This is a genomic window from Jidongwangia harbinensis, from assembly GCF_020216025.1.
Taxonomy (GTDB): Bacteria; Actinomycetota; Actinomycetes; order Mycobacteriales; family Micromonosporaceae; genus Actinoplanes; species Actinoplanes harbinensis.
The window spans coordinates 1-55635 of sequence record NZ_JAIWNC010000051.1 but is presented as its reverse complement, the minus strand read 5'-3'; the positions used below and the strand labels follow the sequence as shown (position 1 = coordinate 55635).

Below are 55635 nucleotides of genomic sequence, written 5' to 3'. Positions count from 1 at the left end.
CCGCACCTGTCCGGGCCCGACCTCGGGCAGATCCACCTCCGCGACGGCGGGGGCGGCACCCGCCTCGCGCACCACCAGGGCGGCGACCCGGGTCATCGCTGGATGGCCTTCACCTGCTGGAACTCGGCCAGCCCGTAGGCGCCGAGTTCGCGGCCGACGCCGGACTGCCGGTAGCCACCGAACGGCGCCAACGGGTTGAACGCGCCACCGTTGACGTCCACCGCGCCGGTCCGCATCCGGCGGGCGACCGCGAGGGCGCGGTCGTCGGAGCCCCAGACCGCGCCGGCCAGGCCGTACCGCGTGTGGTTGGCGATCGCCACCGCCTCCTCGTCGTCGTCGAACCCGATGATCGACAGCACCGGACCGAAGATCTCCTCCTGGGCCAGTTCGCTGTCCGGGTCGACGTCGGCGGCGACGGTCGGCGCCACGAACCAGCCGCGGTCGGGCACCTCGGCGTCGAGCCCGCCGGTGACGATCCGGGCGTCGGTGCGGGCCAGGAATCCGCGGACCCGGTCCCGCTGGGCCGCGGAGACCAGCGGTCCGAGCCGGGTCGAGGAGTCGAACGGGTCGCCGGTGCGGTAGCCGCGGGCGGCCGCGGCCGCCAACTCGACCGCCTCGTCGTAGCGGCTGCGGTGCACCAGCATCCGGGACCACGCCGTGCAGGTCTGCCCGGAGTTGAGGAACGCGTTGCCGACCCCGACCTTCACCGCCTTGGCCAGGTCCGCGTCGTCCAGGATCACGTTCGCCGACTTGCCGCCGAGTTCCAGCGCGACCCGGGCGATCCGGTCGGCGGCGGCGTGCGCGACGGCCCGGCCGGTGGCGGTGGAGCCGGTGAACGAGACCATGTCGACGTCCGGATGACCGGCCAGCGCGGCGCCGACCACCGGTCCGGTGCCGGTCACCAGGTTGAGCACCCCGGGCGGTACGCCGGCCTCCTCCGCCGCGTCGACCAGCAGGTACGCCACCAGCGGGGTCAGCTCGCTGGGCTTGAGCACGACCGGGCAGCCGGCGGCGAGCGCGGCGGCCACCTTCGCCACGATCTGGTGCAGCGGATAGTTCCACGGGGTGATCGCGCCGACCACGCCGACCGGCTCGTGTTCGATGAGCGAGTTGCCGATCGTCTCGGTGGGTGCCGGGCGGGCGGCTGCGTCGGCGTACCCGCGGAGCACGGTGAGCGGCAGTCCGGCCTGGACCCGCTGCGCGATCTTGAGCGGCGCGCCCAGCTCGAGCCCGACGGTGCGGGCGATGTCACCGGCGCGCCCGGCCAGCGTGGCGTGCAACCGGTCCAGCACGGCGGCGCGTCCGGTCATCGGCGTGCCGGCCCAGCCGTCGAACGCGGCGCGGGCGGCGGCGACGGCCGCGTCCACGTCGGCGGCGGTGCCGGCCGGCACGGTGCCCAGCACCTCCTCGGTGGCCGGGTTCTCCACGGCGATGGTGTCGGCGGAACTGGACGCCACCCAGGCACCGCCGATGTACAGCTGGTCGCGGGACAGGATCACGTCGGTGGACGCGGTCATCGGGACTCCGTTCGCATCGAAGGGGACCCGACCGTGGTGTTCCAGTGGTACACCACGGTCGTTTCAGAGGCCGTGTAACGACGCTGGTGTTCCAGTGGAGCGCTCCACTGGAACACCAGCGCGGTGCAGCCGGTCCAGGCCGGCGATGAGCGTCTCCAGGCCGAGCGTAAACGCGCCCTCATCCACCCGGTGCTGGTGTTCGGCGAGCAGGTGCGCCTGGCGCAGGTGCGGGTACCGCTCGTACAGCTGGGGGTCCCCGGCGAAACCGAGCGCGAACGAGCCGAGCGCCGACCCGGTGACCAGGTAACGCATGAGGGCGCCGATGTGGGTGGCCCGGGCCGGCGACCAGCCCGCGTCGATCAGCGCGCCGTAGACGGTGTCGGCCATCGCCAGCGCGGCCGGGCGGCGGCCCGGGCCGTGCGCCAGCACCGGCACGATGTTCGGGTGTGCGCTCAGCACCTCGTGGTACGAGTGTGCCCACCGGCGCAGGGCGTCACGCCAGTCGTGGCCGGCGAACGCGGACACGTCGACCTGGGCGATCACCGCGTCAGCCACCGCGTCGATGATCTCCGCCTTGGTGGCGAAGTGGTTGTACAGCGAGGGGCCGCGGACGCCGAGTTCGGCGGCGAGCCGGCGGACCGACACCGCTTCCAGACCTTCCGCGTCGATCAGGGCGGCGGCCGTCTCGACGATGCGCTGCCGGGTGAGCAGCGTCTGCCGGGGCCGGGCCATGCCATCTCCTGTCGTCCGCCGGGAAATGCGATTCTTGCACTGGACGTGTTAAAACTTACACCGCTAGTTTAAGCCGCATGGACTTCTCGCTCACCGACGAGGAACGCGCGGTTCGTGACACCGCCCGCCAATTCATCACCCGCGAGGTCATGCCGCTTGAACCGGAGGCGCTGCGCCGGGAGCGGGCCGGGCGGCCCGGCCTGGAGCGCAGCGAGCTGGTCGAGCTGCGGCAGAAGGCGAGAAAGTTCGGCTTCTGGGGCCTCGGCACCCCGGAGGAGTACGGCGGGATGGACCTGCCGGCCGTCCTGCAGTCGCTGCTCTGGACCGAGGTCGGCCGGACCTGGGTCCAGTTCTCGTTCGGCGGCGAGGCGGACAACATCCTCTACTACTGCAACGAGGAGCAGAAGCAGGAATACCTGATCCCGACGATCGAGGGGACCCGGATCTCCTGCTTCGCGATCACCGAGCCGGGCGCCGGGTCGGACGCCGCGAACATCCGGCTGAGCGCGCGCCGGGACGGCGACGACTGGGTGCTCAACGGCGAGAAGACGTTCATCACCAACGGCAACGACGCGGACTTCGCCATCGTGGTCGCGGTGACCGACCGGGACAAGGGCGTGCGCGGCGGCGGCACCACCGCGTTCCTGGTCGACCGCGCGATGGGCTGGACCTCCGAGCCGATCCAGACGATGGGCGAGGGCGGGCCGGCCGCGCTGGTCTTCGACAACGTGCGGGTGCCCGGCCGCAACGTGCTCGGCGAGATCGGGCAGGGCTTCGAGCTGGGCATGAAATGGATCGGCCGGGGCCGCTACCTGATCCCGTCCAACGCGGTCGGCATCGCCGAGCGGGCGCTGGGCATGGCGATCGAGTACGCCAACACGCGCGAGACGTTCGGGAAGCCGATCGGGTCGAACCAGGCAATCCAATGGATGATCGCCGACTCGGAAGTGGAGCTGGAGGCGGCCCGCTGGCTCATCCTGAAGGCGGCATGGACCGTTGACCAGGGCGAAGACCCGCGGCACGCGTCGTCGCACGCCAAGCTGTTCGGCGCGGCCATGGTGAACAATGTGGTCGACCGGGTCATGCAGATCCACGGTGGCATGGGCTACACCCGAGAGTTGCCGATCGAGCGGTGGTACAGGCAGGTCCGGTTGATGCGCATCTACGAGGGCACCGACGAGATGCAGCGCCTGATCATTTCCCGTGACCTGCTGCGCGGGTATACCAAGATCGGAGGGCACCTCTCGTGACCGTGCTGTCGTTGGCGATGATTCTGGCGGAGGGCGCGCGGCGGTACCCGGACAAGGTCGCCGTGGTCGACGGCGCCACCCGGGTCACCTACGCGGAGCTGTGGCACCAGGCCCGGTCGTACGCGGCCGGGCTGCGGGCGCTCGGCGTCGGCCCGGGCGACACCGTGGCCGTCCTGATCCCCAACGTGCTCGACTTTCCGCGGGTCTACTACGCGGCGCTCGCCGTGGGCGCCCGGATCGTGCCGGTGCACCTGCTGCTCGGCGCGGAGGAGGTGGCGTACACGCTGCGCGACAGCGGCACCGACGTGCTGGTCGCGCACAGCAGCCAGCTCGCCCTGGGCGCGGCCGCCGCACAGGCCACCGGCACCCGGCTGGTCAGCGTGGGCCCGACGCCGCCCGGGCTCGCCGACGCACCCACCCGCCTGGAGGACGTGTCCGCCGAGGTCGAGCCGCTGCACACGTACGTCACCCGGGAGGCGGAGGACACCGCGGTGGTGTTCTACACCAGCGGCACCACCGGCGAACCGAAGGGCGCCCTGCTCACCCACCTCAACCTGGTGATGAACGCGACGGTGAACGCGTTCGACGTCCACGACGTGAGCGCCGACGACGTGATGCTGGGTTGCCTGCCGCTGTTCCACACGTACGGCCAGACCGTCGCGATGAACGCCGCGTTCCGGCTCGGTGCCACGGTCGTCCTGCTGGCCCGGTTCACCGGCGAGGCGGCGCTCGAGCTGATGGTGCGCGAGCGGGTGACGATCTTCCACGGCGTACCGACGATGTACATCGGCCTGCTCCAGGCCGCCGCCACCGCGGACCGCCCGCTGAGCTCACCCGCGGCGGAAAACCAAAGGCGAAAGCTCCCAAAGCTACGGTTCGGCTCGTCCGGCGGCGCGTCGCTGCCGGTGGCGGTGCTGGAGAGGTTCGCGGACCTGTTCTCCGCGCCGATCTACGAGGGGTACGGCCTGTCCGAGACCTCCCCGACCGCGACCACGAACCAGCCGGTCTTCGGTACCCGGCCGGGCAGCATCGGGCACGCGATCTGGGGCGTCGAGGTGGAGATCGCCCGGGCCGAGGTCGAGGATCGCATCGAGTTCGTGCCCACCGGCGAGCTGGGCGAGATCGTCATCCGCGGGCACAACGTGTTCGCCGGGTACTTCAACCGGCCGGAGGCCACCGCGGAGGCCATGACCGACGGCTGGTTCCGCAGCGGCGACCTCGGCACCAAGGACGACCAGGGCTTCGTCACCGTCGTCGACCGCAAGAAGGACCTGGTGATCCGCGGCGGCTTCAACGTGTACCCGCGGGAGGTGGAGGAGGCGCTGGCCCGGCACCCGTCGGTGCAGCAGGTGGCGGTGATCGGGGTGCCCGACGACGTCCTGGGCGAGGAGATCTGCGCGGTCGTCGTGCCCAACCCGGGCGGGGCGGCCGAGGAGGAACTCGTCGACTGGGCGAAACAGAAGCTGGGCAAGCACAAGTACCCGCGGCAGGTGCGGTTCGTGGACGCGCTGCCGTTGGGGCCGAGCCACAAGGTGCTGAAGCGGGTGCTACGGCAGCGGTTCGCCGAGCAGCCGGGCGGGTAGTTCCGCCACGATCGGGCGGTCGGCCGGCAACCACGGCACGGTGTCGAGTTCGTCGGCCGCCAGCCAGCGCATCGCCGCGTGTTCCAGCGCGCGGGGCACGTCGCCGTCGAGCAGCCGGACCGCGTACACCCGCAGGACCGCGCGGCCGTGTGCCAGCGGCACGTCCGGGCCGACCCGCTCGGCCACCTCGACCCGGACGCCCAGTTCCTCGCGGCACTCCCGGGCCAGCGCCTCGGCGTCGGTCTCCCCGGGTTCGACCTTGCCGCCGGGGAACTCCCACCGTCCGGCGGCCTCGGGTGGTGCGGACCGCTCGCAGGCGAGTACACGGCCGTCCGTGACGATGACCGCGGCCACGATTACTTTGCGTGACGGCGTGGTATTGACGTGTCGTTCCGACGGCATGAAGAGAGAGGGTGCCACAAAAGTTCACCGTTCAGCGTGCCCGAGCCGTCCCGATAGTCACGAGAACACGGATATGTGGGCGTGGACATGGTTGACACGGAAGACAAGACTGTCAGGACCGACCATGACGACACGGCGACAGTTTGGCCACAAGCCGGCAACGACGCCAAGGGGGGGTGTGGCGATGCGGGGCAGGCGGCAGCGCAGGAACGGCTCCGATTATCTCAGCGACGCACTGACTCTACTGAGCGGGTGGACCCAGGACGGGGTCCAGCTCAAGCGCGAGCTTGCCTGCGACGAGAGCCAGCATGCCGCGCTGACCGAGCGGATCAAGGTCGCCGCCGACACCTTGCGCATCCGGCCCACCATCCGGCGCACCGACGGCCATACCCAGATCTGCCTGGGCTCGCGAGACGGCGACGCCATCACCGACGGTCAGGTAACGCTCGCAGCGCGTATCGAGGATGCGTATCGCACCGTGTGCGGAGCCTCGACGGGACACTGATCGATACGCTCGGGTCATGAGCGATGTGATCTATGACAGCAAGGGCCAGCTGAAGCAGATCCAGAGCGGCCTGCTGGACGGCGAACAGATCATTGCCGTGTACGACGCCGTCGGCGCCGGCACCGGCTTCCTCGGGCTCACCGACCGTCGCGTGATCATCCAGGACCAGTCGTTCGTCGGGAAGCGCTTCGCGATCACCAGCATCCCGTATTCCAAGATCAGCAGCGTGAGCGTGGTCAGCAACAAGAGCTGGGCCGGACAATACTTCTCCACCGGCACCATCGCGATCACCGTGGGCACCCACATCTACGAGGTCGAGTTCCGCGGCTCGGAGAAGACCCACCACGTGCACAACGTGATCCTGCACTACATCAGCTGACGTCTTTCGTCTCAATCGACGAAAGTATTTACATCCGAGTCCAAAGTCGACTACCGTGCCGTTACAGATAAGTTCCGTTACAGATCAGTAACAGCGCGGTCATCCCCGGGCCGCATCCCCCATCCCCCGGCCAGGGCTCGGCGTATCGGCGCAAGGTAGCCCACCTGGCAATCCCCAGTCAGGAAAGGGGCTAGTTCGCCATGCCCAGAAAACGTCTCCTCGGCTCGTTACTCCTGCTGGCCACGGCGATCGTCGCCGTTCCGCCGGCAGCACAGGCCCACCCGGTCGTCCCGGCCGACTTCCAGCAGGTCACCCTCGCCAAGGGGGAGGCCGAGGTGGGCGAGCCGATGACCATCGCGGTGCTGCCCGACCGCTCGGTCCTGCACACCGCCCGCAACGGCACGCTGCGGCGCACCGACGCCGCCGGCACCACCACCGTGATCGGCACGGTCGCCGTCTACACCCACGACGAGGAGGGCCTGCAGGGCGTCGGCATCGACCCCGGCTTCGCCACCAACCGGCAGATCTACCTCTACTACGCCCCGCCGCTGTCCACGCCGGCCGGCGACGCCCCGGCCACCGGCACGAACTTCTCCGCCTGGCAGGGCGTCAACCGGCTCTCCCGGTTCACCCTCAACGCCGACTTCACGCTCAACACCGGCAGCAGGGTCGACGTCCTGGACGTGCCGGCCGACCGCGGCCTGTGCTGCCACGTCGGCGGCGACATCGACTTCGACGCGGCCGGGAACCTCTACCTGTCCACCGGCGACGACACCAACCCGTTCGACTCGGCCGGCTACGCCCCGCTGGACGAGCGGACCGACCGCAACCCCGGGTTCGACGCCCAGCGCAGCGCCGGCAACACCAACGACCTCCGCGGCAAGGTGCTGCGCATCAAGGTGAACGCGAACGGGACGTACTCCGTCCCGGCCGGGAACCTGTTCGCCCCCGGCACGCCGAACACCCGGCCGGAGATCTACGCGATGGGGTTCCGCAACCCGTTCCGGATGACCGTCGACAAGGCCACCGGCGTCGTGTACCTCGGCGACTACGGGCCGGACGCGGGTACCAGCAGCGCCGGCCGCGGGCCCAGCGGCCAGGTGGAGTTCAACCGGATTCCCAGCCCGGGCAACTACGGCTGGCCGTACTGCACCGGCACGAACACCACCGCCGAGACCTACAACGAGTGGAACTTCGCCAACGCCACCGGCGGCGGGAAGTACAACTGCACCGGCGGGCCGGCCAACAACTCGTTCCGCAACACCGGCCAGGCCACCCTGCCGCCGGCGCGCGCGGCCTGGATCCGGTACGCGGGCGACGCCGGCACCCCGCCCGAGTTCGGTGGCGGCTCGGAGTCGCCGATGGCCGGCCCGGTGTACCGGTACAACGCCGCGTCGACCTCCCCCACCAAGTTTCCACAGTCGCTGGACGGGCATTTCTTCGCCGGTGAGCTGGGCCGCGGCTGGATCAAGCCGATCCACGTGAACGCGGACGGCTCGGTGGGCGAGATTTCCAACTTCCCGTGGAACGGCAAGCAGGTGATGGACTCCGCGTTCGGCCCCGACGGCGCGCTGTACGTCCTGGACTACGGCACCGGGTACTTCAACGGCGACGCCAACTCCGCGCTCTACCGGTTCGACTACCTGGCCGGCGCCAACCGGGCCCCGACCGCGGTGGCCGCCGCCAACCGGACGTCCGGGCAGGCGCCGCTGACCGTGGCGTTCTCGTCCGCGGGTTCGTCCGATCCGGAGGGTGGCACGCTGCGCCACTCGTGGGCGTTCGGCGACGGCACCACCTCGACGGCGGCGAACCCGACGAAGACCTACACCGCCAACGGTACGTACTCCGCGACGCTCACGGTCACCGACCCGGAGGGCGCGACCGGTACGGCAAGTGTGCAGATCGGCGTCGGCAACACCGCGCCCACGGTCACCATCACCTCGCCGGGCAACGGCCAGTTGTTCTCGTACGGCGACACGGTCCCGTTCCGCTTCACCGTCACCGACCCGGAGGACGGCACGATCGACTGCGCGCGAGCCAAGATGACGTACGTGCTGGGCCACGACAACCACGGCCACCAGATCACCTCGGTGAACGGCTGCTCCGGCTCGATCACCATTCCGGTCGACGGTGAGCACGACGACGCGGCGAACATCTTCGCGGTGTTCGACGCCGAGTACACCGACAGGGGCGGCCTGGTCACCCACGCCCAGCACAAGCTGCAGCCGCGGCACCGGCAGGCCGAGCACTTCACCGCCGCCTCCGGTGTCAACACGTTCACCAAGGGCACGGCCGAGGGCGGCCGTACCGTCGGGGACATCAACAACGGCGACTGGATCGCGTTCGAGCCGTACCGGCTGGGCGACGCGACGTCCTTCTCGGCGCGTGCGTCCTCGGCCGGCGTGGGCGGCACGCTGCAGGTACGGGCCGGCTCGCCGACCGGCACCGTGCTCGGTTCGGCGGCCGTGCCGAGCACCGGAAGCTGGGACACGTTCACCACGGTCGGCGGCACGCTCTCCGGCGCCCCGGCCGGCACCACCACGCTGTACCTGACCTTCACCGGCGGTGCCGGCGCGCTGTACGACCTGGACGCGTTCACGCTCGGCGGCCGAACCGGCCCGATCGTCGGGCTGGCCGGCAAGTGCCTGGACGTGTCCGGCGGCAACAGCGCCGACGGCACCAAGATCCAGCTCTACACCTGCAACTCCAGCGCCGCACAGACCTGGACGGTCACCCCGAACAGCACGATCAAGGCGCTCGGCAAGTGCCTCGACGTGGCCGGCGGTGCCACCGGCAACGGCACCCTGGTCCAGCTCTACACGTGCAACAACAGCGCCGCCCAGAACTGGGCCGCCCAACCGGACGGCACGGTACGCAACCCGCAGTCGGGGCGCTGCCTCGACGTCAGCCAGCAAAACTCCGCCGACGGCCAGCAGATCCACATCTGGGACTGCCTGGCGGCCGCCAACCAGAAGTGGACGCTGCCATGATCGCGAACCTGCTCGCTGCCCTGGTCCTGCTACCCGCGCCGGTGGTCGCCGCCGACGACCCGTACGACGTCCTGGTCTTCTCCCGCACGGCCGGGTTCCGGCACGACTCGATCGCGGTGGGCACCCAGGCCGTCCGGGAACTCGGCGCGGCACACGGGTTCACCGTGACCGCCACCGAGGACCCGGCCGCGTTCACCCCCGCGAACCTGGCCGGCTACGAGGCGGTGATCTTCCTCAACACCACCGGCGACGTCCTCAACGCCACCCAGCAGAGCGCGTTCGAGTCGTACATCCGCAGCGGCCGCGGCTACGTCGGCGTGCACTCGGCCGCCGACACCGAGTACGACTGGCCGTTCTACGGCGACCTGGTCGGCGCGTACTTCGCCTCACACCCGGCGATCCAGCCGGCCGACGTGGTGGTGGAGGACCGGGCGCACGCCGCCACCACGCACCTGCCGCAGCGCTGGAACCGTACCGACGAGTGGTACAACTACCGCACCAACGCCCGCTCCACCGCGCACGTGCTGGCGTCGCTGGACGAGTCGACGTACTCCGGCGGCGGGATGGGCGCCGACCACCCGCACGCCTGGTGCAAGTCGTACGCCGGCGGCCGGTCGTTCTACACCGGCGGCGGCCACACCCAGCAGTCGTACGCGGACCAGGCCTTCCGGCAGCACCTGCTGGGCGGCATCCGGTACGCGGCCGGACAGGCGCACGCCGACTGCCGGCCGGAGACCGGGTACACGGCGCTGTACAACGGCGCCACCACCGGCTGGACCCAGGCCGGCCCGGGCAGCTTCACCAACACCGACGCCACGCTCACCTCGACCGGCGGCATGGGGCTGTACTGGTACCAGGCCAAGCAGTTCACCAACTACTCGCTCAAGCTGGACTGGCGGCTGGCCGGCGACGACAACACCGGCGTGTTCATCGGCTTCCCGCCGTCCAGCGACCCGTGGTCCGCGGTGGACAACGGGTACGAGATCCAGATCGACGCCACCGACGCGGCGGACCGCACCACCGGCGCCGTCTACGGCTTCAGGTCCGCGGACATTGCGGCCCGCGACGCCGCGCTGAACCCGCCCGGCGAATGGAACACCTACGAGATCCTGGTCGAGGGCGAGCGTCTGCAGGTCCTCCTCAACGGCGTCAAGATCAACGACTACACCAACACCGATCCGGTACGGTCGCTCGCCGGCCACATCGGCATCCAGAACCACGGCGACGGCGACGAGGCGTCCTTCCGCAACATCCGGATCAAGGAACTGGGCGGCGGAACCGGCCCCGACCCGGTCACCCGGACCGGCCCGGTCACCGGGCTGGCCGGCAAGTGCCTGGACGTGGCCGGCGGCAACAGCGCCGACGGCACCAAGGTGCAGCTGTACACCTGCAACCGCAGCGCCGCGCAGACCTGGACGGTCACCCCGAACAGCACGATCAAGGCGCTCGGCAAGTGCCTCGACGTGGCCGGCGGCGGAACCGGCAACGGCACCCGGACCCAGCTGTACACGTGCAACAACAGCGGGGCCCAGCTCTGGTCGGCGCAGGCCAACGGCACGATCCGGAACCCGCAGTCGGGGCGGTGCCTCGACGTGAGCCAGAACAACCCGGCCGACGGCCAGCAGATCCACATCTGGGACTGCCTGGGCGCCGCGAACCAGAAGTGGGTGCTGCCCGCTCAGTAAGACAGGACCCGGGTGGGCAGCGGCGTCTCGGTCACCGAGCCGTCCGCTGCCCGCCTGAGTTCGTACCCCCGTGGTCCGTCCCGGTCCGCCACCACCTCGGCCAGCCGGGTGCCGCGATAGACCAGCCCCGCGCCGTCGTCGGTGGCGTAGCCATCCGGCAGCGTGCCGTCCGCGATCAGCTGGTGCATCATCGGCCGGCGCTGTTCCTCCGCGTCGTAGTGCACGCCGTTGCTGTACGGCAGCCAGCCCAGCCCGTCGGTGAACCCGCGCAACCGCAGCCCGAAGCTGTCCGTGCTGCCGCCCACGTGCCAGCAGATCGAGCCGGCCGAGACGCCGCCGAGCACCACACCGGCCTGCCAGGCCTCGTGCAGAATCCGGTCCAGGCCGTGCACCCGCCAGACCGCGCACAGGTTGGCCACGCTGCCACCGCCCACCCAGATGATGTCCTGGGCCAGCAGGTGCGCGCGGATGTCCTCGACGTTCGGCATCGGGAACAGCTGCAGGTGCGACGCGCGGAACCGGGTGCCGGCGAACGCCGCGTAGGTGGCGCCGATCCGCGCCTCCGGGTCGCCGGTGGCCTGGTTCAGCACACAGATCCTCGGCGCCTCGACCGCGTTCGCCAACTCGGCGGCGAGGTGGTGGATCGGTCCCGGTCGCATCGACATCGGCCCGGACCCGCCGGGCCGGAAGCTCGCACTGGTCGCCAGGATGGTGGGTTCGTCGGCCGTCACGGTGCCTCCTGACCGGTTCCGCCCTGCGGCGGAAGTCATCTGGACGACATCATGGCGCACGCGTCGGCGGTGTCCAGAACCAGGTCCGCGGCCGTGTCCAGCGCACCGGACAGGTGCACCGGGTCACCGTCCAGCCGGGCGAACACCTCCGCCACCCGCTGCCGGAACCGCTGCGGCGCACCCGGCAGCGCGTCCGCGGCGGCCACCGCGCCCTTCTCGTTGATCAGCCAGCGCCCGGCCGCGCCGTGCAGCGCGTGCACGCACACCCCGACCAGCCGGAACAGGCACCCGGCCAGGTAGGCGGCGTCGCCCCGGGAGACTGCCTTGCGGGCCAGGCCGACCAGGAAGTCGGCCTCCCACAGCCCGGAGACCAGCCGCTCCCGCAACGCCGGCGGATAGGTCCGCGCACGCTCCTGCAACGCGGCCAGCTCGCCGGTGGGGTCGGCCAGGATCACCCCGAGAGCCACTTCCCCGGGGTACGCGAAGTCCGGCACGCCCAGCGGATGCCCGGCCTGGGTGTGGAACTCGTACCGGCCCTCGGTGGCGTCCCGCCACGCCCGCTGGACCCGGTCCAGGTCGCGGTAGATCCAGTCGACCGCCGCGCCGTCCACGGTGAGCCACCCGCCGCCGTCCACCCACGGCCCCCACCCACCCGGCTCGGTGAGCCGCGCGGACTCCCCGGCGACGGCACCGGCCGCGGCGCGCAGCGCGGCCACGTCGAGCGGGCGGCGGTAGTACAGCCCCAGGTCGGTGTCCGAGTCCGGGGTGTGGTCGCCGCGGGCGCGGCTGCCGCCGAGGACCACACCGGTCACCCCGGGAACCGCGATGATGCGCCCGGCCAGGTCGTGCAGTCGCTCCTCGGTCAGCGTCATCGCGGCATCCTCCCGCACGGTGCGGGCCGTCGCACCGCAATTCCCGCCCTGACTCTCCGCGTTTCGGACACCCTCAACCTGGCATATGGTCAGGCCGAGGCGGACGTCTTCTTGGCGAGCCCGACTCGGGTGATCGACGAGCGCGGCTCATTGCGTTAGCCACGTTCTGGGGTCAGATTGATCCGGCTGTCCTTCGCCAGTGAACTGTGTCCCGGCAGGGATTCGTGCCATCGAAAGTTGTCCGCCGGGTCGAGACGGTTCCCTCCCCGTGCACCTCTTTGTTCGACCCGGCCACGAGGTCGGCATACTCCTGTGGTGAAGATTCCCCGCGCGGTCGCGGTCGTGACCGAAGGATCTCAAGTGTTGCTGATCAAGCGGTTCCGCCGCGGCGCATCATCCTCGGACTGTGACATGTGCGAGGACAGTGGCTGGACCGGCCCGCGCTGCCCGGGACATCACTATGCAGTGCTGCCGGGCGGTCACGTCGAGGACGGTGAGAGCGCCGCCGTCGCGGCAGTGCGAGAGCTTGCTGAGGAGACCGAACTGCGGGCCGAGGTCGGCCGGCAACTGTGGTTCGGGCAACACAACGGCCGTCCGGCTCAGTACTTCCAGATGGTTGGCGTCACTGGTGTGCCCGTGCTGTCCGGCCCCGAAGCCGCGCAGAACAGCCCGGACAACAGCTTCGAGCTGATGTGGGCGACCGCGGATCAGTTCGAGGTGTTGAACCTCCACCCGGCTGACCTCCGCCTGATCTTGAGGGAGTTCCTCGCGACGTAGTCAATCTGCCCGTTGCGGGTGACGTGATCATGGCTTAGGCCGGTTCCGTTCGACGCTTCTACCCGGCGGACAAAGCCCGCACGGGCGCCCAGATGCGATCGCCGATGAGCCTGGAACCGGCGATCGCGCTGCTGATCGGCCTGGTGGCGGCGCTGCATCAGGTGCCGACCGGGTACGCGGTGGCCGGGCTCGGGTTCGTGGTGGTGGCCGGGATCGGCGCGGAACGCACCGGCCACCGTGGCCCGGACCCGGTCCCGGCCCTGGGGCCCGTCTCCGGTCAACAGATCACGGTGGGGTCCAGCCCGAGCCCGTCCAGGTCGCCTGGTTCCAGCAGGTAGGCGTCCCGGTCGGGCGCCACGCCCGCCGCTGGGTCATGCCCCGCCGCTGGGCCGCGTTCCGCCGCTGAGCCACGTCCCGCCGGACCGCGTCCCGCCACCGGGGCACCTTCCGCCGCCGGATCGCTTCCCGCCGCTGAGCCACGTCCCGCCACCGGGGCACGTCCCGCCGCCGGATCGCGTTTTGCCGCCGGATCGCGTTTTGCCGCCGGATCGCGTTTTGCCGTGCCCGATACCGGCTCGCTCGGGCGGGGCGCCTTGCTCGCGGTCGGCTCCGGCTCGGCCGGATTCGCCGGTTCCGCGCAGTTGCCGTCCCGCCCGATCGGGAAACACAGTCCCTCGCGGCACTCCCGCGGGCGGTCGTGGCTCAGACCGCGCCGGGTGCCGAACGCGACCACCCGATGCTGCGGCTGCCGGGCCACCACGGAGTCCAGGAGCCGGCGCCCGGTCTCCCGCCCGTCGGCGTACGTCACCAGGTACCGCCGCTTCTCCTCGCCGGTCACTCCAGGCGTCCGGACCCGGCGCTCGCCGCGGCGCATCCGGGGGTCACGGACCGTCCGGGTGCGATACGGAATCGCCCGCGTCTCGGTGACCGTCCGCATGGTGACCTCGGGTTCGCGCGGCGCGCCCGGCGGCGCCGGGGCGACCGGCGGCTTGGCCGGGGTGGCCGGACGCTGGGCCGAGCTGTGCGGGCGCTGGGCCGAGCCGTACGGGCGCTGGGCCGAGCTGTGCGCGCGCTGGCCCGCGGTGACCGGGAGCGAGGCCCGGCTCACCGGCCGGCGGGGCTCCCGGGTCCCGGTCCGGTCCGCCTGGTCGGAGGTGCGCCGGTCCACCGCGGCGTTCGCGGCGTCGTCGGCGGTCCGGCCGTCGGTGCCGGACTTGCCGGGCTCGCCGGGCTCGGTCGGCACCGGGGTGTCCGCGACCGCCGCGGCCGGTGGCATCACCGCGATCCGGCCGGGCGCGGCCGGTCCGGCCGGGTGGATGGTGCGGGTCTCGTTCTCGGTGAGAACCGCGATGCCGGCGGTGCCTCCGCCGATCAGCACCAGGAGCGCGCTCCCGCCGGCAGCCATGCGGACCGCGAACGGAAGACGAGCCCACCAGGACTTCGGTGGCATTTCGAGAAGATGCTGCCAAGAGTCACTAGTTGTCTGGTTTTGCACCAGAGCATTGTGCAGGCTCCACGCCGCGATGCAAGCCGTGCCGACGACCCCGAAAGGTGGACCGGCACGGCCGTCACCAAGGCGCGGTCAGGCCGTTGCCGGGGCCCGCAGCGGCGCCAGCGCCGTGCTCCACGCCACCAGCTGATCGAGCATCGTGGTCAGCGCGGCGGCCTGGTGCCCGCCCGGCGTGAACTCGCTGTAGTTCCGGAAATCGGTGGCCAGCGACAGCGTGACCTGCGCGCGTACGTCCGCCATCATCAGCTCCCCGGCGATCAGCCGGAGGTGCTCGACGGCGCGCGCACCGCCCAGCGCGCCGTAGCTGACGAAGCCGACGGCCTTGTTGTTCCACTCGGCGAACAGGAAGTCGATCGCGTTCTTCAGCGCACCCGAGGTGGAGTGGTTGTACTCGGGAGTGACCATGACGTAGCCGTCGAAGGACGCGATCTTCTCCGCCCACTCGCGGGTGTGCGGCTGGCTGTACTGCCCCATCGACGGCGGCACCGCCTCGTCCAGGTGCGGCAGCTTGTAGTCCAGCAGATCGACGAGCTCGAACTCCACGTCCGTGCGCTGCTGGGCCAGCTCGAGCACCCATTTCGCCACGGCCTCGCCGTTGCGGCCCGGCCGCGTGCTGCCGAGGATGATCCCGATCTTCGTCATCTCAGTGTGTCCTCTCATTTTTGCTACGTCAAACAACTATCGCATGGGCAGACACCGGTCAAGGCCGTACGATCAATGTCATGTCCGCCACGTCCCGGTCCAGCTCAGGGGCCGATGACCGACCGGCCGACCCGCTGCCGCTGAGCACCGACGAGGAAGCGGTCATGCGCGCCCTCGGTCGATTGATCCTGGTCCTCCCCCGGGTGATGGACGCCGATCTCGAGCGACACCAACGAATGTCTCTCAGCGAGTATTCCGCCCTGCGCCAGCTCTCCGAGGCCCCCGGGCAACGGATGCGGATGAGCGAGCTGGCGGCCGCCTGCGACATGTCCCTGAGCGGGATGACCCGCCTCGCCGGCAAGCTGGAGTCGCTCGGCTACCTCGACCGGATCCGGTGCGAACGGGACGCCCGCGGGCTGGAAGCGGTCCTGACCGACGCGGGACTGACCCGGCTGCGGCAGGCGTGGCCGTCCCACCTGGCCAGCGTGCGCCGGCACATCTTCGACCACCTCTCGGAGATCGACCTGAACCAGCTGGCGGCGGCCCTGAACGCCATGGCGCGCCCCTGAATTTCCCTCTTGCACGTCCGGCGACCCCGAACTCCTTGACGTATTCCCTTATAGGTATACGATTGGGTCATGGCACGAGCAGCAACTACCACCGACGCGTTCAACGCGGTCGCCGAGCCCCGGCGCCGGCAGATCCTCGACCTCCTCGCCACCGGCGAGCGGCCGGTCAACGATCTCGTCCAGCTTCTCGGCCTGGCGCAGCCGCAGGTGTCCAAGCACCTGCGGGTGCTGCGCGAGGTGGATCTCGTGCACGTCCGCGACGAAGGGCGGCAGCGGATGTACCGGCTCAACGCGGAACCGCTCAAACCCCTCCACGACTGGCTCAGCAAGTACGAACAGTCCTGGAACAAGCGGTTCGACCTGATGGACTCGGTTCTCGACGAACTCAAGGAAACGGAGCACGACAATGACCACGACGACTAGCGGCACGGCCAAGGTCACCCTGCCGGGCGACAACCAGATCCTGATCACCCGCGAGTTCAACGCACCCCGGCACCTGGTCTGGCGGGCGTACACCACACCGGAACTCGTCCGGCGCTGGTGGGCCGGCGACAAGGGCAAGGTCACCGCCGCCGACATCGACCTGCGGGTCGGCGGCGCCTGGCGTTACGTGATGGAGGCCAACGGCGGCTTCGAGGTGGCGTTCCGCGGCGAGTACCGCGAGATCGACGCACCCGACCGGCTGGTCCACACGGAGATCTTCGAGGGCCTCCCCGACCCGGACGACCACGTCGGCGTGATCACCACGACGCTGACCGAGAAGGACGGCCGCACGCACATGGAGATGCTGTGCGCGTACCGGGACCAGGCCGACCGCGACGCGGTCATCGCCTCCGGCATGGAGGGCGGCATGCAGGAATCCCTCGACCACCTGGAGAAGGTCGCGGTCGAGCTGTCCTGACGGTGCGGGGGCCCGGCACCGGCCGGGCCCCACCCGCACCCGCCTTTAGTCACCCGGCTGGGGCTTACCCCACCCGGCGGGCCAGGAGCACCGCGCTCAGGCCGATCACGCTGGTGAAGGCCATCACGCCGAGGTACGGCGCCCGCGTCGACGCCGCGCCCAGCGCACCGAAGATCAGCCCCGCGAGCGCCAACGCCACACTGCCGCCGACCGCGTCCGTGATGCTCTTGGCAGAGGTGTTGAACCCCTCCCGGCCCGGCTCCGAATAGGCCAGCACCAGCGTGCCCATCCGCGGATACAACGTGCCCATGCCGGCCCCCGCCAGGAACCAGCCGGCCGTCACCACCGCCGCCGGCAGCATCAGCGCCACGGTGACCAACTCGGTGACCGCGCCCGCGGCCAGCACCACCGCACCGGCGGTCACCGCGCGCCGGGGGGACAGCCGGTCGCCCAGGCGGCCCTGCAGCGCGGAGGCCAGCGCCCACGCCACGGCCGCCGCGGTCAGCGTGACCCCGGCGAGCCAGGCCGGCAGTCCGTACCGCTCCTGCAACAACAGCGGCAGGTACACCTCGGTGCCGTAGAAGACCGCGCCGGCCACGCCGCAGAGCAGGACGGCCGCGGGCAGACCGGGCTTGGCCCGATAGGTGCCGGCCGGGAGCAGACCCCGAGCGGCGTACGCCACCACACCGAGCACCGCGGGCGCGACCAACCAGGCCAGCCCGCCGTCCAGCTCGACGGCGTACCCGAGCGCGACGACCGCGGTCGCCACCACGACGGCCGCGCCGGTCCGCCTCCCCGCGCTCCGTCCGCCGCCGGTCCGTTCCGATCCCGTCGCCCGAGGGCCGGGAGGCTCCACCAGATCCGGCCCCGCACTGGTGCCCGACGACTCCACCAGGTCCGGCCCCGCACTGGTGTCCGACGGCTCCGCCGGACCCGGGCCGGTTCTCGTGTGGTGCTCGCGCAGGGCCGGGACGATCATCGCGGTGGCGGCCGCGACCAGGACGAGGACGCCCAGGAAGACCCAGTGCCAGCCCCAGGCGTCCGCCACCAGGCCGGCCGCGAACGGCCCGATCATGGACGGCAGAACCCACGCCGTCGCGAACGCACCGAAGATCCTGATGTGCAGGACCGGCGGGTACATCTTGGCGACCAGCACGTACAGCGCGACCGTGATCCCGCCCGCACCCAGCCCCTGCAGGAACCGGCCGCCGACGAAGACCGTCATCGTGGATGCCGAGCCGGCCAGCACGAGCCCCGCCCCGAACAGCCCGATCGCGGTGAGCAGTGGCCGGGCCGGGCCGACGCGGTCGGCCCACGAGCCGAACATCACCATGCCGATCACCCCGGCCGCCAGCGCCGCCGAGAAGGCCACCGAGTACAGCGCGCGCCCGTCGAGGTCCGCGGTGACGATCGGCATGATCGTGGTGACCGCCAACGACTCGAAGGCCGCCAGGAAGACCAGACTCCACGAGCCGATCGTCGGCAGGGCGTACGGCCGTCGAAGAATCCCGGGCTCTCGCTGCAGCGTCCCCACCATGCCGCGACGCTACGGCCTCAAGCCCGCTCGAGGTCAACCGATCTAGCCGAGCGGTGGCGTATCCCCCGCCCGGGCCGCACGCCGGGCCTCGGCCACCTCCAGGAGATCGGAGGGCAGCGCCAGGGCGACGCTCAACAGGCCCATCCGGATTCCGAGCGCCCGGTGCGGATGAGGGTGCCCGGCCCGGGTCAGGCGCGCCAGCCAGCGTTTCTGGAGCTGCCGTCCGCCGATCGCCAGGCCTCCCGACAGCACCATGGACACCACTGCGGTCTTCTGGGAAAGGGTCCGGTCGGCCGGTTTCCCAGGCTCGGGCGCGGTGACGTCCTTGAGGAGGATCGGGGTTTCCAGGAGGCGCGGCTCGGCGGGTGCGCTCTTCCGCTCCCGGGCGAGCTGGGTGGCCGCGATGGCCATGTCGGCGAGCAGCACACCGGCTCGCAGCGCCCGGCGCTTTCCGGGTGACAGCGCTCCGGCTGCGACCCACGTGCCGGTCGACACGGCGTGGATGGCCGCCGCCGAGAACGCGCCGGCGTACGTCTTCGTTCCTACCATTCACCCGACGCTAGCGGCGATTGTCAAAGATCCGAGCCGCCCAGAACCCGGTTGCCCGTGCCCAGCAGGTACGCCCCGCAACCCGACGATCAGTGCCGACAGCCGCCAACGAGCCGAGCCCGCCCCGCAACCCGACGATCGGTGCCGACAGCCGTCAACGAGCGGGGCTCGCGCCGCAACGCGGTGCCGGCGGCCGTCCGGGCCGCCGGCACCGTGCTCGCTCAGTAGCCCTGCTGGGCCGGGGCGCTCGCGGTGCGGGAGAGGCCGTCGATCTTGGTCTGCAGCTGCTCGATCATGGACTCGAGTTCCACGATCCGGGTCCGGGTGTCGGTCATCACCCGCCAGGCCGCCCACCGCGGGGTGACCCCGTTGGCCGGCGGAATGCCCTGGTCCAACGCATTGCGGCCGATCATGCTGGTGAAGCTGCCGTCCGCCTGCTTGTCCCGGTCGGAGAGTGCCGCGACCACGGCCGCGGTGGTGCGCCTGACGATGTCGTCCCGATCCGCCTGAGTCACGATGTCCTCCACGCCGAACGGAGCTCGGCTGTTCTCGCGCGCCCGCACGTAGCTGGCGCTGAAATGGGCGTGCTTGTCGTGTGGGTTGGAGCCGCTGTAGTCGCGCGGCCGCCAGTCGTAGCTGGCGGACCAGATGGTCCGCTCGTAGATCACGTACGTGAGCCGGTTGTCCCGGCCGGCCCGGTGCCGGCGAACGACCTCCTCGACGCATTCGCGCAACGACGCTCCCGGAGCGCGCAGATCCTCGTCGACATCGATGGCGTGCACGATGCCGCGGCTGTCCGGGTTGTGGTCCGACCGGCTGGCCTGATGCGCGGCGTCACCGATCCATCCGTCGGAGCTCTTGTCGCGGCGCGGGAAGTTGCGGTTGAACTCCGACCGCAGCGCGTCGAGGCACGGTACGAGCGTTGCCATCAGTGTCCCTTCCGGTGCACGGGCTGCTCCTCTGTCTGACGACGGTCTCCCGACCACGGCGCCGGATGCTCCGGAGGGAAGCGCGGCGCCGCGTGACTCTCTGTACCCCGAATACGGAAACGCGATGCCGGTGGTTCGAGTGAAACCTGTGGATTTGGCACATTGGACTGCTGAGCGTGGTCCACAAGGGCACGCCAAGGCGCGCCGGAGCGACCACATTGGTCCGGAAAGCGGCACTTGAGCTGCCGATTTTCGATCCCCGGCGCCGCCGAGGCGCGATACCCCACAGTTACTGATAGCTACTGAGATCTTGGGCCGGGTCGGCGTGCGCCATGCGGCCGGGGCCGGACCGGCCCGGGCTGCCGATCGTCCACGGGCGTATAACGACGCGAAGAACGATCTCCCTCGGCCGGCCGGAAACGCTGCTCGTCCCCGTCGCCTCCACCATCACCAACCCGGACACCTTGCCGGCAAGGAGGTCTGCACGGTGTCCGGCTCCACCCCCGCCAAGCGCATCCAGACCGAGTACCAGGACACCACCAAGCTGACCAACTGCGCCTGGCCAGCACGGGACGTCATAGCCGCCAGCCGGTCATCGAGCAGCAGAGAAAGCGCAGCGAATGCCGGTTCACCGGGCGTACTGCCTAGCCGAGCCGATGCGACGACGGCACACCGCCCCCGGCGCCGCATCGGCGCAAGCCTGCCGGAATCCCGTCACGGCCGACGGCCGGGTGCTGCTGCGACCGTCGGTGCGCCGGCTCATGGTGCCGCCGCGAACGTCGCACCGACTGGACCGGCCGGACCAGCTCGACCGGCTCGACCACCGGGGTCATCGGTGATCCTCGGCATTCGACCGGTGTCGGTCTGAGCCGCGCCCGGAACGCCGGGTCGGCTACGTCGGAGCCCACATACCGCTGGCGGTCGCTGACCCTAGGCGGCAGATGCTGGGCCGGAATCAGACATTAAATCTGAATTCGACCACATCGCCGTCCTTCATGATGTAGTCCTTGCCCTCCATGCGCACCTTGCCGGCGGCCTTGGCCGCCGACATCGAGCCGGCCGCCACCAGGTCGTCGAAGCTGACGATCTCGGCCTTGATGAAGCCGCGCTGGAAGTCGGAGTGGATCACGCCGGCCGCCTCCGGTGCGGTCGCGCCCACCGGCACCACCCAGGCACGCGACTCCTTGGGACCGGCGGTGAGGTAGGTCTGCAACCCCAGCGTGGCGAACCCGACCCGGATCAGCTGGTTCAGGCCGGGCTCGGTCTGCCCGGTCGACTCCAGTAGTTCCATGGCCTCGTCGTCGGGCAGGTCGATCAGCTCGGACTCGATCTTGGCGTCCATGAAGACCGCGTCGGCCGGCGCCACCAGCGCCCGCATCTCGTCCAGGAAGGCCGCGTTGCCGAGTTCCGCCTCGTCGACGTTGAACACGTACAGGAACGGCTTGATGGTCAGCAGGTGCAGCTCGGCGAGCTGGTCAGTGTCGATGCCCGCGGCGGCCGCACCGTGGTAGAGCGTGACCCCGTCGTTGAGCAGCTTGAACGCGGCCTCGGCGGCGGCCACGGCCGGCGCCCGGTCCTTCTTCAGCTTGGCTTCCTTCTGCAGCCGGGGCAGCGCCTTCTCCACGGTCTGCAGGTCGGCCAGGATGAGTTCGGTGTTGATCGTCTCGATGTCGTCGGCGGGCGACACCTTGCCGTCCACGTGCAGCACGTTCGGGTCCGAGAAGGCGCGGACGACCTGGCAGATCGCCGAGGCGTCGCGGATGTTGGCGAGGAACGCGTTGCCGCGGCCCTGCCCCTTCGACGCGCCGCGCACCAGGCCGGCGATGTCGACGAACGACACCGGCGCCGGGATGATCTTTTCGCTGTGGAAGATCTCGGCGAGCTTCGCCAGCCGGTCGTCGGGCAGCCCCACCACGCCGACGTTCGGCTCGATCGTGGCGAACGGGTAGTTCGCGGCGAGCACGTCGTTCTTGGTCAGGGCGTTGAACAGGGTGCTCTTGCCGACGTTGGGCAGGCCGACGATTCCGATGGTGAGGCTCACGACGAGCCAGTCTACGCAGCGGGTACGTCGTGCAGCGCACCCATGGCCAGCATCCGCTCCGGGGGACGGGCCGATCCCGCGCCGTCCGGCTCGGGCCGCTGCCCGGCCAGGAAGTCGAGGATCAGGAGATTGACCAGGTCCGCCTTCTGGATGGGCGCGCCGTGCCCGGTGCCGGGAACGACGGCGAACTGCCCCCGGGGCAGCGCCCGGGCGAGTGCCAGATTCCACTCGATCCGGACGCCGTCGTCGTCACCCTGCATGACCAGGACCGGCGCGGTGATCCGGGACAGCTCCGCGATCGGCATCTCCAGCGGGTTCCGCCACATGGTGAAGATCTTGTCGATGACCACGTCGTAGTGGTCGGGCCCGTCCGGCGAGGTGTCCGCGAAGCCGGCCCGGAACGAGTCGGCGAGGTCCGGATCGTGCATGAGCGCCCGCACGGCCCGGGTCTCGCCGTCCACCGACAGCGCCTGCCCGATGAGTACGGCGCTGCGCACCAGGTCGGGACGGTGCAGCGCGAGGTGGGCCGCCACATACGCCCCGTCGCTCCAGCCCACCACGTGCACGGGCCCTTCGGCCAGTGCCTGGATGACGGCGGCGGTCTCGGCCGCCATGGCCTCGGTCGTGTACGGCCCCGGCACGTCCGGCGTGCGCCCATGGCCCCGCCGCTCGGGCACGAAGACGTGGTGGCCCGCGGACAGCGCCGGAATCTGCCGCGCCCAGCACTCCGCACCGACGAAGCCACCGTGCAGCAGGAACAGCGGCTCCCCCCCGCCGTGCTCCTCGACGTAGACCGCTGATCCGGCAGATCCAGATAACCCGTCATCGCCTCATCCTCCCGAAGGTGGCCGTCATCGTGCGCCGACACCGAGAACCTTGCGCAGGCCGTCGTCGACCGCGCTCATCTCGTCGAACGGCACCGAACCGACCGGACCGTCCAGGACCGCCTTGTCCACCGTGATCAGCGCCGCCACGTTGACCACCGCGTCGTGCGGCAGCCCGGACATCGCCGCGGGCAGGAACACGTTGCCGGGGAGCGCTGCCGCCTTCGTGTTGGACGTGACCACCGCCGCCAGCACGGTCGGCAGCCGGCTGTCGTTGTAGGGCTGGGCCTGGACCACTAGCACGGGCCGGGGGGAGCCCAGCCCGGCCCAGTAGATGTCTCCGCGCCGGATCACCGGACGTCCTCTCCGGCCGGCGGGCGGCGATGGGCGTAGTCGACGACGACCTCCACGGCTGCGGGATCGGGCCAGGCCACGTCGAGCGCCAGATTGATCCGGCCGGTCAGCGACTCGGCCTCGAGATGCTCGATGTACCGCCGCACGGCCCGGGTGAAGAACTCCGACCGGCTCATCCCGAGCGCGGCGGCGTGCTCCTCGGCTTGCGCGAAGGTGTCGTCCGGAATGGAAATTGCCGTCTTCACGGACCGAGTATAACCGGGTATAACTGAACCCGTGAAGCCCCTCCCCGCCCGGAACGCCGATGTCCGGAACCCGCGAGCCGACCCACCCCGCGCAGGAGCAGACTCGACCGCATGGAGCTGGACTTCGAGCGGTGCTACCGGGCCGTCGACAGCCGCGATCAGCGGTTCGACGGCTGGTTCTACACGGCGGTCAGGACCACCGGCATCTACTGCCGGCCGTCCTGCCCGGCGGTCACCCCCAAGCGGGCCAACGTCACGTTCTACCCCAGCTCGGCGGCCGCGCAGCGCAACGGCTTCCGCGCCTGCCGACGCTGCCGGCCGGACGCCGCGCCGGGTTCGCCGGACTGGGACGTCCGTGCCGACGTGGTGGGCCGGGCCATGCGGCTGATCGCTGACGGCGTGGTGGACCGCGAGGGCGTACCAGGACTGGCCTCCCGGCTCGGCTACACCGAGCGCCACCTGCACCGGATGCTCACCGCGGAACTCGGTGCCGGACCGCTGGCGCTGGCCCGCGCGCAACGCGCCCAGACCGCTCGCATCCTGATCGAGACCACCGATCTCGGCCTGGCCGAGATCGCGTTCGCCGCCGGGTTCGGCAGCGTCCGGCAGTTCAACGACACGATCCTCGAGGTGTACGCGGCAACGCCCGGCGCACTGCGCGAACGCCGGCCCGCCACCCGCACCGGAGCCGGGACGATCCACCTGCGGCTGGCGTTCCGCGCCCCGCTGCACGCTCCGGCGCTGCTCGAGTTCCTCGCCGCCCGGGCGCTGCCCGGCGTGGAGGAGGCCGACCACGTCCGCTACCGGCGGGCACTTGCCCTGCCGCACGGACCCGCGACCGTCGAACTGCGACCCGAGGAGCGCTGGGTCTCGGCCACCCTGCACCTCGACGACGTGCGCGACCTGGCACCCGCGGTGGCGCGCTGCCGTCGCCTCCTCGACCTCGACGCCGACCCGGCCGCGGTCGACGCCGCGCTGGCAGCGGACCCGGCGCTCACTGCGGTCATCGGCAAGGAGCCGGGGGTCCGGGTGCCCCGCGCGGTCGACGGCTTCGAGATGGCGGTCCGGGCGATCGTCGGCCAGCAGGTCAGCGTCGCCAGCGCCCGCACCACGTTGAGTCGCCTGATCCGCGCCGCCGCCCCAACCTACGCCGCCCCAACGCACGCCGCCCCTACCCACGCCGCCCCTACCCACGCCGCCCCTACCCAGGCAGCCCACACCGGTGCGCGCGACGCCGACGCGGGCCGCCCCGCTGCGTGCGACGCCGACGCGGGCCGCCCCGCTGCGCGCGACGCCGGCGCGGGCCGCCCCGCTGCGCGCGACCCGGGTCGAGCCGCTCCGCCGCTGGTGCCGTTTCCGGCCGCGTCGGAGATCGCCGGGCTGCCCGACGAGGCGTTCGGCATGCCGGCGGCGCGCCGGGAGACCATCCGGGCGCTCGCACAGGCCGTCGCGGCCGGCAAGCTCGACCTCGACCCCGGCGCCGACCGGGACGAAACCGTGGCCCGCCTCCAGGAACTGCCGGGCGTCGGCGCGTGGACCGCGGGATACGTGGCGATGCGCGCGATCGGCGACCCGGATGTCTTCCTCCCCACCGACCTGGCGGTCCGGCGCGGCGCCGCCGCGCTCGGCCTGCCCGGCTCCCCCATCGAACTCGACCGGCACGCCGCGTCCTGGCGACCGTGGCGGTCCTACGCGCTCGTCCGCCTGTGGCGTGCCGCCTGACAGCCCGACCAACCACCCGGTAGGAGACCAACATGTTGCGTCACTCGATCATGGACACCCCCATCGGTCCGTTCACGGTCATCGTCAGCGACTCCGGCGCGGTCCGCGCCTCCGGCTTCACCAGCGATGTCCCGGCTCTGCTCGGCCTCGTGCATCCGGGTCTGGTCGAGGACGTCAGACCCGAGACCGACCCCGGCGCGGTCGGCCTTGCGGTGCGCTCCTACTTCGACGGTGACCTCACCGCGATCGATGACATCCGGGTCGAGCAGCACAGCGGCGGCCAGTTCATGACGTTCGCGTGGCAGGTGATGCGCGACATCAAGCCCGGTGCGCCGGTCACGTACACCCAATTCGCCGCGCTCGCGGGTCGGCCGGCGGCGGTACGGGCCGCGGCCGCCGCCTGCGCGCGCAACCCGGCCGCACTGTTCGTGCCGTGTCACCGGGTGCTGCGCACGGACGGGTCGCTCGGCGGCTACCGCTGGGGCCTGGAGGTCAAGACGTGGCTGCTCGACCACGAGCGAGCCGCATGACCCCCAGATGGCCGCCGCCCACCCGCCGGAATCCCGGGCGCGGCACCCCGGGCGCGGCACCCGCAGCCCGACACTGCGAGCGGAAGAACCGGCAACCCGGCAGGGCGGGCGAAGAACCGAGGGCCGGCACGGCTGCAAACTGCTGGCCGTACCAACCGCAACGGCCCTACGCTGGCGCGATGACGGAGCCCCGAACCGGCGCCATGCCGGATCGCCCGAGCCTTGACGGCCTAGAGGAACGTTGGGCAGCCCGCTGGGAGGCTGACGGCACCTACCGGTTCGACCGGTCGGTAGCCGAGCGCGCCAACGTGTTCTCGATCGACACGCCGCCGCCGACCGTATCGGGCGAGCTGCACATGGGACACGTCTTCTCGTACACGCACACCGACACGGTCGCGCGCTTCCAGCGGATGCGCGGCAAGACCGTGTTCTATCCGATGGGCTGGGACGACAACGGCCTGCCCACCGAGCGCCGCGTGCAGAACGTCTACGGCGTGCGCTGCGACCCGGCGCTGCCGTACGACCCGGACTGGGAGCCGCCCGCGACGCCGCCGAAGCCCGCGGTGGCGATCTCCCGGCGTAACTTCGTCGAGTTGTGCGGGCGCCTGACCGCGGAGGACGAGAAGGCGTTCGAGACCTTGTGGCGGCGGCTCGGGCTGTCCGTCGACTGGACCATGACGTACACCACGATCGGCCGCACCTCTCAGGCCGTCTCGCAACGTGCGTTCCTGGCGAACCTGGCCCGCGGCGAGGCCTACACGGCCGAGGCACCGACCCTGTGGGACGTCGGCTTCCGCACCGCGGTCGCCCAGGCCGAGCTGGAGGACCGGGAACGGCCGGGCGCGTACCACCGGCTGCGGTTCCACGGACCGGACGGGCCGGTGGAGATCGACACCACCCGGCCGGAGCTGTTGCCGGCGTGTGTGGCGCTGGTCTTCCACCCGTCCGACGAGCGGTACAAGTCGTTGCTGGGCCGCACGGTCCGGACACCGGTCTTCGACGTCGAGGTGCCGGTGTACGAGCACCCGATGGCGGCACCGGACAAGGGCACCGGCATCGCCATGGTGTGCACCTTCGGTGACCTCACCGACGTGATCTGGTGGCGCGACCTGAAGCTGGACACCCGGGTGGTGATCGGCCGCGACGGCCGGTTCCTGCCGGACCGGCCACCGGGCGTTCCGGCCGTGGCCTACCAGGAGTTCGCCGGCCTCACCGTCAACGCCGCGCGGCGGGAGATGGTGCGCCTGCTGGGCCTGGCGGGCGACCTGCTCGGCGAGCCGCGGCCGGTCACCCATCCGGTCAAGTTCTACGAGCACGGGGAGTCGCCGCTGGAGATCGTCACCAGCCGGCAGTGGTTCATCCGCAACGGCGGCCGGGATGCGGATCTTCGCGCCCGGTTGCTGGCCCGCGGGCGGGAACTGCAGTGGATCCCGGGGCACATGCAGCACCGCTACGAACACTGGGTGAACGGCCTCACCGGGGACTGGCTGATCAGCCGGCAGCGGTTCTTCGGCGTGCCGGTTCCGATCTGGTACCGGCTCGACGACGCTGGCGAGCCGGACTACGAGCAGCTTCTCATACCGGACGAATCAACGTTGCCAGTCGACCCGTCCTCGGAGTGTCCGCCCGGATTCGACGAGTCCCGGCGGGACGTCCCGGGTGGCTTCACCGCTGATCCCGACGTGATGGACACCTGGGCCACGTCCTCGCTGACCCCGCAGATCGTCACCGGCTGGGGCACCGGGGACCTGTTCGCCCGGGTCTTCCCGATGGATCTGCGACCGCAGGGACAGGAGATCATCCGCACCTGGCTGTTCTCCTCGGTGGTCCGCGCCCACCTGGAGAACGGCGTGCTGCCGTGGCGCCACGCCGTGCTCTCCGGCTGGATCCTGGACCCGGACCGCAAGAAGATGTCGAAGTCCAAGGGCAACGTGGTCACGCCGATGGACCTGCTGGTGCGGAACGGCTCGGACGCGGTGCGGTACTGGGCGGCCAACGGGCGCCCGGGCACCGACCTCGCGTTCGACCCGGCACAGATCAAGGTGGGCCGGCGGCTGGCGACGAAACTGCTGAACGCGTCGAAGTTCGCGCTCGGGCTCGGTGCGGCGGACGCGCTGCGGCAGCCGGTGTCCGAGCCGCTGGACCGCGCCGTGCTGGCCCGGCTCGCCGAGGTGGTCACGGACGCCACCACGGCGTTCGAGGCGTTCCAGCACACCGACGCGCTGCAGGTGACCGAGTCCTTCTTCTGGACGTTCTGCGACGACTACATCGAGTTGGTCAAGGAGCGGGCGTACGGCGAGGGGCCGGGCGCCGACTCGGCCCGGGCCGCGCTGGCCGCCGGGCTGGCCGTGCTGCTGCGGCTGTTCGCGCCGTTCCTGCCGTACGTGACCGAGGAGGTCTGGTCCTGGTGGCGGTACGGCTCCGTGCACCGGGCGACGTGGCCGACGAAGTACGAACTCACCCGGGTGGCACCGGACGGTGACACGACGCTGCTGGCGCTGGCCGGCGACGCGTTGCGGCAGGTCCGGCGGGCGAAGTCGGACCGGAAGCTGTCCATGCGGGCGGAGATTCCGCTGGCCGAGGCGCTCGGGCCGGCCGACGTGCTGGACCGGCTGGCCCGCATCGAGGGTGACCTCAAGGCGGCCGGCCGGATCGGCAAGCTGGACATGCTGCCGGACCGCACGCCGGAGTTGGTGATCGCCTGCGCGTTCTAGACGGCCGGGGCAGCATAGGAACCATGTCGACCGCACCCGAGGAGGTAGCCGCGCCCGCCGATGACGCGGTGCTGTTCCGGTCGTCGCCGGTACGGACGTTCGCGGCGGTGTTCGGGACCGTGGTGGTCGCGTACCTCCTGGTGTCGCCCCTGGTGAACCGCCTGGTCGGCGATGCCGACGACCTGGCGTCCACCGCCGTGCAAGCCGTGGTGGTGGGCACGCTGGTCGCGGGCGGGTTCGCGCTCTCCGCGCGGTCCTCGCTGCCCACCTGGGTGCGGGTCTCCGCCGCCGGGCTGGAACTGGCCGCCCAGGGCAGCGATCCGGTGCTGCTGGCCTGGCCGGACATCCGGACCGTGGTGGTGCAGCGCAGCCTGACCCGGACCGTGCTGGAGGTGACGCCGGTCGACCTGGACCGGGTGCACCCGGTGGATGGCGAGGGCCCGGGCTGGCCGGCGATGACCGAGACCGGCTCGGGCACCGCCTTCACCGCGGATCTCACCCAGATCTGGCCGGGCCCGCGGGCACTCCGCCGGGAACTCGCCCGCCGGCTGCACGCCCACCCGGACGCCGCCCGCGGTCGCTAGAAGTCGCCGCCGAAGTCCCCACCGAAGTCGCCGCCGAGGTCACCGCCGCCGTCGCCGCCGTCGGCCGAGGCGTCCTCGAAGTCCTCGCCGTACCCCAGGTCGCCGAAGCCCGGCGACAGCAGCGCGTCGAAGATCAGCATGCCGCCCAGCACGCCGGCGCCGGCGCCCAGCGCGGTCTTCCACAGCGGCGTCGAATACCAGCCGGCCGGCACCGGGCGGCCCTGCACCCGGCCGCCGGGGTAGTAGTACGGCGTGCCGGGGCCCGGCTGCGGCCCGGCCCGGTAGTGCTGACCCTGGACACTGACCTCGCGTTCCCGGGTCAGCTGCCCGGCGCCGTGTGCACCGGCCAACGGCGGCAGTTCCGGACCGGGGTCGATGCCCATCGCGATCCGGGCGGCCCGGACGTAGGCCAGTCCCTCGAGCGCCGACTCGCGCGCCAGCTCGTACTGTCGCACGGTCTTCGCCTGCTGCAACTGCCCACCGGCCGCGTTGTAGCGCTCGCCGGCGTCGGCCAGCGCCTGCCGCGCCGCGGGGTCGTCGGCGTGCAGGTTGAGCACCTGGCCGCCGAGGCGCTCGTACCAGCGCTGCGCCTCCGCCCGGGCGTCGTCGAGGTGCCGTTGCTCACGGGCCACCGCACCGCGGCGCCACGCCACCACCAGCGCGATCGCGACCAGGACCACGAGGAGCAGCAGAAACACCTTCATGTCTCCACGGTACCCGCGCAAATCCTGTCGCACCCCTCTGGCACAGTGCCCTACGTGACCTTCTCGACGCTGGCCGTGGTCCTCGTCTGCCTCGCCGTGGGGGCCGCTCTCGGATGGTTCGCCGGGCGCCTCCGGGCCGCCACCGACATCGCCCGGCTGGAGGCGACCGTGCGGGCCGGCCGCGACGGCGAGACCCGGTTCGAGCAGTCGATGAAGGCGTTGTCCTACGAGGCGACCGCCCAGTCCCAGGAGGCGGTGGCCCGGGCGATCGCGCCGTTGCACGAGACCCTGCGGCGTTATGAGCAGCGGGTCGCCGAGCTGGAGCACGAGCGCGTCGACGCCTACGCCGAACTGCGCGAACAGGTCCGCTCCATGGGCGCGGTCTCCGGCGAGCTGCGCACCGAGACGAAACAGCTGGTGGCCGCGCTGCGCGCGCCCCAGGTGCGGGGCCGGTGGGGCGAGCATCAGCTGCGCCGGATCGTCGAGGCCGCCGGCATGCTCGAGCACTGCGACTTCGCCGAGCAGGTCACGGCCACGACCGACACCCAGGGGGTACGCCCGGACATGCTGGTCCGCCTGCACGGCGGCCGCAGTGTGGTGGTGGACGCGAAGGCACCGTTCGACGCGTACCTGTCCGCCATGGAGGCCCGCGACGAGCGCACCCGCGACACCCACCTGGACCAGCACGCACGCCACCTGCGCGGGCACGTCGACGCGCTGGCGGCCAAGGCGTACTGGACGGCGTTCGAGTCCACGCCCGACTTCGTGGTGCTGTTCGTGCCGGCCGACCCGTTCCTGGACGCCGCCCTGCAGCGTGATCCGGTGCTGATGGAACACGCGTTCACCCGCAACGTCGTGCTGGCCACCCCGGCCACGCTGGTGGCGCTGCTGCGGACGGTGGCGTTCTCCTGGCGGCAGGAGGCGCTGGCCCACAACGCCGCGGCGGTGCACAGCCTGGCGCGTGAGCTGTACGCGCGGCTGTCCACGCTCGGCGACCACGTCGGCAAGGTGGGCAGCTCGCTGAGCGGCGCGGTGGTCGCGTACAACAAGGCGGTGGGTTCGCTGGAGTCGCGGGTGCTGGTGAGCGCGCGCAAGCTCGCCGAGATGGGCGTCTCGGACGACGACCTGGTGACGCCCGCGCAGATCGAGCTGGCCCCGCGCCAGCCGCAGGCGCCGGAGCTGGTCGACGGACTCGACCCGTCCACCATGGCGCGATGACGGTCCTCGTCGTGGCGGCCCGCGAAGACGCCGGACCGCTATTCTCCCGGGTCGTGCGGAATCCCACCGTCGGGCGGTCGTGACGCTTCACTGCCATGGCCCAGATGCCATTCGCGCAACGTCAGATTCCGGTCCTTTTCGTCCGCTCGCCGCTGCCGCTCATCGGCGACGTCGTCGCGGGCGTCCTGCCACTCACGCGCATCACGCAATGCTGCTTCACGTTCGAGGGAAAGCGCGTCACGCTGTTGCTGCAACAGCTCCCGGTCGGTGATCTCGGCGTCGCGTTCGTCGAGTTCGTGCTCGCGCTCATCGTCGCGGCGTGCACGCTCATTGAGCGCCCTTTCCCGCTCGGAGAGCGGCTCCCGCGGCATGTCGGGATCGCGGTCTTCCGCTGCCATCGGACCACAATAGACCCGTTGGACGTCTCATTCCATCGAGGCCTTGCGCCACGGCCGACCCGGCCGCATGGTCTAGGGGACGGACGATGGGACAGAATCGTGGAGCAGTTTCGCGAGCACGGACCTTATCTGGCGCCCGGCGCACCGAAGATCGACGTAGTGCACCACTTGATCCGCTGCTATACCGAGGTCAAAGTGCACGGCGATTGGACTCCGCAGCTGCGCACGAGCATTTCGGAACAATTGCGGGCGTGCCTCGCCGAGCACCCCCGCGCGGTGGTTATCGATCTGTCCGACCTGTCTGATCCCGAAGGCATGTCGGAATCGACCTGGCGGACCGTCGCCCGCTACGCCCGGACGCGCAGTCCCACCGCCCGGGTCCTGATCTGTGCGTGCCCCGCACCGCTGGATCAGCGGTTGCGCGACGACGGCCCGGCCGCCCAGGTCACCATGGTGCACAGCGCGGATGAGGCGCACACCGTGCTGACGGCGGTACCGATGCCACCGAGCGTCGCGTTGTCCCTGACCGCCGACCCGATGTCGGCGTGTACCGGTCGCACCGCCGCCGGCGACGCCTGCCTGCGCTGGGGACTGGCCCACCTGTCGCACCACGCCCGGCTGATCACGTCGGAACTCGTCACCAACGCCGTCGGGCACGTCCGCACCGGGTTGACCCTGCAGGTTTCGCTGCGCACCGGCGTCCTGCACCTGGCCGTGCAGGACTCGAGTGCGGTGCTGCCCCGACTGCTCGCGGTCCGTCCCTACCACCCGGGTCAACCGCTCGAGTTGCCCGGCACGGGGCTGCGGATCGTGGACGCCGTGGCCACCGCCTGGGGTGCACTGGCCTGCCACGCCGGCAAGGTCGTGTGGGCCACTCTGGCCGCCTCGGAACGCGGTGTGGCATGACCCGCTTCCCGGGCGTCAGCTCGCAACCGCCGCCACGCCCGGTGGTCGTGCACGTGTCCCGCGCCGGCCCGCTGATGACCGTGGTCCTGTGCGGTGACCTCGACGGCATCACCGCGCCCGCCGTCGTCGAGGTCATCGAGACCCTGGCCGTATCCCCGGTCCGGCAGGTCGTCCTGGAGGCCACGGACGTCGGCTTCCTGGACCTCGCCGGCCTCCGGACCCTGCTCCGGGCGCACCGGCTCAGCGCCCGGCGCGGCGTCCGGCTGACCCTGCACCATCCCGCACCGCACATCCGGTGGCTGTTGACCTTCACCGACACCGCCGCGCTCCTGCTCGACCACGAATCCAGCACGACCGCCGACGACGCCCCGAACCGCCGCGCCTAGCTTCTGTTCCGTGGGCCGCGGAGGTGGCCCGGCACGCCGCTGCGCACCCGCTGGAACCCGGGGTCTCGGTGGACTCGTGAGTGCGAGGCGACTCGCCCGTCGATACCCGCCCTAAGCCGGTCCGCGCAGGGCGTCGACCGGCTGCATCCGTGCCGCCCGCAACGCCGGATAGAGCCCGGCCAGCAATCCGACGGTGGCTCCGGCCAGCGGCGCCGCCCCGGCGAGCCCGGCGTCGAGGACCGGCGTCCAGTGCCGGGTGACGCTGATGACGACCACGGCGATGATGCCGGCGCTCGCCCCGATGATGCCGCCGAGGAGACCCACCGCGGTGGATTCCAGGAGGAACTGCGTGGCGATGTGCCGGCGGCGGGCACCCAGGGCCCGGCGCAGGCCGATCTCGGCGGTGCGTTCCATGACCGTGACCAGGGTGACGTTGGCGATGCCGAGCGCGCCGACGACGAGCGAGACCAGCCCGAGGATGAGCAGCAGGCCGCTGACGTCCTCGGCCACCCCGGTGCGTAGCTCGGCGGGGTCCGGCGGGGCTTCCACCCGTACCGCGGCGGGGTCGTTCGGGCTGAGCGCGATCGGGGCCTGCCCGGCGATCAGCGGCGCGGCGCCCAGGACCGTCGTGATGATCACCGTGGTGGCCGGGCCGAGGTGCAGGCGGTCGTCGGCGGTGGTCCAGGGGATGACCGCCGAGCCGGTCAGGTCCTGCTGGTCGGCGCGCCGGACCGGGCCGAGGATGCCGATGACGGTGAACGGTGCGCCGCCGATGAAGACGGCCGGCCGGTTGTCGATGCGGGTGACGCCGAGCAGTTGCGCGGCCTGTTCGCCGAGGACCACCACCCGGTCGCGGCGGGCGATGTGCCCGTCGTCGAAGAAGCGCCCGACCGCGACGTCGGTCCGGGCGGCGGCGGGCAGCGCCGTGGTGGCGCCGAGAACCGGGAGCGCGCGGTCCAGGACCCGTTCCGGGTCGCGCAGCGTGTTGGCGCGCACGGACGGCTCCTTGCCGGATTCCGTGCGCGAGTACGCCGCCACCGCGTCCACCCCGTTGAGACGCGCCAGGTTACCGAGGGCGGCCCACGGCACGGTTGGCGGCGAGTCCGGGGTCAGCCGAGGCGGGATCTCCACGGCGACCTCGGTGGCGGTGACCGAGTCGAAGCGCCCGGCGATCTGGTTGCCCGCGGTGGCGGAGACGCCCAGCGTGGTGACCAGGGTGCCGATGCCCAGCACCGTGCCCAGGATGGTCAGGGCGGTACGCGCCGGCCGGGTCCCGATCCCGGCGAGCACCTCGGTGACCAGGTCACGCAGGTCCAGCCGGCTGGCCGGGGCGGGGGTGCCGCCACGCCGCCGGAGCCACCTCATGCCCGGCCGCCGGTCGCGCCGAGCACGGGAAGTTCGACCGTCGCCGAGTCGAGTTCGCTCAACCGGCCGTCGGTGATCCGTACCCGCCGGTCGGCCCGCGCGCTGACCGCCTCGTCGTGGGTGATCACCACCAGCGTGGTGCCACCGGCCCGCAGCTCCTCGAACAGGTCGAGCACCGCGGCGGTGTTGACACTGTCCAGGTTGCCGGTGGGCTCGTCGCACAGCAGCAGCGCCGGGTCGCCGATGAGGGCGCGGGCGATGGCCACCCGCTGCCGTTCCCCGCCGGACAGGCGGCCGGGCCGGAAGTCGCGCCGGTGTCCCATCCCGACCCGGTCAAGTGCCGCGGCCGCCCGCTCGCCCCGGCCGGACCGGGGCGCGCCGGTGTACAGCTCGCCGAGCATGACGTTGTCCGTGACGTCGCGGTGGGCCAGCAGGTGGAAGGACTGGAACACGAAGCCGATCCGGGAGCCGCGCAACGCGGTCCGGGCGGTGTCGTCCAGTCCGGTGGTCTCCACCCCTTCCAGTTCGTACCGGCCGGTGTCCGGCAGGTCGAGCAGCCCCAGGATGTTGAGCAGCGTGGACTTGCCGGAGCCGGACGGGCCGATGATGCTGACGTAGTCGCCGCGGGTGATCCGCAGGTCCACCTCGACCAGGGCCGGCACCGGCGGGTCGGTGGCGAAGGTACGGCCGACGCCGGACAGCGCGATGACGTCGCTCATGCGGTGCCCACCACGACCCGGTCACCGGCCCGCAGCGCGGCCGGCGTGGCCGGCGTCACCTGGACGTTGCCCCCGGTGGTCAGCCCGGCCTCGACCGCCACGTCGCGGACCGCGCCGGAACCGTCCTGGACGGTCACCCTGGCCTGGCCGTCGGACGAGGTGAACACGGCGGCGACCGGGACGGTCAGGACGGCGTGCCCGGTGCCGCCGACCTTGATAGTGATCTTGACGGCCTGCCCGGCGTACCGGGTCAGCTTCTTCTGGCTCTTCGGTTTCAGCCGGACCGGCGTGCCCCCGGTGGCTTCCGGCGCCTCCTCCTCCTCCTGCCCTTCGCCGGACGACCGGTCCGGATCGGACGGTGCCGGCGCGGCCGGCGCCGCCGCGGCGCCCAGCGCGCTGAGCGTCGCCGGGACGGTGCCGCCGGCCGAGTGTTCCAGGGTCGCGGCCATGCCCACCTTGAGCAGGTCCAGGTCGTCGCTGGCGACGTCGCCGTTGACCACCAGGGTCGGGTCGGCCACGGTGCCGATCACCCCGGACGCGGGGGCGCCCGCCTTGACGGTCACGGTGGTCAGGCGCACCGGCAGCTTCGGCAGGAACAGGACCTCGCCGCTGGCGATGGTGATCCCGTACGTCTTCTTGAACTCGGCCAGTTCCTCCTTGGCGGTGGCGAGCACCGCACCGCCGGCGGGCTTCGACGCGGTCACCGCCTGCTCCAGCCGGCGCAGCTCGTTGCGTTCCTCGCGGCTGGGCTTGGCCGCCTGGTAGCCGCGCCGGTCGTACCAGGACGCCACCGCGTCCAGGGCGCCGCCGTCGAGCGGCCCGGACCGGGACACGCCCCGGCCGGGCAGCAACCGCCGCAGGGCGGATCGCAGTTGGCGTACGTCGTCTCCGGTGCTGCCGCGGGTCAGGTTCCGGTACATCGGGACCTTGCCGGTCAGCACGAGGACCGGCCGGCCGCTCACCTCCAGCAGCACGTCGCCCTCGCGCAGGGTACGGCCGGCCGCCGGCGCCTTGGTGATCAGCGGGGTCGCACCGGTCACGCCGGCCCCGGTGGCGACCGAGCCGGTCAACGTGAGCGGCTGCGGCGCGCCGTAGGCGACCGTGCCCTGCGCGGTCACCGTCGCCGTGAGCGTCCGCTTCTCCACCGGGACGGTGATCAGCGACGGCTGCGGCGGCCGGTGCGCGGCCGCCGCGTCCGCGGGCGAGCGCACCTGCGCGCCGATCAGCCACCCGGCCGCCCCCGTGGCGAGGGCGACCGCGGTCGTCACGGCGACGACCCGGCTGGGTCCGGATCGGGGAAGGCCGAACGGCACGGTCAGCCGACCCCGATGCCGTCGGACATGGCCTTGGCGTGCTTGGTCCTGACCAGGGTGGCGTAGTCGGTACGGCAGTCCAGGTCCGCCAGCGCCGCCTTGATCTCGACTTCCAGCGCCGCCTTGGCCACCTCCGGGCTCACCGGCGCGGACCCGCCGACCGCCGCGGTGGCCGCCCCGCCGGTCGGGATCTTTGCACCGGTCGAGTCGTCCATCGGGAGCTTGCCGTCCACCGCGGCCATGGACATCGCCTCGTCGACCTCGCCGGGGCGGGCGGAGTCCACCTTGTAGCCCTTGCCGCGCAGGCAGTCCGCGTACTTCTGGGCGGCGGCGACGACCTTGGGATCGGTCTGGAAGGCCCGGTAGGCGCGCTCCGCCTCCTTGGTCGACACCTCCTCCTCGGTGCCGTCCCCGTACACCTTGACGGACGCTTCGCCGTGGCAGCCCTGCGCCTTGAGGTCCTTCTTCTTCTTGGCCTCGTCCTCGGTGAGCTTCGGGTCTGCCTTGGCGCCCTCCAGGGCCAGGTCGTACGCCTTGCGGCGGGCCGGGTCCAGGCCTTCACGGATCTTGTTGTTCGGGTTCGTCGAGGGGTCCATGACCTGCACGGTGACCGCGGGGTCGTTCGGGTACACCAGCCGGGAGTAGTGGCCGAACCCGTACTTCTGCCGGAACTTGCGGACCTCCTCCGTGGATTCCAGCATCGACGACCGGCCGGTGAACCGGCCCAGGTCGGAGTTGCCCGTCTCGAGCGGGCGCGGGACGTACTGGAAGCCCTGCTTCTTCATGCAGTCGGCGACGAGATTCTCGAACTCGCGCTGCTGGGCGTCGATCTCGCTGACGGAGGCCGCGCCGGTGGCGCCGGGAGCGCCGGCCGCGCGGTCCGCATCCGCTTCGGCGGACCCGGAGTCCTTGTCGCCACATGCCGCGACAAAGGCGAGGCTGAGGGCAGCCAGGGGTACGAGCACGCGTCGCATCGGGATCTCCTCGTGGTGCGGCCGGAATGGATGTCGACCTTGGGACGACACCCTGATGACCACACCGGAGCGATAAACGGTTGCATCGCCCCGAAAGCTCGCCGACGGTGACGGAGCGGCTACCTCGTGCCGCGCGCCGCGGCCGCCGCCTTCATGTCGCGGCGCAACTCCTGCGGCAGCGAGAAGGTCAGCCGCTCCTCCGCGGTGGTGTACTCGGTCACCTCGCCGAAGCCCCGGTCGGCCAGGTGCGCCAGCACCTCCATGACCAGGTCCTCGGGGACGCTGGCGCCGGACGAGACGCCGACCGTGGTGGCGCCCTCCAGCCACTCGTCCCGGATCTCGGACGCGAAGTCCACCAGGTGACCGGCCCGCGCGCCGGCGTCCAGCGCGACCTCGACCAGGCGCACCGAGTTGGACGAGTTGGTGGAGCCGACGACGATGACCACGTCGCAGTCCGGAGCGATCTCCTTGACCACGTGCTGACGGTTCTGCGTGGCGTAGCAGATGTCGTCGCTGGGCGGCGACTGCAGCAGCGGCAGCCGGGTCTTCAACCGGGCCACCGTCTCCATCGTCTCGTCCACCGACAGCGTGGTCTGCGACAGCCACACCACCTTGGCCGGGTCCCGCACGGTCACCTTGTCGACGCCGTCCGGCCCGTCGACCAGCTGGATGTGCGCGGGCGCCTCACCCGACGTGCCGACGACCTCTTCGTGACCTTCGTGACCGATGAGCAGAATGTCGTAATCCTCCGACGCGAACCGCCGGGCCTCGTGGTGCACCTTGGTGACCAGCGGGCAGGTGGCGTCGATGGCCTTGAGGTTGCGCTCCCGCGCCTGGTCGTGCACCTCGGGGGCCACGCCGTGCGCGGAGAACACCACCGTCGAGCCCTCCGGCACCTCGGCGTTCTCCTCCACGAAGATCGCGCCCTGCGCCTCAAGCGTGGTGACCACGTGCTTGTTGTGCACGATCTGCTTGCGCACGTAGACCGGGGCGCCGTACAGCTTCAGCGCCTCCTCGACGGTCTGCACCGCCCGGTCGACGCCGGCGCAGTAGCCCCTCGGCTTGGCCAACAGCACACGCTTGCGAGATTCGCCCACCCGGCCATGGTACGTGCCCCGCGGGACCGGCGACCGGGATGCGATCTGCACCACAGCCAGGGCCGCCGGCCGGGCGGGCGACGACGCGGAGACACCGCCGTCCCTCGGTCATACTCGTCCGATGGCGAATGAGGTGCCCGGTGGCCCGGCCCCGCGACCCGAGGCCGACGACGGCCGGCGCGGAACCGCGGGACGGCCGGCGGTCTGGCGATGGGTGCTCGGCCTGTTCGGCACCGCGCTCGGCGCGGTGTCGCTGGTCGCCGGCCTGACCTGGACCCTGCTGTACGTGGAGGGGCCGCAGCCGGTGGTCGACGTGACGGTCGGCGTGGTGCTCGCGCTCGGCGGTCTGGTCCTGCTCATGCCGCACCGGTTGCCGCTTCCGCCGCTGGCCACCACCGCCGCGGCGGCCGGCACCGCGCTGGCCGGCACCGCGGCCGGACTGGCGGCCGGCACCACCCGGGTGTGCTGCATGTACGGCTACGTGGCCGAGCGCGGCTTCCCGCTGCGCTGGCAGGCCCGGGGCGCGATCGCCGACGACCCGGACACCGCGCGACGGCTCGCCGAGGACAGCGGTTGGCACGTCGACCTGGCCGCGCTGGCCGCGAACCTGTTCGTGTGGTCGTACGTCGGGATGCTCGTCGTCGCTCTGGTCGTCCTGGTGCGCCGGGCGCGGTGACGGTCACCCCCCTTCCGTAGGCTGACCGGGTGACCCAGCCCGAGCCGAGAGCCCCCGAGCCGAAGAGCACGGCCGACGAGCCGTGGCCGGTGCGTGTCGTCAGCCAGAAACTGGGCGCCTGGGTCGCCAAACTCGGCTGGGTGTGGGTGGACGGCCAGGTCGCCCAGATCAGCCGCCGCCCCGGTTCCACCGTGGTCTTCCTGACCCTGCGCGACCCGTCGGCCGACCTGAGCCTCACCGTCACCGCGCACCGCGACGTGCTCGACGCCGGCGCTCCGGAGCTGGCCGAGGGCGCCCGCGTCACGCTGCACGCCAAGCCCGAGTTCTATCCGGCCCGCGGCACGCTCAGCCTGCGGGCCGACGAGATCCGCCAGGTCGGGCTGGGCGAGCTGCTGGCCCGGCTGGAGCGGCTGAAGAAGCTGCTCGGCGCGGAGGGCCTGTTCGCCCGGGAGCGCAAGCGCCGGCTGCCGTTCCTGCCGCAGCGGATCGGGCTGATCACCGGCCGGGCCTCGGCCGCCGAGCGGGACGTGCTGATGAACACCCGGCGCCGCTGGCCGTCGGTCGACTTCCGGGTGATCAACGTGCCGGTGCAGGGGCCCACCGCGGTCCCGCAGATCATCGACGCGCTCAAGGTGCTGGACAACGACGAGACCGTCGACGTGATCGTCATCGCCCGCGGCGGCGGCAGCGTGGAAGACCTGCTGCCGTTCTCCGACGAGGCGCTGTGCCGGGCGGTGTTCGGCGCACGTACCCCGGTGGTCAGCGCGATCGGCCACGAGACCGACGCCCCGCTGGTGGACTACGTCGCCGATCTGCGCGCCTCCACACCGACCGACGCGGCCAAGCGGATCGTGCCCGACCTGGCCGAGGAGCGGCAGCTGATCGAGCAGGCCCGCCGCCGGCTGGACCGCGGGGTGCGCACGCTGATCGACCGGGAGACGCATCGGATCGAGGCGTGGCGCACGCGGCCGTCGCTGGCCCGGCCGGAGTTGCTGGTCGAGCAGCGCGCGGCGGACGTGACCGGGTTGCGCGACCGCGCGGTGCGCAGCCTGGAGCACCGGCTGCGCCGCGCGGACGACGACCTGCGGCACACCGTGGCCCGGCTGCGGGCCCTGTCGCCGGCCGCGACGCTGCAGCGCGGCTATGCGATCGTGCAGCGCGACGACGGCCACGTGGTGCGCGCGGCCGACGAGGTCAAGACCGACGACCTCCTTCGGGTACGCCTTGCCGACGGCGAACTGCGGGCAACGGTGCGGGAGCAGGCGTGAGCGGGAGCGGTCGGTCCACGGAGCGGGAGTTGGCAATGAGCGACGAGAACCTCAGTTACGAGCAGGCCCGGACGGAACTGGCCACCGTGGTGGAGCGCCTGGAGACCGGCGGCAGTTCGCTGGAGGAGTCGCTGGCGCTGTGGGAGCGCGGCGAGAAGCTGGCCGACGTCTGCCAGCGCTGGCTGGACGGGGCCCGGGAGCGCATCGACGCCGCCCGGGCCGCGCGTGACCAGGACTGACGATCAGCTGTTCAGCATCTCGTAACCCTGGGCGGACATCTCCTCGGTCTTGTCGGCGGGCGGCTTGGCCTGCGCGGTCTGCTCGCCGTACCCGCTGATCGTCACCGACCAGGTGCCGGCCGGGATCTCGCCGGCCTTCGGCGCCTCGAACGACAGCTTGGTGAGCCGGCCCTGCTCGTCCAGCGTCGCGGTGTACGGCAGCGCCTTCGCGGCGGCGCCCATCGCCTTGAGGTCGTCGGCGTCCCACGGCGAGTTGGTCTGGTCCGACTTGGTGGCGTCCAGCGTGCCGGTGATGGTGCGGGCGTCGCCCTCCGCCGTCACCACGCCGGCGATCAGGTCACTCGCGCCGGTCAGGTCCGGGTTCTCCTCGTCGAGGCTGAGCTCGCCGGGCTCCTTGACCTTGGTCAGGTCGACGTGCTGCCACTTCTTGCCGCTGAACATGTCGACCATGTCCTCGAGGCCCTCGACCATCTCGGCCATCTCGGGGTCGCTGGTGTCGACGTCCTTGAGCTGGGCGCTCAGCGCCTTGGTGTCCATGTCGAACTTGGCGTAGCGGTCGGTGTCGACGAACCGGAAGGCGATCGAGCCCTTGATGCCGTCCTCCTCGACGAACATCGTCAGGTTGGCGCTCTTGCTGTCCTTGTGCACGACCCCCTTCCCCTTGCCCGCGGGTGATTCGGAGATGAACGCGTAGTCACCGGCCTTGAGGCCGGAGGCCGACGCGGTGAGGGCGGCCTTCGGGTCGGCCGGCGGCTCCGCCGCAGCGGTGTTCCCGCCGTCGGTGGAGGTGCCACAGGCGGTCAGGGTGGCACCCAGCGCGGTGGTCAGGACCATCACGGCGAACTTTCCCCGTGCGAACTTCATTTAATACTCCGTACTGAGGGTGAGAATCGACGCGCGGAGCGTAGAACACCGTCGATGGTCACCGCCGTCCCGTTTCCAGGGACGGGCATCACAGTTCGGATTCAGGACAGCGAGCTGGCCAACGCCTCGAGGTTCGCCCACTCGCTCCGGCCGACCACCACGACCGTACGGCCCGACTCGGCCAGCACCAGCGCGGCCTCTCCGGGGCGGGCGTCGTAGCGCCGCCACACGCCGCTCGGCGCCCGGAACATGCCGCGCACCTCCGCGTCCTCGGTCAGTTCGGCGGGCAGCAGCGTCTCCGCCGGGACGCTGCTCTGCACCAGCTGCACCGGGTCGTCGCCCGGGTCCACGTAGCCGAGGCGCAGCGTGGCGCCGTCGTCCTGGCGGCGGAACATGGCGGTGGTCACCCGCCAGTCGTCGCCGAGGCCGGCCGGCAGCACGACCGGGAAGGCCCCGGCCGAGCGGGCCTCCTGGACCGCCGGGGCCGGGTCGACCCGGATCGGTTCGTCGCCGTCGAGCACCACCCGGTAGAACGTGAGCAGCAACGCGATCGGGATCAGCAGGACCGCCAGCGACAGCGCCATGTCACGCGGCGACCGCCCCTCGCGCTTGCCGAGCGTGATGGGCCGCTGGTCGGCGTCGGGGGCGTCGGGTTCCACCTCTCCATTGTTAACCATGTCGCTCGGGGCGGGACTTTGTGCCCGGCGCCGTGTGAGGATCAGGTCACCCACACCCGCAGCGTCGCGAGGAGGCCACATGCCCGGTGCCCGGATTCCGCAGGATCTCGACCGCAACATCGCTCTCGATCTGGTCCGTGTCACCGAGGCCGCGGCGATGGCGGCCGGCCGGTGGGTCGGCCGCGGCGACAAGGAGGGCGGCGACGGCGCCGCTGTCGACGCCATGCGCAAGCTGATCAACTCGATCCCGATGCGCGGCGTCGTGGTGATCGGCGAGGGCGAGAAGGACAACGCCCCGATGCTCTACAACGGCGAGCAGGTGGGCGACGGCACCGGACCCGAGGTGGACGTGGCGGTCGACCCGGTGGACGGCACCACGCTGATGAGCAAGGGCATGCCGGGTGCGGTGGCGGTGCTGGCGGTGGCCGAGCGGCACGCGATGTTCGACCCGAGTGCGGTCTTCTACATGGAGAAGATCGCGGTGGGCCCGGACTGCGCCGACGTGATCGACATCAACGCCGGCGCCACCGAGAACCTGCGCCGCATCGCGAAGGCGAAACGGGTCAGCGTGTCCGACGTGACGGTCTGCATCCTGGACCGGCCGCGCCACGCGGCCCTGGTCAAGGAGGTACGCGACACCGGCGCCACGATCCGGTTCATCTCCGACGGCGACATCGCCGGTGCCATCTCCGCGGCGCGCGCCGAGTCGGACGTGGACGTGCTGATGGGCATCGGCGGCACCCCGGAGGGCATCACCGCGGCGTGCGCCCTGAAGTGCCTGGGCGGCATGATCCAGGCGAAGCTGTGGCCGCTGGACGAATCAGAGCGGGAGAAGGCCGTCGCCGGCGGGCACGACCTGGACCGGGTGCTCACCACGGACGACCTGGTGACCGGCGACAACTGCTTCTTCGTGGCCACCGGCGTCACGTCCGGCGACCTGCTCAAGGGCGTCCGCTACCGGTCCAGCGGGGTGCACACCCAGTCGATCGTGATGCGCTCGAAGAGCGGCACGATCCGGGTGATCGACTCCTGGCACCGGCTGGAGAAGCTGGCGATGTACTCGGCGGTCGACTTCGACGGCCACCTGCCCGCGGTGCCGCCACCCTCCTGACTAGTCGCCGTAGAGGTTGGGGCCGGGGTAGAGCGGGGGCGCGGCGGGCGGGCGCCGGCGCCGGAACAGCACGGCCGCCACCATGCCGCCGAGCAGCCCGAGCAGGTGCCCCTGCCAGGACACCGGCTGGTCGGTCGGCAGGATCGTGTAGAGCTGGTACCAGTACAGCAACCCGATGAACGCGGCCACGCCCAGGTTCCACCAGTTGCGCTCGACGAACCCGCGGGCGAACAGCAGGCCCAGGTAGCCGAACACGACGCCGCTGGCGCCGACCACCACGCTCTGCGGGTCGCCGACGAACCACACGCCCAGCCCGCTGACCGCCATGATCAGGGCGGTGGAGTAGAGGAACCGCCTGCTGCCACCGGCCAGGACGAACGTGCCGAGCAGGATCAGCGGGACGCTGTTGCCGTACAGGTGCTCCCAGCCGGCGTGCAGGAACGGGCTGAACAGCACGCCGTCCAGGCCCTCGATCCGGCGCGGGATGATGCCGCCGGCCACGTCCAGGTAGCCGGCGCCCAGGCCGATGTCGAGCACCTCCACCAGGAACAGGAACGGGACGACCGCGCACATCGTGACGAAGGCGCGGCCCAGCGAGGCGTAGAACGCCTCGGTGCCGAACTTCATCGCCGCCTGTTCGCGTGCGTCGTCCAACCCGTAAGCCATGCACCCATGGTTACAGGTCGTGTCCCCAGCGCCAACCGCTCAGCTCAGGCGGCGGGTGGCGATCCGGATCGCCGCGCGGAACGCGGACAGCTGGGTGTAGACGCCCGGGTAGCCGGTGCGGGCACAGCCCAGGCCCCAGCTGACGATGCCGACCTGGGTCCAGCGGCCGCGGCCGTCCTTGCGGACCAGCGGCCCGCCGGAGTCGCCCTGGCAGGTGTCGACGCCGCGGCGTCCGGCGCAGAGCGACTCGTTCTCCACCAGCTGCACGCCGACCGTCCGGTACGCCTTGGCGCAGGCCGCGTCGGACACCATCGGCACGGTCGCGTACCGCAGCCGGCGCTCCTGGCGGACGGCGCCCTCGCTGGTCTGTCCCCAGCCGAGGATGGTGAACGGACCCTTGTCCCCGCCCACGCCGGCCTGGGTGACGTCGAGCGTCGGCAGGTTCAGCGCGCGGTCCAGCCGGATCAGCGCCCAGTCGTCGCCGCGGGTCTCGCTGAGGAAGCCGTCGGCCCGGATCACGGTCACGGACCTGGCCCGGACCGCGCGGCTCGACGTCAGGTCGGTGACTCCGGCGGTGACGGTGATGCTGGTGTCCGGCCCGCTGCCGGCCACGCAGTGCCCGGCGGTCAGCACCACCCGCGGCGCGGTCAGCGCACCGCCACAGCCCATGGACAGCCGCACCATCCAGGGGAACCGGCCCTGCGGTGCCAGGTTGCCGCCGACCACCTCGCGGAGCGGCTGCGCACCGTCTCCGGCCCGGGCCGGTATCTCGCCGACGGACAGCGCCGTGGCGAGGACACCGAGCAGGAGCAAAGAAGCCACTTTACGGACCATATGGACATTTGACCATCGCCGGACCGGGAAAAGGGGGTACGCGCCGAGCGCGTACCCCCTTTGTCCTGCAGTTTTAGTACCAGCCGACGTCCTCGGAATGACCCCAGGCGCCGCACGGCGTGTCGTACCGCCCCTTGATGTAGCCCAGGCCCCACTTGATCTGCGTGGCCGGATTCGTCCGCCAGTCGCTTCCCTCGGAGGCCATCTTGTCGCCGGGCAGCGCCTGCGGGATGCCGTACGCACCGGAGCTGGGGTTCTCGGCCTTGTGGTTCCAGCCGCTCTCCCGCTCCCACAGCTTGTTCAGGCAGGAGAACTGCTCGATGTCGAAACCGGCCTGGATCATCAGCGAGCAGCCGGTCTCCCGGTTGCCACTGAACTCGTTGCAGGACTCCGGCACCGGCCCGGTGTACTCCACCGTGCCACCGCCGCCCGACGAGGACTCGTTCCTGGCCTCCGCGGCCTCCTTGGCCTTCTTCTCGGCGGCCTTCTTCGCGATGACCTTCTTCTCCAGCTTCCGGGCCTTGCCGGCCGCGGCCTTCGCCTCGGTGGCGGCCTTGGCGGCCGCGGCATCCTCCGCCCGGCGCTGCCAGGCCCGGGCCGCCGCGTGCTCGCTGTGCCGCGCCTTCAACAGCACTTCCTCGTTCACCTGCGGCTGGACGGCGCGCTGGGACTGCGAGGTGCGCTGCGGGACCTCGCGGTCCTGCCCGATGTAGACACCACCGATCACGCCCAGAACGAGCAGACCGACCGAGGTGGCACGGATACCGACCCGGCTCCAGAGCCGATTCACGAAGTATCCCTTTCGTTGGGGGCAGGGAACACCCCCAGGTCGATCTTCATCGCCGGGGGGGTTGCGATGACGCTCGCCAGCCACCATGGCGCAACGTGAAGTCGATGTGAAACGGCGGCGTGTCCTTGTGACTTGGATCACGCCGCCGTTGCCTTCAAATCGACACCAAATACCCCTGTGAGCAGGTGATTACTGAGGGATATCCTCCAGTAGATCGGTGACAACTTCAGCAATCGGTGACCGCTCCGAACGGGTGAGCGTCACGTGCGCGAAGATCGGGTGACCCTTCAGCGCCTCGATGACCGCGGCCACCCCGTCGTGCCGTCCGACCCGCAGGTTGTCCCGCTGGGCCACGTCGTGGGTGAGCACCACCCGGGAGCCCTGACCGATGCGGGACAACACGGTGAGCAGCACGTTGCGTTCCAGCGACTGGGCCTCGTCCACGATCACGAACGCGTCGTGCAGGCTCCGGCCGCGGATGTGGGTCAGCGGGAGCACCTCGAGCATGCCGCGCGCCAGCACCTCGTCCATGACGTTCGCGTGCACCACCGCGCCCAGTGTGTCGAACACCGCCTGCGCCCAGGGCGACATCTTCTCCGACTCGCTGCCGGGCAGGTAGCCGAGTTCCTGGCCGCCGACCGCGTACAGCGGACGGAACACCACGACCTTCTTGTGCCGGTTGCGTTCCATGGTGGCCTCGAGCCCCGCGCACAACGCCAGCGCGGACTTGCCGGTGCCGGCCCGGCCGCCCAGCGACACGATCCCGATCGACTCGTCCAGCAGCAGGTCCAACGCGACCCGCTGCTCCGCCGAGCGTCCCCGCAGCCCGAACGCGTCCCGGTCACCGCGTACCAGCTTCACGCTGGAGTCCGGAGTGACCCGCCCCAGCGCCGAGCCGTTCTGCGAATGGATGACCAGGCCGGTGTGGCACGGCAGGTTCTCCACCTCCGCGAGTTCCAGCTCCTCGCCCGCGTACAGCCGGCTGACCTCGTCCTCGGCCAGGGTGAGGTCGGCCATGCCGGTCCAGGTCGGGTCGCTGGCCTGGCCGTGCCGGTACTCGTCCGCCTCCAGGCCCACCGACGCCGCCTTGACCCGCAGCGGCATGTCCTTGCTGACCAGCGTGACCTCGCGGCCCTCCGCGGTGAGCCCGAGCGCCACGGACAGGATCCGGGTGTCGTTGGCGTCGTTGCGGAACCCGTGCGGCAGCACGCTCTGGTCGGCGTGGTTCAGCTCGACCCGCAGCGTGCCGCCCTCGTCGTTGCAGAGCACCGGACGGTCCAGCCGCCCGTACTTGATGCGCAACTCGTCCAGGATCCGCAGCGACTGGCGCGCGAACCAGCCGAGTTCGGGATGGTGGCGCTTGGCCTCCAGCTCGGAGATCACCACAAGCGGTACGACCACCTCGTGGTCGCTGAACCGGCGGAACGCCGCCGGATCGGACAGCAGGACCGAGGTGTCCAGCACGAAGACCCGTCCCGCTGGGGCGGGCTCCGCGTCCGCGTGCCGGTCGCGGGACTTGCGCCCCGTTCCGGCACGGCTGCTGGAGACGTTGGCGGCCGGGTTGTGAGTAGCCCCGGCGTCGGTACGGCGAGATGTCACAGGCCTGCTCCAGCGGGCGTGCAACCCGGTCCGCCCGCGGTCCGCCACCTCCGACGCCCATCTGGTTGCACGGGGTCGGGATGCGGGCCCCGTGGCGCTTCTCTCGCAGGTCCGGGCGGCCGGCTGGCTAGGGATGACCCCTTGCCATGTCTAGAACGCTAGCGGTCAACTGCGACGGGCGGTAGTACAAAGCGGCACGGCGCGCCATCCGGGGACGGTTGAGAACTTCGCGTACCGAAAGTGCTCGCCCGAGCAGGTAGTCTGAAAGCCGTGGCAGAGACTGCACGCCCCACCCATCCGCTGAGTCCCGCGGAGGCGTGGCGCTTCACCGCCGACCATGCGCAGCGCACGACGTTCTTCTTCGATTTCGACGGCGTCCTCTCGCCGGTCACCGACGACCCGGACGCCTCCCAGCCGGTGGAGTCAGTGCTCGGTGTCCTGGAGCAACTGGCCGGCAAGGTGAGCCGGGTCGCGATCGTGTCGGCCCGGCCGGTGAGCTTCCTGCGTTCCCGGTTCGCGTCGCTGTCCCACGTCGACCTGTACGGGCTGTACGGCCTCGAGGTCTGGCACGAGGGCGAAGTGGTGACCGAGCCGGCCGCGCTGCCCTGGGTGCCGGCGATGGCCGACCTGGCCGAGCGCGCCCGCACCGAGCTGCCCGACGCGATCCTGGTGGAGTACAAGCGGCTCTCCGTCGCGCTGCACTACCGGACCGCCCCGCAGCTGGCCGGCACGGTCGACGCCTGGGCACACGAGCAGGCCGAACGCCTCGGCCTGAAGACCCAGGGCGGCCGCATGGTGGCCGAGCTCAAGCCGCCGGTGGACCAGGACAAGGGCATGGTCATCAGCGAGGGCGTGAAGGCGGCCGACTGCGCCTGGTATTTCGGCGACGACATGAGCGACATCAAGGCGTTCGACGCGCTGCGCGCCCGGGAGGCGGTGGAGCCCGACTTCTTCGGCATGTGCGTGGCGGTGGCCAACCCGGAGACCGGTGCCGAGGTGTCCAGCGCCGCCGACCTCACGCTGGCGTCGCCGCAGGCCGTCGCCGAGTTCATCGCCGACGGGATGCGGAGCTTCTAGACGCTAGGCGCCGTACCGGCGTTGCCGGTTGGCGTACGAACGCAGGGCCCGGAGGAAGTCGATCCGGCGGAAGTCCGGCCAGTTGGCGTCGTGGAAGTAGAACTCCGAGTGCGCCGACTGCCACAACAGGAAACCGGACAACCGCTGCTCGCCGCTGGTCCGGATGACCAGGTCGGGATCGGGCTGGCCTCGGGTGTAGAGATGCTCGGCGATGTGCTCGACGTCGAGGATCTCGGCCAGTTCCTCGATGGTGCGGCCGGCCGCGGCGTGCTCGTGCAGCAGCGAACGCACCGCGTCGGCGATCTCGCGCCGGCCGCCGTACCCGACCGCCATGTTGACCTCGACACCCTCGGTGCGGTCCCGGGTCCGCTCCTGCGCCGCCTTCAGCGTGGCCGCGGTGGACGCCGGGAGCACGTCGAGCGCGCCCACCATGCGCAGCCGCCACGGGTTGCCGTCCTCGGCCAGCTCGGTCGCCAGATCCTCGATGATCTGCAGCAACGGCTCCAGCTCGGCGGCCGGGCGGCGCAGGTTGTCGGTGGCCAGCAGGTAGAGCGTGACGTGCTTGATGCCGGCCTGATCGCACCAGGCGAGCAGCTCGGTGACCCGGGCCGCGCCGACCCGGTGGCCGTCGTTGGGGTCGACGTAACCCATCTCACGGGCCCACCGCCGATTGCCGTCACACATGACGCCGACATGCTGCGGCACCGGCTTGCCGGCCAGCTTTCCGGCGAGGCGCCGCTCGTAGAACGCGTAGACCAGGGAACGCAGACTCATCACACCCAGCCTATCGAGCCCCGGGCCCGGCTCAAGGGCCGACCGGGCGCGAGCGGGTCAATTCACCCGCGATGCGTCCGATCGTGCGAAGGTCGAAAACCCCGTCACCCAGCCCCAGAGCCACCATACGGTCGAATACCGCCTGATCCGACCGGGCGGCCCGGACCGCCGCGTCCACCACGGCCGGCCGCTGGGTGAGCCGCGCGGCCAGGCCGGAGTGCCGCAGGTGCCGGCCGAGCCGCCGGTGCAGCGCGGCGGCGTACCGGGCCGCGGCCCGCTCCGGGCCACCCGCGGCGGCCGCGCCGGCCAGCGCACCGGAGAGCACCGCGTAGAAGATGCCCTCGCCGGTGAACGGGTTGATCAGCGACAGCGCGTCCCCGGCCAGCAGCACCCGGTCCCGGCCCGGCGGCGGGCGCCGGGTGGACAACGGCAGGTGGTGGGCGCGCAGGCCGCCCGGTTCGCTGCCCGGTAGCAGGTGGTCCAGCCGCTCCAGCAGGTACGCCCGGCTCAGCGCCCGGCCGCGCCGCACCTCCCCGTACCCCACGTTGGCGGTGCCGTCCCCGATCGGGAACGACCAGGCGTACGCGGGCCAGCGCGCGCTCGTGGTGACGATGTGCTGCTCGGTGTTGTCCGATCGGGCGTACCCCCGGATCGCGACCGCGAGATGCCCGTCCGGGTTGGCCGGATGACCGAGCGCCCGCCGGACCGTCGAATTCGCGCCGTCCGCGCCGATCACCACGTCCGCGGTGCACAGGTCGTCGAGGTGCACCGCCCGCCGCGTGTGCACGCTCCGGACGGTGTGCCGGCGCAGCTCCGCCCCGGCCGCCACCGCCGCCGCCACCAGCCGGGCGTCGAACACCCGCCGCGGCACGGTGTGCGCCGGGCGGGGCAGCGGCCGGGCCACCGCGGAGCCACCCGGACCGACCAGGCGCAGCCGGGCGACCGGCGGGTAGCCGTCGGTGATCCCGGTGACGCCCAGCCCGGCCAGCACGTCGAGCGCCTCGGCCGCGATGCCGTCACCGCACGGCTTGTCCCGGGGGAAGTCGGCGCGGTCGAGCAGGAGCACGCTCGCACCGGCCCGCCGGGCCGCGATCGCGGCCGCGGCACCGGCCGGTCCCGCACCGACCACCGCGACGTCAAAGTGCCCCACGCCCTGATCGTGCGGCGCCCGCCCCCACACGGCAAACGCTCGGCCCCCATCGCCTCCGGGACAGACGCTGCTCGTTGCGGTTTTGCTTCCCGTGAGGTGATCTGAGCAGGATTGCGCTCGGGGAACTGGGGCGGCGGCAGATCTTGGAGCCGGACGCAGATCTTGGAGGCGCTTGGCCGCCAGGAGGGCAGTTTCGCTCCAAGATTTGGCCATGGCTCCAAGATCCGCGAAGGGACCGCCGATCATCTCCCGCTAAATCAACACCAACCGTCGCGCGTGGGCGACCGGGGTGATTGTCCGGTCGGCCGAGGGACCGCCGTGCCGCATGCCAGAGTGGCCGCGGCACATGGCAAGCGGTGCAGCGCCCGCCGTACCACCTCGCTGAGTTCGCCCAGTGGAGCGCTCCACTGGTACGCCGACGTGGTTATGAGCCCTTTCGCGCCACCCTCCAGGCAGGCGTGTAGCGCAACGGCTCGCTGCACGCCGAAACTCGACACGCCGCGCCACCCCCACACGCCTTGTGCAGCAACGGCTCGCTCCGCGCCGGAACTCCACACGCCCCGCTGCCCCGAGTGAGACGGGACGTGCACGACACGCAACCCTCGCGGATGACGAACCGGTCAAACCGCCGCCTGGCCGGCCCGGCGTTCCGCGTCGCCGGCCGGCGTCGCGGAACGGGACGCGCGCCACAACGACCAGAACGTCAACAGCACCGCCGCCACCAACGGCGCCCCGTCGCGGACCAGCCCGTCCAGACCCAGCAGCAGGAAGCACAGCGGCAGGTCGACGACCAGTACCGCGACGCTCACCCAGATCAGCAGCCGCCGCCCGAACGGCCGGCCGCGGAGCAGGAAGATGGTGCTCAGCAGCACGGCATAGCTGGCCGCGACGCCGGCCGCGAACCAGAACAGCACGGCCAGCAGGAACTCCGGCCGCTCGCCCAGCTCGCCGACCGCGACCAGGCAGGGCACCAGGATCAGCGGGCTGTAGGTGAAGGCCGACACCCGGGCGGTCAGCACCCATCCGGCGACCGGTGCCCGCTTCGGCGCCGTCTCCACCAACCCGATGCCGTCGCGGGTGAACACCAGCCGGCGCGGGTGCCGGACCAGGTAACCGCGGACCACGGGATGCCGGTAGAGCAGGACCACGACGGTGACGCAGAGCGCGGTCAGCACCGCGAAGCCGGCCAGTCCCGGCAACGGCGGTGTTCCGGTCCGCGGTACCACCAGCCGGCCGACCGCGAAGACCGTGGTCACGGCCAGGATCAGCCCGAACGCCCGGGCACCGGACCGGCCCCGGCGGACGTGCCGGATCAGGATCAACCAGCCGAGGGTACGCAGCAGCGCCCAGCCGGTCCGGACCGCGAACCCGTATCCGTGCTCCGGCGCGTACCGGTAGTTGAGCACCTCGACCACGACGGTGGCCGCCGCGGTCGCGACCAGCAGCCAGGTCAGCGCGCGCACCGCGCCGGGGCGTGCCTCGCCGTCGGTCATGTACCGGAGCTACCCGGTGCGCGCCCGCCCCAAGCATGCGGGCGGGCGCGCCGTCGTCAGCCGGCGTTCAGCCGGGCCCGCAGCGCGTCCAGCTCGGACCAGAGCACGGCCGGCAGCTTGTCGCCGAACTTGTCGAACCATTCGGTGATCTGCGGCAGTTCGGCCAGCCACTCGGCCCGGTCCACGCGCAGCGCGGCGGCCACGTCGTCCGGTGCGATGTCCAGGCCGGTCAGGTCGAGTGCGTCGGGCGCGGGTACCTGGCCGATCGGGGTCTCCACGGCGGCGCCGGTGCCGTCCAGGCGTTCGCAGATCCATTTGAGCACCCGGGCGTTCTCCCCGAACCCGGGCCACAGGAACCGGCCGTCGTCGCCGCGCCGGAACCAGTTGACGTAGAACACCCTGGGCAGTCCGGCCTCGCCGCCGGCGGCGCCCTTGGCCATGTCGAGCCAGTGCTGGAAGTAGTCGCCGGCGTGGTAGCCGATGAACGGCAGCATCGCCATCGGGTCGCGGCGCACCACGCCGACCCGGCCGGCCGCGGCGGCGGTCGTCTCGGACGACAGGGTGGCGCCCAGGTACACGCCGTGCACCCAGTCCCGCGCCTCGGTGACCAGCGGGACGGTCGTCTTGCGCCGGCCGCCGAACAGGATCGCGTCGATCGGTACGCCGCGCGGGTCGTCGTACTCCGGTGCCAGGATCGGGCACTGGTTGATCGGCGTGCAGAACCGGCTGTTCGGGTGCGACGACGGCGACTCCGACGACGGCGTCCAGTCGTTGCCCCGCCAGTCCGTGAGGTGTTCCGGCGGCGAACCCATGCCCTCCCACCAGATGTCGCCGTCGTCGGTGAGCGCCACGTTGGTGAAGACCGAGTTGCCCCGGGCGAGCGTACGCATCGCATTGGGGTTGGTGTGGAAGTCGGTGCCGGGCGCGACGCCGAACAGGCCGTACTCCGGATTGGTGGCCCACAGCCGGCCGTCGGAGCCGAACCGCATCCAGGCGATGTCGTCGCCGATGGTCTCCACCTTCCAGCCCGGCAGCGTGGGTTCCAGCATGGCCAGGTTGGTCTTGCCGCAGGCCGACGGGAACGCCCCGGCGACGTACCGGACCTGGCCCGCGGGCGAGGTCAACTTCATGATCAGCATGTGTTCGGCGAGCCAGCCCTCGTCCCGGGCGGCCACACTGGCGATGCGCAGCGCGTAGCACTTCTTGCCGAGCAGCGAGTTGCCGCCGTACCCGGAACCGAAGGACCAGATCTCCCGGGTCTCCGGGAAGTGCGAGATGTACTTGGTCTCGTTGCACGGCCAGGGCACGTCGGACTCGCCCGGCGCGAGCGGCGCGCCGACGGAGTGCAGCGCGGGTACGAACGGCGCGTCGTCACCCATCGCCGCCAGCACGGCGGTGCCCATCCGGGTCATGATCCGCATCGACGCCACCACGTACGGGCTGTCGGTCAGTTCCACCCCGAACATCGGGTTCTCGGCGTCCAGCGATCCCATGCAGAACGGGACGACGTACATGGTCCGGCCCCGCATGCTGCCGCGGTACAGCTCGGTCATGGTCGCCTTCATCTCGTCCGGCGCCATCCAGTTGTTCGTGGGCCCGGCGTCGTCCGGGTCGGCCGAGCAGATGAAGGTGCGTTCCTCGACGCGGGCGACGTCACCGGGATCGGTGCGCGCCCAGAACGAGTTCGGCCGCTTCGCCGGGTCCAGGCGCACCAGCGCGCCGCTGTCCACGAGGTCGTCGGTGATCCGGGTCCACTCCTGCTCGGAGCCGTCGCACCAGACCACGCGGTCCGGGTTGGTCCGGGCGGCGACCTCGTCGATCCAGGTCAGGAGGCGTTTGTGGGAGGTGGGGGGAACGGACAAGGCGATCTCCTATCGGTCGACGTTGACCAATGACGGCAGGGCCGGTGGTCCGGCCTGCGTCATGGGAGTGCGCTCAGCGTAAGCCGAGGAAGCGTTCAGTTCAGCGGTACGACCTGTGGACAACCGCACAATCGATGGTCGCCGTGCGTGTTGACGTTCGTTTCTACGGCGCCGGGCGCATCTCCGCGCAGTCCGGATGACCGTCTTTCGCAAAACGGACTAAACGTCATAAGCTTGGCGGCATCGGGCTTTCCTCCCACATCCGGCTCTGGAGGCAGGAATGACGATCCCGGGCAGCGACACGGACACCGATCTCCTGGCCGCGGTGCGGGCCGGCGACACCGCGGCGTACGGAACCCTCTACGAGCGGCACCGGGCGGCGACCCGAAAGCTGGCGTACGCGCTGGCCAGCGACCCGGCCGACGCCGACGACCTGGTGGCCGAGACGTTCGCCAAGGTGTTCGCCACGCTTCGCGCCGGCCGGGGACCGCTGGTCGCGTTCCGGGCGTACCTGCACACCACCATGCGGCACGTCAGCTACCACCGGGCCCGGCGCGACCGCCGCCTCATGTTCACCGACGACCTCTCCCGGTACGACGCCGGCGAACCGTTCCCGGACCCGACGCTGGAACGGCTGGAACGGACGTACGCGGCCCGCGCCTTCCGCCAGCTCCCGCCGCGGTGGCGGGACATCCTGTGGATGACCGAGATCGAGGGCGCCGGGCCCGCCGAGATCGCGCCGCGCCTGGGCCTGACCCCGAACGCGGTCGCCGTGCTGGCCCACCGCGCCCGCGAGGGACTGCGCCGCCTCTACCTTCAGCAGCACGTGGCGACCGCGGTCCGGCCGGACTGCCGGTGGACCGGCGACCACCTCGGCGGGCACCTGCGCGGCCGGCTCGCCCCGCGCGACGCCACCCGGATGCGTACCCACCTGGGCTGGTGCGCCGAGTGCCGGGCCCGGCTCGCGGAGGTCAGCGAGGTGGACGCCATCAGTCACCGTCCGTACCGGCAACGTAACCGGTCGGGGCCGACGGGTTAAGACTCGCCAACGAAAACAGCAGGCCGTGACGGGTGCCGGTACTCTCGGGTCCGTGCCTGCCTCCTCACCGCCGCAGACGACTCTGCGCACCCGGCTGTGGGGGCTCGTTCACGAACTGGGCAAGTTCGGCACGGTCGGTGGCATCTGCTTCCTGATCGACGCGGCCATCTTCAACGTGCTGCTGCAGGCCGACATGGAGACCCTGGCCGCCAAGACCATCTCCACCGCGATCGCCACCACGCTGGCGTTCACCGGCAACCGGTTCTGGACCTGGCGGCACCGCGAACACACCCACATGGGTCGCCAGTACGCGATGTTCTTCCTGCTCAACGCGGTCGGCCTGGGCATCGCCCTGGTCTGCCTGTGGATCAGCCACTACGGTCTCGGCCAGTTCTGGCCGGCGCTGCAGACCCCGCTCGCCGACACCGTGTCCGGCGTGATCATCGGCTCGGCGTTCGGGTCGCTGTTCCGCTTCTGGTCGTACCGCCGCTTCGTCTTCCCGGCCGCCATCGCGGCCGAGCCGATCGTTGCGGAGAGTGCCGGGGACACCGATACCGACGACGTCCCGGCACCGAACATCGTTCCCCGGATGTAACGCCGGAAGCAGCAGCTTCGCGCACCGGAATCCCCCTTGTCCTCTCCCCGTAAGGTTGTCGAATGCCTTCAGCCCGTCTGCTGACGGAACGCCTGCGCCGCCTGGTCCCCGAGGCCTTCGCGTTCGGTGTCATCGGAGCCGCCAACACGCTGCTCTACCTGGCCATCACCTGGGTGGCGCTGCCGATCGGCGCCGTCAAGGCCACCGTCATCGCGACCGTCGTCACGACCACGGTGGCGTACTTCGCCAACCGGTACTGGACGTACCGTCACCACACCAAGACAGCGCTGCGTCGCGAGTACACGCTGTTCTTCGGCTTCAACCTGGTCGGGATGATCATCCAGTCGGGTGCGGTCGCGGTCGCCAAGTACGGCGGCGGCCTGAACGAGAAGGACCACGCCCTCCTGATCATGGTGGTGACGCTGAGTGCCGCGGGCGTCGCCACGATCTTCCGCTTCTGGGCGTACCGGACGTTCGTCTTCCTCAAGCCGCCGGTGGACGGCCACGAGGCCGCGATCGCCGAGATGGACGTGGCCGCCGGCCTGGCCGAGCTGAGCGCCGAGGGACACACCCACGCGCACCACGACCTGGACGCCGAGCTGGCCTCCGAGCTGGACGCCGCCCGCCGGGCCGAGCACCACTAGTGCGCTGACCACGAACGTTCACCGGGTCGGCGACACACCGGTGCACGTGCGCGGGTAGTCGTTGCCGAAGGCTCACTCTCAACGGCGGTGATATTGGCTGTTGAGAGGGAGGTGGCGGGTTGG

Annotated in this window: 57 protein-coding genes and 1 pseudogene (1 of these 58 only partly in view); 26 read left to right on the top strand and 32 right to left on the bottom strand. The window is 71.3% G+C overall.

All coding sequences use genetic code 11. The annotated features are described in order from the left end of the window. The 3 genes from LDL48_RS38470 to LDL48_RS38460 form a co-directional block, all read right to left on the bottom strand. On the bottom strand, window positions 1–96 hold the 5' end (the start) of the coding sequence (locus LDL48_RS38470; RefSeq protein ID WP_225260106.1) for an alcohol dehydrogenase catalytic domain-containing protein. The gene continues 990 nt to the left of window position 1, outside the view; 96 of the gene's 1086 nt are visible here — the first part of the coding sequence; it begins with the start codon at window positions 94–96; the stop codon falls past the left edge of the window. Beyond that, a complete protein-coding gene (locus tag LDL48_RS38465; protein ID WP_225260105.1) occupies window positions 93–1517 on the bottom strand; it encodes an aldehyde dehydrogenase family protein in 1425 nt (474 codons plus the stop codon). The genes LDL48_RS38470 and LDL48_RS38465 overlap by 4 nt, the downstream gene beginning before the upstream one ends. A 63-nt stretch (window positions 1518–1580) precedes the next feature. Next, window positions 1581–2249 carry a TetR/AcrR family transcriptional regulator gene (locus tag LDL48_RS38460; protein ID WP_225260104.1) on the bottom strand — a complete coding sequence of 223 codons (669 nt, stop codon included), beginning with the start codon at window positions 2247–2249 and terminating at the stop codon, window positions 1581–1583. A gap of 77 nt (window positions 2250–2326) precedes the next feature. Here LDL48_RS38460 and LDL48_RS38455 point away from each other — a divergent pair, with 77 nt between their 5' ends. Both LDL48_RS38455 and LDL48_RS38450 read left to right on the top strand, forming a co-directional pair. Beyond that, entirely contained in the window at window positions 2327–3499 is a 1173-nt protein-coding gene (locus LDL48_RS38455) for an acyl-CoA dehydrogenase family protein (protein ID WP_225260103.1), read from the top strand. A gap of 17 nt (window positions 3500–3516) precedes the next feature. After that, a complete protein-coding gene (locus tag LDL48_RS38450) occupies window positions 3517–5082 on the top strand; it encodes a long-chain-fatty-acid--CoA ligase (RefSeq protein WP_225260126.1) in 1566 nt (521 codons plus the stop codon). Here LDL48_RS38450 and LDL48_RS38445 read toward each other — a convergent pair. Then, window positions 5047–5484 carry a (deoxy)nucleoside triphosphate pyrophosphohydrolase gene (locus LDL48_RS38445; protein ID WP_225260102.1) on the bottom strand — a complete coding sequence of 146 codons (438 nt, stop codon included), beginning with the start codon at window positions 5482–5484 and terminating at the stop codon, window positions 5047–5049. The genes LDL48_RS38450 and LDL48_RS38445 overlap by 36 nt on opposite strands. A 184-nt stretch (window positions 5485–5668) precedes the next feature. Here LDL48_RS38445 and LDL48_RS38440 point away from each other — a divergent pair, with 184 nt between their 5' ends. From LDL48_RS38440 to LDL48_RS38425, 4 genes are all read left to right on the top strand, one after another. Further along, entirely contained in the window at window positions 5669–5989 is a 321-nt protein-coding gene (locus tag LDL48_RS38440; RefSeq protein WP_225260101.1) for a 4a-hydroxytetrahydrobiopterin dehydratase, read from the top strand. A 16-nt stretch (window positions 5990–6005) separates the two neighbouring features. Then, window positions 6006–6368, top strand: coding sequence for a PH domain-containing protein (locus tag LDL48_RS38435; RefSeq protein ID WP_225260100.1), 363 nt, complete (start codon window positions 6006–6008; stop codon window positions 6366–6368). Window positions 6369–6568: 200 nt separating this feature from the next. Continuing rightward, on the top strand, window positions 6569–9358 hold the full coding sequence (locus LDL48_RS38430; RefSeq protein WP_225260099.1) for a PQQ-dependent sugar dehydrogenase: 2790 nt from the start codon (window positions 6569–6571) through the stop codon (window positions 9356–9358). Beyond that, entirely contained in the window at window positions 9355–11043 is a 1689-nt protein-coding gene (locus LDL48_RS38425; protein WP_225260098.1) for a ThuA domain-containing protein, read from the top strand. Before LDL48_RS38430 ends, LDL48_RS38425 begins: the two co-directional genes overlap by 4 nt. Here LDL48_RS38425 and LDL48_RS38420 read toward each other — a convergent pair. Both LDL48_RS38420 and LDL48_RS38415 read right to left on the bottom strand, forming a co-directional pair. Next, complete coding sequence (locus tag LDL48_RS38420; protein WP_225260097.1) at window positions 11037–11813, bottom strand: Type 1 glutamine amidotransferase-like domain-containing protein; 777 nt, start codon at window positions 11811–11813, stop codon at window positions 11037–11039. The two genes, LDL48_RS38425 and LDL48_RS38420, sit on opposite strands and share 7 nt — an antisense overlap. After that, the gene (locus LDL48_RS38415; RefSeq protein ID WP_225260096.1) at window positions 11810–12646 is read right to left on the bottom strand and encodes a nucleotidyltransferase domain-containing protein; all 837 of its coding nucleotides are present in this window, start codon (window positions 12644–12646) and stop codon (window positions 11810–11812) included. The genes LDL48_RS38420 and LDL48_RS38415 overlap by 4 nt, the downstream gene beginning before the upstream one ends. A 315-nt stretch (window positions 12647–12961) precedes the next feature. Here LDL48_RS38415 and LDL48_RS38410 point away from each other — a divergent pair, with 315 nt between their 5' ends. Together LDL48_RS38410 and LDL48_RS38405 are read left to right on the top strand one after the other, a co-directional pair. Then, complete coding sequence (locus LDL48_RS38410) at window positions 12962–13423, top strand: NUDIX domain-containing protein (RefSeq protein WP_225260095.1); 462 nt, start codon at window positions 12962–12964, stop codon at window positions 13421–13423. A 104-nt stretch (window positions 13424–13527) separates the two neighbouring features. After that, window positions 13528–13761, top strand: coding sequence for a hypothetical protein (locus tag LDL48_RS38405; RefSeq protein ID WP_225260094.1), 234 nt, complete (start codon window positions 13528–13530; stop codon window positions 13759–13761). Here LDL48_RS38405 and LDL48_RS38400 read toward each other — a convergent pair. Together LDL48_RS38400 and LDL48_RS38395 are read right to left on the bottom strand one after the other, a co-directional pair. Continuing rightward, window positions 13701–14873 (bottom strand): G5 domain-containing protein, encoded by a 1173-nt coding sequence (locus LDL48_RS38400; RefSeq protein ID WP_225260093.1) that lies wholly within the window; start codon window positions 14871–14873, stop codon window positions 13701–13703. The genes LDL48_RS38405 and LDL48_RS38400 overlap by 61 nt on opposite strands. Window positions 14874–15005: 132 nt before the next feature. After that, on the bottom strand, window positions 15006–15575 hold the full coding sequence (locus tag LDL48_RS38395) for an NADPH-dependent FMN reductase (RefSeq protein ID WP_225260092.1): 570 nt from the start codon (window positions 15573–15575) through the stop codon (window positions 15006–15008). An 80-nt stretch (window positions 15576–15655) separates the two neighbouring features. Here LDL48_RS38395 and LDL48_RS38390 point away from each other — a divergent pair, with 80 nt between their 5' ends. The 3 genes from LDL48_RS38390 (at window position 15656) to LDL48_RS38380 (ending at window position 17045) form a co-directional block, all read left to right on the top strand. Further along, window positions 15656–16144, top strand: a complete 489-nt coding sequence (locus tag LDL48_RS38390) for a MarR family winged helix-turn-helix transcriptional regulator (RefSeq protein ID WP_225260091.1) — start codon at window positions 15656–15658, stop codon at window positions 16142–16144. Between the two features lie 69 nt (window positions 16145–16213). After that, window positions 16214–16567, top strand: coding sequence for an ArsR/SmtB family transcription factor (locus LDL48_RS38385; protein ID WP_225260090.1), 354 nt, complete (start codon window positions 16214–16216; stop codon window positions 16565–16567). Then, entirely contained in the window at window positions 16551–17045 is a 495-nt protein-coding gene (locus tag LDL48_RS38380; RefSeq protein WP_225260089.1) for an SRPBCC family protein, read from the top strand. Before LDL48_RS38385 ends, LDL48_RS38380 begins: the two co-directional genes overlap by 17 nt. A 64-nt stretch (window positions 17046–17109) precedes the next feature. Here LDL48_RS38380 and LDL48_RS38375 read toward each other — a convergent pair whose 3' ends face one another. The 7 genes from LDL48_RS38375 to LDL48_RS44845 all read right to left on the bottom strand — a co-directional run bounded on the left by LDL48_RS38375 (window position 17110) and on the right by LDL48_RS44845 (window position 23524). Beyond that, complete coding sequence (locus tag LDL48_RS38375; protein WP_225260088.1) at window positions 17110–18582, bottom strand: MFS transporter; 1473 nt, start codon at window positions 18580–18582, stop codon at window positions 17110–17112. Window positions 18583–18624: 42 nt separating this feature from the next. Continuing rightward, complete coding sequence (locus LDL48_RS38370) at window positions 18625–19131, bottom strand: hypothetical protein (RefSeq protein ID WP_225260087.1); 507 nt, start codon at window positions 19129–19131, stop codon at window positions 18625–18627. Between the two features lie 221 nt (window positions 19132–19352). Next, the gene (locus LDL48_RS38365; protein ID WP_225260086.1) at window positions 19353–20060 is read right to left on the bottom strand and encodes a hypothetical protein; all 708 of its coding nucleotides are present in this window, start codon (window positions 20058–20060) and stop codon (window positions 19353–19355) included. Window positions 20061–21015: 955 nt separating this feature from the next. After that, window positions 21016–22101, bottom strand: a complete 1086-nt coding sequence (gene ychF / locus LDL48_RS38360; protein ID WP_225260085.1) for a redox-regulated ATPase YchF — start codon at window positions 22099–22101, stop codon at window positions 21016–21018. Between the two features lie 11 nt (window positions 22102–22112). After that, window positions 22113–22853: an alpha/beta fold hydrolase gene (locus tag LDL48_RS38355; RefSeq protein ID WP_225260125.1), complete on the bottom strand. Its 741-nt coding sequence runs from the start codon at window positions 22851–22853 to the stop codon at window positions 22113–22115. 99 nt (window positions 22854–22952) lie between these two features. Then, window positions 22953–23279: a type II toxin-antitoxin system PemK/MazF family toxin gene (locus LDL48_RS38350; protein WP_225260084.1), complete on the bottom strand. Its 327-nt coding sequence runs from the start codon at window positions 23277–23279 to the stop codon at window positions 22953–22955. After that, the gene (locus tag LDL48_RS44845) at window positions 23276–23524 is read right to left on the bottom strand and encodes a ribbon-helix-helix domain-containing protein (protein ID WP_225260083.1); all 249 of its coding nucleotides are present in this window, start codon (window positions 23522–23524) and stop codon (window positions 23276–23278) included. The genes LDL48_RS38350 and LDL48_RS44845 overlap by 4 nt, the downstream gene beginning before the upstream one ends. 111 nt (window positions 23525–23635) lie before the next feature. Here LDL48_RS44845 and LDL48_RS38340 point away from each other — a divergent pair. The 4 genes and pseudogenes from LDL48_RS38340 to LDL48_RS38325 all read left to right on the top strand — a co-directional run. Continuing rightward, window positions 23636–25141: pseudogene (locus LDL48_RS38340) on the top strand (AlkA N-terminal domain-containing protein); the annotation flags it as partial. A 137-nt stretch (window positions 25142–25278) separates the two neighbouring features. After that, the gene (locus LDL48_RS38335) at window positions 25279–25776 is read left to right on the top strand and encodes a methylated-DNA--[protein]-cysteine S-methyltransferase (protein WP_225260081.1); all 498 of its coding nucleotides are present in this window, start codon (window positions 25279–25281) and stop codon (window positions 25774–25776) included. Window positions 25777–25955: 179 nt separating this feature from the next. Continuing rightward, window positions 25956–28490 (top strand): valine--tRNA ligase, encoded by a 2535-nt coding sequence (gene valS / locus LDL48_RS38330; RefSeq protein ID WP_225260080.1) that lies wholly within the window; start codon window positions 25956–25958, stop codon window positions 28488–28490. 23 nt (window positions 28491–28513) lie between these two features. Further along, the gene (locus tag LDL48_RS38325; RefSeq protein WP_225260079.1) at window positions 28514–29074 is read left to right on the top strand and encodes a hypothetical protein; all 561 of its coding nucleotides are present in this window, start codon (window positions 28514–28516) and stop codon (window positions 29072–29074) included. On the opposite strand, the gene LDL48_RS38320 is transcribed toward LDL48_RS38325, so the two are convergent. Continuing rightward, window positions 29071–29778 carry a hypothetical protein gene (locus tag LDL48_RS38320; RefSeq protein WP_225260078.1) on the bottom strand — a complete coding sequence of 236 codons (708 nt, stop codon included), beginning with the start codon at window positions 29776–29778 and terminating at the stop codon, window positions 29071–29073. The genes LDL48_RS38325 and LDL48_RS38320 overlap by 4 nt on opposite strands. A 54-nt stretch (window positions 29779–29832) precedes the next feature. Here LDL48_RS38320 and LDL48_RS38315 point away from each other — a divergent pair, with 54 nt between their 5' ends. Next, window positions 29833–30996, top strand: coding sequence for a DNA recombination protein RmuC (locus LDL48_RS38315; RefSeq protein WP_225260077.1), 1164 nt, complete (start codon window positions 29833–29835; stop codon window positions 30994–30996). Between the two features lie 38 nt (window positions 30997–31034). Here the strand turns inward: LDL48_RS38315 and LDL48_RS38310 are convergent, their stop codons facing one another. Beyond that, window positions 31035–31394, bottom strand: a complete 360-nt coding sequence (locus LDL48_RS38310; RefSeq protein WP_225260076.1) for a hypothetical protein — start codon at window positions 31392–31394, stop codon at window positions 31035–31037. Window positions 31395–31709: 315 nt separating this feature from the next. Between LDL48_RS38310 and LDL48_RS38305 the strand changes: the two genes are divergently transcribed. Both LDL48_RS38305 and LDL48_RS38300 read left to right on the top strand, forming a co-directional pair. After that, the gene (locus LDL48_RS38305; RefSeq protein ID WP_225260075.1) at window positions 31710–32300 is read left to right on the top strand and encodes an ATP-binding protein; all 591 of its coding nucleotides are present in this window, start codon (window positions 31710–31712) and stop codon (window positions 32298–32300) included. After that, window positions 32297–32686, top strand: coding sequence for an STAS domain-containing protein (locus LDL48_RS38300; RefSeq protein ID WP_225260074.1), 390 nt, complete (start codon window positions 32297–32299; stop codon window positions 32684–32686). Before LDL48_RS38305 ends, LDL48_RS38300 begins: the two co-directional genes overlap by 4 nt. A 111-nt stretch (window positions 32687–32797) precedes the next feature. Here the strand turns inward: LDL48_RS38300 and LDL48_RS38295 are convergent, their stop codons facing one another. The 5 genes from LDL48_RS38295 to LDL48_RS38275 all read right to left on the bottom strand — a co-directional run bounded on the left by LDL48_RS38295 (window position 32798) and on the right by LDL48_RS38275 (window position 38199). Further along, window positions 32798–34051: an ABC transporter permease gene (locus LDL48_RS38295; RefSeq protein WP_225260073.1), complete on the bottom strand. Its 1254-nt coding sequence runs from the start codon at window positions 34049–34051 to the stop codon at window positions 32798–32800. Next, window positions 34048–34770, bottom strand: a complete 723-nt coding sequence (locus LDL48_RS38290; RefSeq protein WP_225260072.1) for an ABC transporter ATP-binding protein — start codon at window positions 34768–34770, stop codon at window positions 34048–34050. The genes LDL48_RS38295 and LDL48_RS38290 overlap by 4 nt, the downstream gene beginning before the upstream one ends. Further along, window positions 34767–36038: an efflux RND transporter periplasmic adaptor subunit gene (locus tag LDL48_RS38285; protein WP_225260071.1), complete on the bottom strand. Its 1272-nt coding sequence runs from the start codon at window positions 36036–36038 to the stop codon at window positions 34767–34769. Before LDL48_RS38285 ends, LDL48_RS38290 begins: the two co-directional genes overlap by 4 nt. Window positions 36039–36085: 47 nt before the next feature. Beyond that, entirely contained in the window at window positions 36086–37057 is a 972-nt protein-coding gene (locus tag LDL48_RS38280; RefSeq protein WP_225260070.1) for a hypothetical protein, read from the bottom strand. A 119-nt stretch (window positions 37058–37176) separates the two neighbouring features. Further along, complete coding sequence (locus tag LDL48_RS38275) at window positions 37177–38199, bottom strand: 4-hydroxy-3-methylbut-2-enyl diphosphate reductase (RefSeq protein WP_372472288.1); 1023 nt, start codon at window positions 38197–38199, stop codon at window positions 37177–37179. A 76-nt stretch (window positions 38200–38275) separates the two neighbouring features. Here LDL48_RS38275 and LDL48_RS38270 point away from each other — a divergent pair, with 76 nt between their 5' ends. Genes LDL48_RS38270 through LDL48_RS38260 form a run of 3 tightly spaced genes read left to right on the top strand, consistent with a single transcriptional unit; the run spans window position 38276 to window position 40337 of the window. Beyond that, entirely contained in the window at window positions 38276–38830 is a 555-nt protein-coding gene (locus tag LDL48_RS38270) for a hypothetical protein (protein ID WP_225260068.1), read from the top strand. Window positions 38831–38859: 29 nt separating this feature from the next. Beyond that, window positions 38860–40098, top strand: coding sequence for an exodeoxyribonuclease VII large subunit (gene xseA, locus LDL48_RS38265; protein ID WP_225260067.1), 1239 nt, complete (start codon window positions 38860–38862; stop codon window positions 40096–40098). Between the two features lie 35 nt (window positions 40099–40133). After that, the gene (locus LDL48_RS38260) at window positions 40134–40337 is read left to right on the top strand and encodes an exodeoxyribonuclease VII small subunit (RefSeq protein ID WP_225260066.1); all 204 of its coding nucleotides are present in this window, start codon (window positions 40134–40136) and stop codon (window positions 40335–40337) included. Between the two features lie 3 nt (window positions 40338–40340). On the opposite strand, the gene LDL48_RS38255 is transcribed toward LDL48_RS38260, so the two are convergent. Both LDL48_RS38255 and LDL48_RS38250 read right to left on the bottom strand, forming a co-directional pair. Further along, window positions 40341–41201: a hypothetical protein gene (locus LDL48_RS38255; RefSeq protein ID WP_225260065.1), complete on the bottom strand. Its 861-nt coding sequence runs from the start codon at window positions 41199–41201 to the stop codon at window positions 40341–40343. Between the two features lie 101 nt (window positions 41202–41302). Then, window positions 41303–41860 (bottom strand): DUF4245 domain-containing protein, encoded by a 558-nt coding sequence (locus tag LDL48_RS38250; RefSeq protein ID WP_225260064.1) that lies wholly within the window; start codon window positions 41858–41860, stop codon window positions 41303–41305. Between the two features lie 97 nt (window positions 41861–41957). Between LDL48_RS38250 and glpX the strand changes: the two genes are divergently transcribed. Beyond that, complete coding sequence (gene glpX, locus LDL48_RS38245) at window positions 41958–42989, top strand: class II fructose-bisphosphatase (RefSeq protein WP_225260063.1); 1032 nt, start codon at window positions 41958–41960, stop codon at window positions 42987–42989. Here the strand turns inward: glpX and LDL48_RS38240 are convergent, their stop codons facing one another. The 4 genes from LDL48_RS38240 to phoH2 form a co-directional block, all read right to left on the bottom strand. Further along, window positions 42990–43655, bottom strand: coding sequence for a rhomboid family intramembrane serine protease (locus tag LDL48_RS38240; protein WP_225260062.1), 666 nt, complete (start codon window positions 43653–43655; stop codon window positions 42990–42992). Between the two features lie 39 nt (window positions 43656–43694). Next, window positions 43695–44477 carry a S1 family peptidase gene (locus LDL48_RS38235; protein WP_225260061.1) on the bottom strand — a complete coding sequence of 261 codons (783 nt, stop codon included), beginning with the start codon at window positions 44475–44477 and terminating at the stop codon, window positions 43695–43697. Window positions 44478–44562: 85 nt separating this feature from the next. Next, window positions 44563–45279, bottom strand: a complete 717-nt coding sequence (locus tag LDL48_RS38230) for an aggregation-promoting factor C-terminal-like domain-containing protein (protein WP_225260060.1) — start codon at window positions 45277–45279, stop codon at window positions 44563–44565. 189 nt (window positions 45280–45468) lie between these two features. Then, window positions 45469–46878, bottom strand: a complete 1410-nt coding sequence (gene phoH2 / locus LDL48_RS38225; RefSeq protein WP_225260059.1) for an RNA 5'-3' helicase PhoH2 — start codon at window positions 46876–46878, stop codon at window positions 45469–45471. 270 nt (window positions 46879–47148) lie between these two features. Here phoH2 and otsB point away from each other — a divergent pair, with 270 nt between their 5' ends. Further along, complete coding sequence (gene otsB, locus LDL48_RS38220; RefSeq protein ID WP_225260058.1) at window positions 47149–47955, top strand: trehalose-phosphatase; 807 nt, start codon at window positions 47149–47151, stop codon at window positions 47953–47955. Window positions 47956–47958: 3 nt separating this feature from the next. On the opposite strand, the gene LDL48_RS38215 is transcribed toward otsB, so the two are convergent. The 4 genes from LDL48_RS38215 to LDL48_RS38200 form a co-directional block, all read right to left on the bottom strand. After that, on the bottom strand, window positions 47959–48729 hold the full coding sequence (locus tag LDL48_RS38215; RefSeq protein ID WP_225260057.1) for an isoprenyl transferase: 771 nt from the start codon (window positions 48727–48729) through the stop codon (window positions 47959–47961). Window positions 48730–48760: 31 nt separating this feature from the next. Next, the gene (locus LDL48_RS38210) at window positions 48761–49879 is read right to left on the bottom strand and encodes an NAD(P)/FAD-dependent oxidoreductase (protein WP_504786604.1); all 1119 of its coding nucleotides are present in this window, start codon (window positions 49877–49879) and stop codon (window positions 48761–48763) included. 620 nt (window positions 49880–50499) lie between these two features. Continuing rightward, entirely contained in the window at window positions 50500–51372 is an 873-nt protein-coding gene (locus LDL48_RS38205; RefSeq protein ID WP_225260055.1) for a hypothetical protein, read from the bottom strand. 56 nt (window positions 51373–51428) lie between these two features. Continuing rightward, on the bottom strand, window positions 51429–53234 hold the full coding sequence (locus tag LDL48_RS38200; protein ID WP_225260054.1) for a phosphoenolpyruvate carboxykinase (GTP): 1806 nt from the start codon (window positions 53232–53234) through the stop codon (window positions 51429–51431). Between the two features lie 280 nt (window positions 53235–53514). Here LDL48_RS38200 and LDL48_RS38195 point away from each other — a divergent pair, with 280 nt between their 5' ends. The 3 genes from LDL48_RS38195 (at window position 53515) to LDL48_RS38185 (ending at window position 55512) form a co-directional block, all read left to right on the top strand. Next, entirely contained in the window at window positions 53515–54273 is a 759-nt protein-coding gene (locus LDL48_RS38195; protein ID WP_225260053.1) for a sigma-70 family RNA polymerase sigma factor, read from the top strand. A gap of 52 nt (window positions 54274–54325) precedes the next feature. Then, window positions 54326–54868 carry a GtrA family protein gene (locus tag LDL48_RS38190; RefSeq protein WP_225260052.1) on the top strand — a complete coding sequence of 181 codons (543 nt, stop codon included), beginning with the start codon at window positions 54326–54328 and terminating at the stop codon, window positions 54866–54868. Between the two features lie 62 nt (window positions 54869–54930). Then, window positions 54931–55512 (top strand): GtrA family protein, encoded by a 582-nt coding sequence (locus tag LDL48_RS38185; RefSeq protein WP_225260051.1) that lies wholly within the window; start codon window positions 54931–54933, stop codon window positions 55510–55512. The last annotated feature ends 123 nt before the right edge of the window (window positions 55513–55635 follow it).

Coding starts and splice junctions, on each gene's coding strand:
- LDL48_RS38465 (WP_225260105.1), bottom strand. CDS start 1,517: ATGACCGCGTCCACCGACGTGATCCTGTCCCGCGACCAGCTGTACATC.
- LDL48_RS38460 (WP_225260104.1), bottom strand. CDS start 2,249: ATGGCCCGGCCCCGGCAGACGCTGCTCACCCGGCAGCGCATCGTCGAG.
- LDL48_RS38455 (WP_225260103.1), top strand. CDS start 2,327: ATGGACTTCTCGCTCACCGACGAGGAACGCGCGGTTCGTGACACCGCC.
- LDL48_RS38450 (WP_225260126.1), top strand. CDS start 3,517: ATGATTCTGGCGGAGGGCGCGCGGCGGTACCCGGACAAGGTCGCCGTG.
- LDL48_RS38445 (WP_225260102.1), bottom strand. CDS start 5,484: ATGCCGTCGGAACGACACGTCAATACCACGCCGTCACGCAAAGTAATC.
- LDL48_RS38440 (WP_225260101.1), top strand. CDS start 5,669: ATGCGGGGCAGGCGGCAGCGCAGGAACGGCTCCGATTATCTCAGCGAC.
- LDL48_RS38435 (WP_225260100.1), top strand. CDS start 6,006: ATGAGCGATGTGATCTATGACAGCAAGGGCCAGCTGAAGCAGATCCAG.
- LDL48_RS38430 (WP_225260099.1), top strand. CDS start 6,569: ATGCCCAGAAAACGTCTCCTCGGCTCGTTACTCCTGCTGGCCACGGCG.
- LDL48_RS38425 (WP_225260098.1), top strand. CDS start 9,355: ATGATCGCGAACCTGCTCGCTGCCCTGGTCCTGCTACCCGCGCCGGTG.
- LDL48_RS38420 (WP_225260097.1), bottom strand. CDS start 11,813: ATGACTTCCGCCGCAGGGCGGAACCGGTCAGGAGGCACCGTGACGGCC.
- LDL48_RS38415 (WP_225260096.1), bottom strand. CDS start 12,646: ATGACGCTGACCGAGGAGCGACTGCACGACCTGGCCGGGCGCATCATC.
- LDL48_RS38405 (WP_225260094.1), top strand. CDS start 13,528: ATGAGCCTGGAACCGGCGATCGCGCTGCTGATCGGCCTGGTGGCGGCG.
- LDL48_RS38400 (WP_225260093.1), bottom strand. CDS start 14,873: ATGCCACCGAAGTCCTGGTGGGCTCGTCTTCCGTTCGCGGTCCGCATG.
- LDL48_RS38395 (WP_225260092.1), bottom strand. CDS start 15,575: ATGACGAAGATCGGGATCATCCTCGGCAGCACGCGGCCGGGCCGCAAC.
- LDL48_RS38390 (WP_225260091.1), top strand. CDS start 15,656: ATGTCCGCCACGTCCCGGTCCAGCTCAGGGGCCGATGACCGACCGGCC.
- LDL48_RS38385 (WP_225260090.1), top strand. CDS start 16,214: ATGGCACGAGCAGCAACTACCACCGACGCGTTCAACGCGGTCGCCGAG.
- LDL48_RS38380 (WP_225260089.1), top strand. CDS start 16,551: ATGACCACGACGACTAGCGGCACGGCCAAGGTCACCCTGCCGGGCGAC.
- LDL48_RS38375 (WP_225260088.1), bottom strand. CDS start 18,582: ATGGTGGGGACGCTGCAGCGAGAGCCCGGGATTCTTCGACGGCCGTAC.
- LDL48_RS38370 (WP_225260087.1), bottom strand. CDS start 19,131: ATGGTAGGAACGAAGACGTACGCCGGCGCGTTCTCGGCGGCGGCCATC.
- LDL48_RS38365 (WP_225260086.1), bottom strand. CDS start 20,060: ATGGCAACGCTCGTACCGTGCCTCGACGCGCTGCGGTCGGAGTTCAAC.
- LDL48_RS38335 (WP_225260081.1), top strand. CDS start 25,279: ATGTTGCGTCACTCGATCATGGACACCCCCATCGGTCCGTTCACGGTC.
- valS (WP_225260080.1), top strand. CDS start 25,956: ATGACGGAGCCCCGAACCGGCGCCATGCCGGATCGCCCGAGCCTTGAC.
- LDL48_RS38325 (WP_225260079.1), top strand. CDS start 28,514: ATGTCGACCGCACCCGAGGAGGTAGCCGCGCCCGCCGATGACGCGGTG.
- LDL48_RS38320 (WP_225260078.1), bottom strand. CDS start 29,778: ATGAAGGTGTTTCTGCTGCTCCTCGTGGTCCTGGTCGCGATCGCGCTG.
- LDL48_RS38310 (WP_225260076.1), bottom strand. CDS start 31,394: ATGGCAGCGGAAGACCGCGATCCCGACATGCCGCGGGAGCCGCTCTCC.
- LDL48_RS38305 (WP_225260075.1), top strand. CDS start 31,710: ATGTCGGAATCGACCTGGCGGACCGTCGCCCGCTACGCCCGGACGCGC.
- LDL48_RS38300 (WP_225260074.1), top strand. CDS start 32,297: ATGACCCGCTTCCCGGGCGTCAGCTCGCAACCGCCGCCACGCCCGGTG.
- LDL48_RS38295 (WP_225260073.1), bottom strand. CDS start 34,051: ATGAGGTGGCTCCGGCGGCGTGGCGGCACCCCCGCCCCGGCCAGCCGG.
- LDL48_RS38290 (WP_225260072.1), bottom strand. CDS start 34,770: ATGAGCGACGTCATCGCGCTGTCCGGCGTCGGCCGTACCTTCGCCACC.
- LDL48_RS38280 (WP_225260070.1), bottom strand. CDS start 37,057: ATGCGACGCGTGCTCGTACCCCTGGCTGCCCTCAGCCTCGCCTTTGTC.
- LDL48_RS38270 (WP_225260068.1), top strand. CDS start 38,276: ATGGCGAATGAGGTGCCCGGTGGCCCGGCCCCGCGACCCGAGGCCGAC.
- LDL48_RS38260 (WP_225260066.1), top strand. CDS start 40,134: ATGAGCGACGAGAACCTCAGTTACGAGCAGGCCCGGACGGAACTGGCC.
- LDL48_RS38255 (WP_225260065.1), bottom strand. CDS start 41,201: ATGAAGTTCGCACGGGGAAAGTTCGCCGTGATGGTCCTGACCACCGCG.
- glpX (WP_225260063.1), top strand. CDS start 41,958: ATGCCCGGTGCCCGGATTCCGCAGGATCTCGACCGCAACATCGCTCTC.
- LDL48_RS38240 (WP_225260062.1), bottom strand. CDS start 43,655: ATGGCTTACGGGTTGGACGACGCACGCGAACAGGCGGCGATGAAGTTC.
- LDL48_RS38215 (WP_225260057.1), bottom strand. CDS start 48,729: ATGAGTCTGCGTTCCCTGGTCTACGCGTTCTACGAGCGGCGCCTCGCC.
- LDL48_RS38205 (WP_225260055.1), bottom strand. CDS start 51,372: ATGACCGACGGCGAGGCACGCCCCGGCGCGGTGCGCGCGCTGACCTGG.
- LDL48_RS38195 (WP_225260053.1), top strand. CDS start 53,515: ATGACGATCCCGGGCAGCGACACGGACACCGATCTCCTGGCCGCGGTG.
- LDL48_RS38185 (WP_225260051.1), top strand. CDS start 54,931: ATGCCTTCAGCCCGTCTGCTGACGGAACGCCTGCGCCGCCTGGTCCCC.